Origin of the sequence: Mesorhizobium sp. M1396 (assembly GCF_040317725.1) — a bacterium.
GTDB lineage: Bacteria > Pseudomonadota > Alphaproteobacteria > Rhizobiales > Rhizobiaceae > Mesorhizobium.
Genome location: NZ_JAMYLA010000003.1, coordinates 110432 through 165763, shown reverse-complemented (window position 1 = coordinate 165763; position 55332 = coordinate 110432). Strand labels below are relative to the sequence as shown.

The window sequence follows — 55332 nt, the reverse complement described above, 5'->3', positions numbered from 1 at the left end:
CCCGGTAGAGTGTCATGCTGCGCCCTGTCGACTTGTTGGTGCTTTGCTCTAGAGCAATTCACCGTTTCAAGGAAACGGCGAACCGCTCTATCTCTTTGTTTTGACGCAATTCCCAAGGGAAAGCGCTGTGCGCTTTTCCCGGGAAAACCGTTTCACACTTTTCCTGGAATTGCTCTAGCGATGAAGAAATCGAATGAAAAGCTGCTTTTCAACCTCAGCTGGAAAATGAACAGTGGCGCAAGAGATCGGTCTCGGGAAGCGTTGGTGCAACAACAGTACCGCAAATGCGACTGGACCAGACAAATTCTTGCCTTGAAACCGAAGCTTCGGGTTTCTAGGGTTCGGCGCACCTACACAAGGAATCCTGAATGCCCCGTTCTGTGATCGACGCGATCGGCAACACGCCTCTGATCCGCCTCAACAAAGCTTCTGAGCAAACCGGCTGCGAGATCCTGGGCAAGGCCGAATTCATGAATCCGGGCCAATCGGTCAAGGATCGCGCGGGCCTGTTCATCATCCGTGACGCCGAGCAGCGCGGGCTGCTGAAGCCCGGCGGTGTGATCGTCGAGGGAACGGCAGGCAACACCGGCATCGGATTGACGCTGGTCGCCAAGGCGCTCGGCTACCGCACCGTCATCGTCATTCCGGACACGCAGAGCCAGGAAAAGAAGGACACGATCAAACTGCTCGGCGCCGAACTGATCGAGGTGCCCGCGGTGCCTTACAAGAACCCCAACAATTACGTGAAACTATCGGGCCGGCTGGCCGAGCAGATGGCGGGCACGGAGCCGAACGGCGCCATTTGGGCCAATCAGTTCGACAATGTCGCCAACCGCGACGGCCATATCCGCACCACGGCGGAGGAGATCTGGAGCCAGACCGGTGGCAAGGTCGACGGCTTTGTCTCGGCGGTCGGTTCGGGCGGAACGCTAGCCGGCGTCGCCTTCGGGCTGAAGGCGAAACGCAAGGATGTAAAGATCGCGCTCGCCGATCCGCTGGGAGCCTCGCTTTACTCCTTCTACACCAGCGGCGAGCTGAAGTCCGAAGGCAGCTCGATCACCGAAGGCATCGGGCAGGGGCGCATCACCGCCAATCTCGAAGGCTTCACGCCGGATTTTTCATTCCAGATCCCCGACGAGGATGCGCTGCCGATCGTCTTCGACCTCATCCAGGAAGAAGGCCTTTGCGTCGGCGGCTCGACCGGCATCAATATTGCCGGCGCGATCCGTCTGGCTCGGGAATTGGGCCCCGGCCACACCATCGTGACCATTCTCTGCGATTACGGCACACGCTATCAGTCGAAGCTGTTCAATCCGGAATTCCTGCGCGGGAAGCAGCTGCCGGTGCCCGGCTGGATGGAGCAGCGCAGCACAATTTCGGTGCCGTTCGAGAAAGTCGCCTGATGGCGTACAGGACGGATGCCCTGTTTCGCGACGACGCCTATCTGCGCACGGCGGACGCGACGGTCGTTGCCATCAACGATCGCGGCGCCATCATTCTCGATCGGACGATCTTCTACGCCACGTCGGGCGGTCAACCGGGCGATATGGGTCATCTCGAGCGCGGCGACGGCAGCCGCATCGCCATTGCCGCCACCATTACCGGCGAGACCAAGGACGAGATCATCCATGTGCCGGCGCCGGAACAGGCGGCGCCACGGATCGGTGAGAAAGTGGGGCTGGCGATCGACTGGGAGCGGCGGCATCTTTTGATGCGCATGCATGCCGCCTGCCATCTGCTCACGGTCGTCTGTCCATTTCCGATCACGGGTGCCGCGGTTTCCGAGGACGACAGCCGCGTCGATTTCGACATGCCGGATGCCAGCTTCTCCAGGGATGACGTCACGGCGAGCCTGATGGACCTGGTGCGGGCCGACCACCCCATCTTCACCAGATTGATCAGCGACGAGGAATTGGCCGCCAACCCCGGCCTGGTGAAATCCAAGAACGTCCGGCCCCCGGTCGGCACCGGCAATATCCGCCTGGTCTGTATCGGCGACAACGCTTCGGTGGACAGCCAGCCCTGCGGCGGCACCCATGTGAAGAGCACCGGCGAAGTCGGTGAAATCCACATCGGCAAGATCGAGAAGAAAGGCCGCGAAAACCGGCGCTTCCGCATACGTTTTGGCCCGATGCCGGCAAGCTAGGCAAGCTACATTCGACCGTTTCGTGCTCTCGCGACGCACCTAACCAAAGTGGCGGAAGCTGGAAGGCGGGCGCTCCACCCACGCTTCGATCTGCTCGGTGACGAACCTGGCTGCCTGATGGTGGATGAAGTGACCGGCGCCAGGCAACGCCACCAGTGCGGTCACATTATCGACCTCGCGAAACGTGCCATCGAAAGCATTGACCGGAACATAGGGATCGTCGGTGCCGAACAGCACAAGGGTCGGCGCCTTGACGAGAGGCAGTGGTCCGACATCGGTCACCTTACCAAGCGGTATGTTGGCTCTGTAATAGCCGAGCATCGCCTCGGGATCGGATCGCCTGAGCGAGTCGACCAGGGCCTGCCTGTCCTGCGGATCGGCCACCCAGGCTGTGAGTTCGTCGATATCCAGCATCTGGGCTGCGCCCGGCACCTGGAAGCGACGTATATATTCCGTGATCTCGGCATTGGCCGGATCGGCGACAGCGCGCAGATGATTGCGCGGGTGCGGCGTAGACAACAAAATGAGATGGCGCACGACCTGCGGCACGCGTATGGCCACCCACCAGGCGATAATGGCGCCCCAATCGTGGCCGACAATCGCGGCCTGGGTTAGCTTTTCGGCTGCGAGAACGGCCAGCACGTCGTTGACCAGGTTTGCCAACACATAGTTGCCGTATCCTTGCGGCGCATCGCTTTGTCCGAAGCCCCGCAGGTCCGGCGCGATCACGCGATAACGCCCGCAAAGCGCCTGCAGCTGTCGTCGCCATCCCATCCCGTGATCCGGAAAACCGTGCAAAAACACAATCGGCGGGCCAGAGCCCGCCGCCGTGTAGTGCAGTTTGACGTTGCCGTTTACCGCAACCTTGGATTCAAACACCACGTCCAGTTCAGTCAATTGCAATCCATTCGACGCTGCAGTCCGAGTTCGATAGCCCGAACCGCTGGGCTACATCTTGACTTCGAGGCGCAGGAACGGCCCGTGGAACGTCTGGGTGCTCTTGTCGGAGAGAAGAAGAAGATTGTGCCACTGCTCAACTCGATAGCCAGCGGTGAACGTGGTGTTCTCCCACGGCTTGAAGGTCACGCCGCCGGAAAGGTCGACATTCGTCACGACCTCGCTGGAATGCTCACTTTCGCTGACGTCGACATCTGGATCGGGCGTAGGATCGCTCGGATCGTCCTCATGTACGTGGAAGCTGATCTTGTCCGTCCGGCGGCCCCACATGGCCGAGCCGGAAACCGCTCCGGTGAGCCCCCATGTCTCGCTGAGCGGATAATAGACTTCGGCGCCGAGGCGCGGACCAATGCCATAGAATTCCGATGAGCCGAGCTTGTCGACATTGCCGCCCTTGTCGGTTGGATCATCCGGCGTTGCGCTCACGTTGAAATTCAATTCCTCCTTGGAGTGCAGCAAGCGCACGCCGCCGAAGAAGCGAATGTCGGCGCTCTGCACCTGGACGTGTTTGCCGACATCAAAATCCAGCGTCTGAAAATTGTAGCTGTTGCCGAACGATAGACCGACAACACCACCGGGTACCGTCGCGTCCAGATTGAAGTCATTATCCTGTCCGGCGTGAAAAGCGCCGGCGATGCGCCAGTCGACATCCGGAGAAATCTGTTTGGTCAGCGCTACCGACCCATAGAGATCGCCAAAGTCGCTGCCGCTGCCCAGCTTGTCGCTGGTGTCGCCGACCTTGTCGACATTGGACTGATAGACCGCGCCTTCAAACGCGATCTTGATGCGGGAATCGACCACGGCCGGGTCGGTAACCTGTGCATCAGCCGCATGGGCTGCAACCACGCCGATCGACGTCACCGAGGCGGCAGACGCCGCAACCGTGGCAAGAAGCTTGCCTGAAACATGATTTCGCATTTTTTCCCCGCCTGGAATGAAAATAAATTCACTTTAGCCCACCCGCACATTACCGTAGCGGCATCTGGCGTCATAGCTGGTCAAATAATTTGGTCGGGCAGTGTTACGCGTTTGCCACAGAGGGCTTTTTATCCCTGCGAATCAAATATGATAGAGCTGGGTTTTCTGGTCGAGACGTCAGCGCGATGCCTGTGGCGTTCATGGCTGCTTGGGGGCATTGATGGACAATCAGGCGCAAATCGAAAGCGTTCTAAACAATCTCGTCTACGCGCTTTTTGCCCAAAGCGGGCAGGTGGGGCCCAATGGAAAGGCCCGTGACCTCGGCAATGTGACTGTCTTCGACAGTCCTGTGGCCGTCGACGTAATCGTCAAGGCGCCGGAGCTTTTCCGAAAGAACTTCTCTCTGATCTCGGCGCTCGGATTCAGCCGCTTCAACACCAATGATGAAGACTGGTCCGTCCGGCGCGCTATGACCCAGGATATCTATTTGGCAGCCGCCAGGTCGGCGCAGCAGCATCCCGTGGCGGAAATCTATGCCACCAGTCTTTCCGGGAGCGAGGCGACGCTGCCCGCGATTCAGCAAGCCCTGTTTGCTGCGTCAATGACGATATTTTACCGGGCTTTCGGCCTTGTTCCCGATATGGCGGCGACACTCTTGTTGCTCGACAGGGTGCGCGAGGTGCTGAGGCGTCTCCAATTTTATTCCTGGGTGTCGCCGACGACCGCCGAACGCGCGAATGCGATCAAGGACGCCCGTGCATTGATCGCCGATTTCGGATCGCGGCTGATGGCGGACCCACGGGCGGCGGCCGAGATGGACCGCTTCACAAGCGAGGCCCGCAACGTTGAAGGCTTTTCGCCGGTCGAGGAGTTCGTCATGAACTTCTTCGCCGGCGTCGAGACAACCGTGACGACGGCACTTTGGGTGATCGACCGGCTGGGGGCCAATCAGCAGGTGCAGGAGCGCATCCATGCCGAGATCCTCTCGGGCGAGGTGCTCACGCCGTATACCGATTGCATCATCAATGAGACGATGCGTTATTTCCCTCCGATACCGTTTCTGACCCGAGAAGTCGGCGCCGATACCGTTCTTGACGGCCGCGACCTGCGCGCCGGGCAGCTGATCATGGTATCGATCATCGGCGTGCACCAGCATCCAGCCTTCTGGGAAAACCCGCGCACGTTCGACGCAAGCAGGAAGGAATTCATCGAGAACAGCTTCGACCGACGGGCTTTTATTCCGTTCCTCACCGGACCGCGCATGTGCGGTGGCGCCCGTCTTGGCCGGCTGGAAGTAAAGGAGGCTATTCTCGCCGTGGTACGCCAGTTCGCCTTCAGTCGGGCCGACGATGTGATCCGGTTCGACTATGCGCTGGCATTACGCCCGGCGGAGGGGTCTTCGGTCAGTGTTTCGCGTCGATGAGGCGCAAAGTCAGGCGCGTTCTCGCCAAAACCGCCGGATGTAGTCCCCGAATTGTCTTCCGACCATGGTCTTGAACTCGACATCATGCGCATAGCGCTTGCTTGTCGATATGGCCTTTGACTTCAGCTCGAAGTCCGGGAACCAATTGCTCATTGTGACGGATACGTTTTCCTGCTGGTTCGCGACAAAGTCTTCGTAGCAAACATCAGCCACTCTGTGGCGATCAATGCTGTTCAGGTAATTTTTCCACCTGATCTCGCTGTCGAAAATGTACTGCGCGGTATCTCGGACAACCCTCTCGCTCAAAATTGTCACCGTGGGAATCCCAGGCAGTGTCTCCTGACTGTCGAAGGGCTGGCCTGTATGGAGCATCGAGAGCAGACTTATGGTCTGCTCTACCTTGTTTCTCCTGGAGAGGAACACGTAGAACGAGTTACCGTCGTCATCGCCGATCGAACTACGCGCGAATGGCAGGTTTTCAAAAAAGATCTTGGCGCCGAATACGCCGTTTTCAGTCCTCTTCTTCAGGAGATGCCGACCGAAGACCGGCGCCTGCTCATTGAGTTTTTCGAGGTCAATAGTGTCGTCGGCCGACCATCGTCTCATCAACGGCAAGGCATATTGCCACTGAAAATATTCGGTGGGTATTCCAAGGCCGAACTGCTGCAAGACCTGGCAATAGGAATGCCCGGCGGTTCGCGGAGTCGTGCAAACCAGGATCTTGGCGGGATTTTCAGCCGAGCTTTGGCGATCATAAGTCGCGGCGATATATTCACTGTATAAATCGTCGAAATGCATTTTCCGAAACCAACCCCGCCACGACAAATCCAGTTTCAGACAGCAGACAGGAAACCCAGGATGAGCAGGGCCTGGTCCAGCGTCATCAGCGACGGCGGATCGCCCGCATAGATATTGTCGGCAAGCCACAGATCGGGCCGTGCCTTTCGCGTGCGGTCGATGGCCTGCCGGTCGATGACTTGGCTGCCGCGGCCGTACATCATGAGGATGCGGGCATCGATCTTGGCTGCGATTGGGAACAGATCGTAATCGCGCCCGGTCATGGCGTCGAAGTTTCCGGTCGTGGCCGGGTCATAGGCAAGTCGGAAGCCATCCGGGCTGGCGGCGATTCTGTTCTCGACATAGCGGTTGAAGACCGTTTCCTCGACCGACCCCATGACGGCTCTGGAGGCGCCCAGATACTCCTTCGCCGCTGCGCGGGTCTCGAACTTGAGCGCACTTTCCTTCGTGACTCCGCTTCTCATCGCGTCGACCTTCGGCCCGCCGAGCATTGGCACGTCGTTGAGAACGATTTTCGCGGCCTTGGAATGAGTCATATACAGGAACAACAGCAAGATCGTGCCACCCCACGAAGTGCCGATGAAGTGGTTCTCCGTCCCGGCGAACTCGCCAAGCGCACGCAGGCATTTGGAGTAGACGTTGATATCGTATCCTGAACCCAGATAGGCGCTGCGCCCGCGTCCCAACAGGTCTGGGCAGATCACCAGGAAGCCATTGCGGCACAGGAATGTGGCAAGGTAGTCAAAGTCGGCACCATTGCCGGTGAAGCCGTGCAGGCAGAAGACCGTTGCGCGCGACGTGCCGGCCGGCCGCCAGATGCGCACGAACATCGCGGCGTAGCGATCATCCAGCCGGATGAGGATTTCTTGCGTCAGCGCCTCGGCGGAGTCGGCCGAATCCATCAGACGTCGCGCTTGCGGACGGCACGCTTGACCGAGCCGCGGTTGTCGATGAAGTCGCGTTTCCAGAATACCGACTTGTCGAGGTTGATGAGCTTGGCCTTCTTGATCATCGGCAGGATGTGGGACGAGGACCGCGTCGCCAGAACCGTCACCGCGGTGGCGTCGCCCCCGGGAAGGGGATTGAGTGGTCCGCCGTTCGTCGCCCAGGCTTCTGCTATCTCGCGGCTGGTCTGTATCCAACCGACATAAGCGACGATGGCGTCGTCAATCGAGCCGATCATGTGTGTCTGCTGGTCCAGTTGATAGCGCAGCGTCTTCACCATCAAGCCGAACTCGTAACCGTCAAAAGGCGGATAGTGCGCAATAAAATTGCAAACAAGCCCGAGCGAAACCGGATTGCTGGGAACACGGGAAAACAGGAGATTGCTCATGTCGAGATTTTATTGACCCCGCCCACCCCAGATCATAACCATCACTCCGTACTCGCCACGAAACACGAAAACAATCGGAATCAACGCACTGCCACGGCAGACATGTCGTGCGCTCACAATACATCCGGATTGTCGAGCCGAACATGATCCCGAACCGAAGGTCAGCCAAAGGATTGCGGTCGGCCAAGAAGGCAGGCTCAATGTTGGCCGAAGACGAAGCAGGAGAACAAGAATGGCAGAGGACAGCCCTTTCACCGTCGATGCGGACTGGCTGCAGCAGCGTCTCGGCGAGCCGGGCATGACGATCATCGATGCGTCCTGGTATCTCCCGGCGCAAAAGCGCGATGCGCGCGGCGAATACGAGGCGGCGCACATTCCGGGCGCGCGGTTCCTGGATCAGGATGCCGTTTCCGACCCGGATTCGCCCCTGCCGCACATGTTGCCGTCGCCGCAGCACTTCGCCCAGTATGTGGGCGCCATGGGCGTTTCGGCCGATGACACCATCGTCGTCTATGACGGCCCGGGTTTCTTCTCCGCGCCTCGGGCATGGTGGATGTTCCGGGTGATGGGCGTCTTCCAGACCTATATTCTGGACGGCGGCTTCGATGGCTGGAAAGCCGCCGGCCGGCCGGTAACGGCCGAACCGACGAAGATCGCGCCAAGCGTATTTCATGCCGATTTCGACGCTGGTCGCGTCGCCAGCCTCGCCGACATGCGCCGGATCGTCGACACCGGGGAGAGCCAGATCGCCGACGCCCGTGGGCCGGGCCGCTTCACCGGCACCGAGCCAGAACCGCGCGCGGGCATCCGCTCCGGCCATATGCCTGGCGCGCGCAATCTGCCCTATTCGGCGCTGTCGGAAAATGGCGAGCTGTTGTCGAAGGACCGCCTGCGCAAGGTGATCGAAGAGGCCGGCATCGATCTGTCGAAACCCGTCGTCACCTCATGTGGCTCCGGCATTACCGCGGCGGTGGTGACGCTGGCGCTGGAAACGCTTGGCCACACCGACAACAGGCTTTACGACGGCTCATGGACGGAGTGGGGTGGGCTTTCCGACACGCCTGTCGTGACCGGCAAGGAATGAAGACGATGGAAAACGGCGTGCTGGCAGACATCGAAGTCACGGTGACGTTCCTCGAGATGCATATGCCGCCGGCCTATTTGCCGCCTGTGCCCTATAACCGTCAGGTCGCGCTGCTGAAGACCAAGGACATTCCGCTGCATTTCTACCGCTATTTGATGGACCGGGTGGGGCGCAAATGGCACTGGGTCAATGTGCTGAGACTGGATGATGACGAGCTTTCCGCCGGCATCCACCGCGAGGATCGCGACATCAGGGTGCTCTATCTCGACGGGGCACCGGCCGGCTTCTTCGATCTCAAGCCGCATCTGCCGGAAGAAGTCGAACTTGCCTATTTCGGCATGATGGAACATGCCACCGGGCAGGGCATCGGCCGCTGGTTCCTGGGCTCCGCGATCGCCGCCGCGTGGTCGTATGGTCCGAAGCGGGTGACGGTGCAGACCTGCACGCTCGATCATCCGGCGGCTCTGCCGCTCTATCAGAAGCTCGGCTTTGCACCTGTGGCGCAGAAGAAAGAGACCGTGCATCCGCTGCCTTTCGACGAACGCTCGGCCAGTGTCATGCGGCCGTGATACCAGCCGGAATCTGAACCCGTCGTTCATCGGCGCTTCAGGCTGCCTTTGGCATGTTGCCCGCACCATCAATGCGGCCAAGGCCGAAGGAGACGAAGACATGTTGACCCGCCGTACACTTGCCGCCGCGCTGATCGCGGCCATTGCCATGCCAAGTCTTGCCGCCGCCCAGGCGACAACGCCTTCGGCCGCGACGATCGAGAGGAAGCTCGAGGCGGCACCGCGTGTGAAGCTGCGGCCGAATGAACGCGTCACCATCCGCGAATTCAAGCGGCGCCCGGATTTGCGCCGCATGGCCCGCTCGATCGATATCCAGTCGATCAATTTCGCCTTCGGTTCGGCGGCCATTTCCAACTCGCAATACGACAAGATCGAGAACATTGCTGACGCGCTGCGGCGCATCCTGCGCCGCGATCCGGGTGCCCGCGTGCTGATCGAGGGCCATACCGACGCCGTCGGCTCCTTCCAGTCGAACCATGCCCTGTCGGAACAGCGCGCCGCTTCGCTCAAGCGCACACTGGTGCGCGAATTCCGTGTGCCCGGCTATGCACTGGAAACGGTTGGTTACGGTGAGGAGTTTTTGCTCGTGCAAACGCAGAACGAGAATTGGCAGAACCGGCGCGTGACGCTCCGCCGCTTCGACGATTTTATCCGCTGAGCGGGACAGTATTCTTTAGCCGGCGCAATATGCCGGACGGACAAAACCCGATCCGAACAGAACTGGTCGCAGGACCGATTGCCGAGAATCGATCGGTCCTGCACCTTGGCAGGAATCGGGTGGGAGGCGCGGACCTGGCGACATAATTTCCGGTCAACGACACCGGAGAAATTCACCATGACCATCCAGTTCAAAGCGTTGCCGACCGACGATGTCAGGAACCTGCAGCGGGGCGGTCCCGATGCTTACGGAAACACGCCCGAGCGAAAGATCTCCGACGGGGACGGCATGCCTTGCCGGCACTGCCTGAAAAACATCGCCGCCGGCGACGCTTACCTCATTCTGGCCTACCGGCCATTTCCGGAGCTCCAGCCCTACGCCGAAACCGGGCCGATCTTCCTGCATGCCGAGGAATGCGAACGCGCCGCCGGAAGCGAGGCGCTTCCCGAGATCCTCGAAAGTCCCGACTACATCGTGCGCGGCTATGGCAGGGATGATCGCATCGTCTATGGCAGTGGCGGTGTCATCCCGACCGGAGCAATCGCCGCACGGGCAGAGGCGCTGTTCGAGCGCGACGATATCGCCTACGTCCATGTCCGTTCCGCGCGCAACAATTGCTACCAGTGTCGCATCGAGCGCGCATGAGGCGCTGGGATCGCCGACAGGAGACGCTGTCGTACTCCCGTCGCATAATCGCGATAGAACGCGATTGTCGATCGATTGGCCGACCGCGGATGAACCGGCGGCAAATCTCGACATCGAGGAAGCGGGGCTTTGGCTCCGCTTTTTTGTTGCCTGCTTCGATCCCAAAGAAAAACCCGCCGGCATGAAACCGGCGGGTGAGACGGGAAGAAGCAGTCTTTTTGTGAAATCAGGCGGCCAGAACGGCTTTCGGCTCGACCAGTTCGTAGCCGAGTGCCTCGGCGACAGCCCGGTTGGTGATCTTGCCCTTGTGGACATTGAGGCCGTTGCGCAAATGGTGGTCGTCGATCAGCGCCTTCAGGCCCTTGTCGGCAAGCTGCAGGCCATAGTGAAGCGTTGCGTTGTTGAGCGCATGGGCCGAGGTGACCGGCACCGCGCCCGGCATGTTGGCGACGCAATAGTGGATGACGCCATCGACCTCATAGGTCGGATCGGCATGGGTTGTGGCGTGCGAGGTCTCGAAGCAGCCGCCCTGGTCGATGGCGACGTCGACCAGCACCGAGCCCTTCTTCATGCCTGAGAGCATTTCGCGCGAAACCAGCTTCGGCGCCGCGGCACCGGGGATCAGCACGGCGCCAACGACGATATCGGCCGAAAAACACTCTTCTTCCAGCGCCTCGACCGTCGAGTAACGGGTGTGGACGCGGCCGGCGAAGAGGTCATCGAGCTGACGCAGGCGCGGGATCGAGCGGTCGATGATGGTGACATCGGCGCCAAGCCCCGCCGCCATCCTGGCAGCGTGCAGGCCGACAACGCCGCCGCCAAGCACGGTGACCTTGCCGGGCAGCACGCCGGGCACGCCGCCGAGCAGCACGCCGCGGCCGCCATTGGCCTTCTGCAGCGCCGTGGCGCCGGCCTGGATCGACAGGCGTCCGGCGACCTCGGACATCGGCGCCAGCAGCGGCAGGCCGCCACGATCATCGGTCACGGTCTCGTAGGCGATTGCCGTCACGCCGGAAGCGAGCAGGCCCTTGGTCTGCTCCGGATCCGGAGCAAGATGAAGATAGGTGTACAGGATCTGGCCTTCGCGAAGCTGCGCCCATTCGGTGGGCCGCGGCTCCTTGACCTTGACGATCATGTCCGACTTGGCGAACACGTCGGCAGCCGTCTTGGCAATCGTCGCGCCGGCGGCGCGATAGGCGTTGTCATCGGCCCCGATGCCGGCTCCGGCTCCCGTCTCGACCAGCACTTCGTGGCCATGGGCGACATATTCGCGGACCGAGCCGGGCGTGAGGCCGACGCGATATTCGTGATTCTTGATTTCCTTGGGGCAGCCGACGCGCATTTTTCTTCTCCTGATCCGGCCCTTTTGGGCTCGTTCCCTGTATTGCAGGAGTGAACCACGAATCGGTGCGCAAGTGTTTGCGAATGCGCTTGCGCCAGCGGGCGTGTTTCGATAATCGTTGCGCAAAACAGTCAGATTTTCGCAGGATTCACGAAAAATGCCGCTCGACAGGATTGATATCGCCATTCTCGAGACTTTGCAGAAGGATGGCCGGATACCCAATGCGGCACTCGCCGAGAAGGTCGGCCTGTCGCAGTCGGCCTGTTCGCGCCGGCTCGACAATCTGGAGAAATCCGGAACCATCCGCGGCTACCATGCCCGGCTCTCCAATGCTGCGCTTGGCCACCAGATGACGGCGATCGTGCACATATCCTTGTCGGGACAATTCGAGAAGACGCTGTCGGATTTCGAGGCGGCGATCAAGCGCTGTCCGAACGTGCTGTCCTGCCATCTGATGTCCGGCGAGTACGACTATATTCTCAGGATCGCGGCAAAGGATCTCGTCGACTATGAGCGCATCCACAAGGAATGGCTGTCGGCGATGCCGCATGTGACAAAGATCAACTCATCTTTTGCGCTACGCGAAATCGTCGACCGCACAGCCATGGGCATGAAACCGGAAATGGCCTGAGCTATATCGATTCAGGTGATGCCGGCCTGCGAACGGCGGTTTCTTGTGCTTCCGGTACTCATGGACTCTAACGTCCCCTCCGTTCCGGTTCTCGGAACCCGCCATTCTCGACTCGGCCTAACCTGAATCTCAACACCGCTAACCGATCCTGAATGCCTCGGTCACCACCCGATCCATCGGGATATCGTGCGGCTGCGGGTAGATGGTGGCGATGCGCTGCAGCTCGTAGCCGACGCCGATGACCAGGGGCTTGAACGGCATCGCGGCCAGCGTGCGGTCGAAGAAGCCGCCGCCATAGCCCAGGCGGTAGTTCTGGGGATCGATGCCGACGATCGGTGAGATGACGATGTCCGGCAGCACCGGATCGCCCTCGGCAGGAATCGGGATGTTCCAGACGCCTTTCTCCAGCCTGTCGCCCGGCGCGTAGGTGCGAAAGGTCAGCGGGTGCCCTTTCTCGACAACGATGGGCAGGGCGGTGCGGCCGCCGCGTGCATTGACGGACGCCATCCATGGCCGCAAGTCCGGCTCGCCGCGAAACGGCCAGTAAAGACTGACCATGCGGCCGGCGATCTTGCCAATGATCGCGTCGAGGCCATCGGCGATCCGTTGCGACATGACCGTTCTCGCGTCGGCCGAAACGGCAAGGCGGGCCGTGATCAGGCGTTCGCGCTCGGGCTTGCGCCAGCGTCTCACATCGGTCCAGTCGTTCAGAGGCGCTCTGAATTCCGGATCGAGTTCATGCATGAAACAGGGCGGCGAAGAATACCGCGCCGGAGCGGCGTCGTCTCGATCGTTGGCCATGCCTCACCTCGTGGTGCCGTTTGAAGAACGCTATACCGGGCCACGGTGCCCGACATGTGCATTCACGACATTCGAAGGCGACTCCCGGGCAATCATCAAAGGATGGAGCGTTGTTGCAGTGCACAAAAATACCTACATCAGGTCAGATGCATTGGGGTGAATTGAGATGAACCAAGCCAGCCATCATGTCGTCGTCGTCGGCGCGGGTTTCGGCGGTCTCGAATTCACACGTGCGCTTGGCGGTGCGCCGGTGCGCATCACCATGATCGACAAGCGTAACCATCACCTCTTCCAGCCGCTGCTCTACCAGGTGGCGACCACGGCGCTGGCGACATCCGAGATTGCCTGGCCGGTCCGCCATCTGCTGCACAAGCGTAAGGACGTGACGACATTGCTCGCCAATGTCGTCGGCGTCGATCGCGCCGGCAAACGCGTGCTGCTCGAAGACGGCAGCGCGGTCGCCTACGACACGCTGCTGCTCGCCACCGGTGCCCGCCATGCCTATTTCGGCCATGACGAGTGGGAGCCTTTCGCGCCTGGCCTGAAGACGCTGGAGGACGCCACCACGGTTCGGCGGCGCATACTTCTGGCTTTCGAGCAGGCCGAGCGGGAGACCGATCCCGCCAAACGCCAGGCGCTGCTGACCATTGCGATCGTCGGTGGCGGGCCGACCGGCGTGGAACTGGCCGGCACCATCGTCGAGCTGGCACATGACACGCTGCATGGCGAGTTCCGCAACATCGATACACGCGACACGCGCGTGGTGCTGATCGAGGCCGGTGACCGTATTCTGGCCAATTTCGCACCGAAGCTTTCCGACTATGCCTCGAAGGCGCTCGAGCGGCTCGGCGTGACGGTCGAACTCGGCCGGGCTGTTACGCGTTGCGACGCCGAGGGCGTCGTCTTCGGCGACAAGCACCTGGCGGCGAAGACGATCCTGTGGGCGGCGGGCGTTGCCGCTTCACCGGCCGCCGAGTGGCTCGGCGCGGCGGCGGACCGGGCGGGCAGGGTGCTCGTCGAGCCAGACCTGACCGTCCCTGGCAGCCCGGAGATTTTCGTCATCGGCGATGCCGCTCATGTCCTGCGGCCTGACGGGCGGCCCGTTCCTGGAGTGGCGCCCGCCGCCAAGCAGCAGGGCCGGCATGTTGCCGCCACGCTGAAGGCGCGGCTTGCCGGCGACACCACCTCGCGCCCGTTCCACTATAGGCATGACGGCGATCTCGCCACGATCGGCAAGCGTGCCGCCGTGATCGACTTCGGCTGGATCAAGCTCACCGGCTGGGCGGCCTGGTGGCTGTGGGGGATTGCACACATCTATTTCCTGATCGGCTTTCGTAACCGGCTCGCCGTTTCGTTGAGCTGGCTATGGATCTACGCGACGGGTCAGCGCAGCGCGCGACTGATCACCCAGGGCGACGACGACAAGGGCTGATCTTCCCCGGCTGCGTATGTTCATCCGCGCCGGACGACAATTGGTCGTTCATGCCGCTGCCCGGAACCAGCGCCGTGTTCGAAACCGGCGCCAAGGCGAAGGATTTTATTGGGCGGGTGAAATCGCTGAAGATCGAACCGGCGGGTGAGGGCGAGGCAGGATTCGCGAAATACCGCATCCTGCTCTGACCACTTCCGTTCGAAGCTCGGTTCCATGCCGTCACCGCGGCGTCGATCTAATAAGCCTTGTAGACCACCTGGCGCACGTCGATGTAGCTGGCGCGGAATCCGGCCTCGCAATAGTGCAGGTAGAACTCCCAGAGCTTCTTGAAGCGGTCGTCGAAGCCGAGCGGGACGATCTTCTCCCATGACGCCCAGAACCGGTGGCGCCATTCGGCGAGCGTGCGGGCATAGTCGTCGGGAAACACGTGTTCGCGCAGATGGGCGAGGCCATGATCCCTGCCGAGCGCCTTGAGGATAGACGGCGTCGGCAGCATGCCACCGGGGAACACGTAGCGCTGGATGAAATCCGGCCTTGCGCGATAGGTGTCGTAAGAAGCTTCGTTGATGGTGATGATCTGCAGGCCAGCAGTGCCGCCGGGCTTCAGGCAGGCCTTCATTTTGCTGAAGAATAGTGGCCAGTATTTCTCGCCGACCGCCTCGAACATCTCGATCGAGGCGATGCGGTCATAGGTGCCGGTTTCGTCGCGATAATCCTGCAGCTTGATGTCAACCTTGTCGGCAAGTCCGGCCTTGGCGATGCGCGCCGTGGCGAAATCGTGCTGCTCGCGGCTGATTGTCAGCCCTGTCACCCGGCAGCCGATCTCGCGCGCCGCGAATTCGGCGAAGCCACCCCAGCCGCAGCCGATTTCCAGCACATGGTCCTTCGGATCGATCCCGATATCCTTCGCCAGCGCGCGATATTTGGCGGCCTGGCCGCTTTCCAGGTCGTTGGCACCGGTCGTATAGAGCGCCGAGGAGTAGGTCATGCTCGGATCGAGCCATTCCTTGTAGAAGGCGTTGCCAAGGTCGTAATGCGCCGAGATGTTGCGCCTCGAGCCGGTGCGTGTGTTCTGGTTGAACCAGTGGCGGATGCGCTGGACGGTGTTGATGAGCCAGCTGGTGCCGCCCGCGATACGCTCGCCGATGGCCGAATTGATCACGAACAGCTCCAGGAAGCTGGTCACGTCGGGGCTATCCCAATCGCCATCCATGTAGGATTCGGCAACGCCGATCGTGCCGCCGGAAAAGGCGCGGCCGGGCAAGCGCCAGTTCTTGAGCACCAGTTCGGCGTCCGGGCCGGGTCCCTTGCCGCCGACGAGGACGGCGCGGCCGTCCGGCATCCTGACCTTGAGCGAACCGCGCGGCAGGTTCATCGCCGCCGACAGCACCATGCGTGCCTTGGCCGGCAGACCTTTGACGATCTCGGCGAAATTGAATTCGTCGAGCCTGATCGCGTCGCTCAACGCCATGCCATGATGTTCCTTGTGTGCCATCTCACGCGCCCCTGACTTCCGCGGTGTCGGCGCAAATTGCCGAGCCCCGGTTCTCGCGGTTCATTCGCCAGGTTCGAACACCGTTGCGTGGTTCCGGCAGCTGACCGGTTCGGCGATCGGCGGTCTCGAACGAAGCGCGCGCCCTTTTTCGCCTGAGCTTCAGCGCTTCCCAGTGAATCCTTGCGACAATCTTCCACGTCATGAGGGGGAACTTCAAGAGGCAGGCTGCAAGCTGGGCTGTGCCAAGTGGGTGCTCTCGCCGGTGTGGATCTGCCTTTTGCACAGCAAAGGCCGAACGCGCCAAAAACGCCTATGGCTGCGGCATTGCGTGTGCGATAGATTTAGCCATGCGTTATGTAGTCGTCATTGCCGCCATCGCGTTTTTCCTGATCTGGGATGGCATATACAATCAGGGCCGGTATCTCGACTCAACGGTGAGGGGCGCCACGCACTTCGCGCGGTCCGTCACCAACAATATCTAACGTCTGCTCGAACGACCGGCGGCCGCGACATCCTTGTCGATTGACGCCGCCGTGCTGCCGTCACAAAAGACCTCCGGCATTTAGATCGAGGAGGCGGCTTTGATCCGGCATATCGTTTTCTTCAGCGCGCGGCGTAAGGAGGACGTGGAGGCGGTGCGCACCGGCCTGCTGGCGCTCGGCAACATTCCTCATTCCAGCCTTTTCGAGGTCACCTTGAACACCAAGGTGGACCCGCTGTCGGATGAGGTCGATGTGGTCGTCTATGCGGAATTCGCCGATGACGCCGCGCTGGCCGCCTACAAGGCGCACCCGCTCTATGCGCGGACCACCAGCAAGGTCAAACCACTGCGCGAGCTGCGCTACTCCGCCGATGTCGTCGCGGGGAGCTGATCGAGATCACGCTCCGGCCTTTCGACGTCCCATGAAATAGCCGGGTGGACCGGCCCGGATTGCGATCAAGTCTTGAACCGGTTTGCGGAATGATGCACATCGCGCCTGCATGACCCGAACCACAGCCACCGGCGCCCATCCGCTCGATCATCTGGTGCTGCCGACGCAGAGCCTCGATGTGGCGCGAGCCCGGCTCACCACGCTCGGCTTCGTCGTTGCACCGACCGGGGTCCATCCCTTCGGGACCGAAAACTGTTGTGTGTTCCTCGCCGACGGCACCTATCTCGAACCACTGGCTGTCGGCGATTCGCAGGCCGCGACGACGGCCATTGCCGAAGGCAATGTCTTCGTCGCGCGCGACCGCATCTATCGCGACAACCGTGGTGACGAGGGATTCTCCGCCATGGTTCTCTCTACCGGCAATGCCGATGCCGATCATGCGCGCTACCTCGAGGCCGGCATCTCGGCGGGGGACACGCTTAGCTTTTCGCGCGCCTTCACGGACCCGGCGGGCAAAAGCGACGTCGCATCGTTCAAGCTCGCCTTTGCGGCGGGAGCCAAGGCCACGGACGCTTTCCTGTTTGCCTGCGAGCGGGTCAACGCGCCTGACGTGGACCGTGCGGCTTTGCAGGCGCACGCCAACGGCGCCACTGGAATTGTCGAGATCGTAGCTGTCAGCGACCAACCTGCCGAACAGCATGGATTGATTTCGGTGGCGGTGGACAATCCGACCACCGACAGCCGGGGCGGCACATTTCACTTGCCGAATGCGGATCTGAGCGTGCTCGACCCAGCCTCTTTCACCGCGCGCTTTGGCCTGCCGGCCGGTGCGCCGACGGACCTTCGCTTCGCCGCGGTGGTCTTTTCGGTCCGGAGCGCCGATGTCACATCGCGGCTGCTTGCAGCCAATTCCATCCAACACGATATAGCGGGCAATGATATTGTCGTGCGGCCTGCACCCGGACAGGGCGCGGCCTTCATCTTCCGGGAGATCCCATGAGCATACCCCTGGCGCCCAATTCATCGGTAACCGTCGGCAATGTCGTCTTCGACAACAATGCAGCCTTGGCGCTGATCGCCGGCCCTTGCCAGTTTGAATCGCGCCAGCATGCCTTCGATATGGCCGGCGCGCTGAAGGAACTGACCGGCAAGCTCGGCATAGGCCTCGTCTACAAGACCAGCTACGACAAGGCCAACCGCACTTCGCTGTCGGCGACGCGGGGTGCCGGCATGGATGCGGCACTTCCCGTCTTCGACGAACTGCGCAAGGCATTTTCGCTCCCCGTGCTGACCGATGTCCACACCGAGGAGCAGTGCGCCATCGTCGCGCCGCATGTCGACGTCCTGCAGATTCCGGCTTTCCTGTCGCGCCAGACCGACATGCTGGTCGCCGCCGCCAAAACGGGCAAGGTGATCAACGTGAAGAAGGGGCAGTTCCTTGCCCCCTGGGACATGAAGAACGTCGTCGCCAAGATCACCGGCTCCGGCAACGCCAATGTGCTGACCACCGAGCGCGGTGTCTCCTTCGGCTACAACACGCTGGTCTCCGACATGCGCGCTTTGCCTGTCATGGCCGAGATCGGCGCGCCGGTGATCTTCGACGCCACCCATTCGGTGCAGCAGCCGGGCGGGCAGGGCGGCTCCTCGGGTGGTGAGCGCCGCTTTGTCGAGACTCTGGCACGCGCCGCCGTCGCCGTCGGCGTTGCCGGCGTGTTCATCGAGACCCATCAGGATCCGGATAATTCGACCTCTTCCGATGGCCCGAACATGCTGCCGCTGAAGGACATGCCGGCCCTGCTCGAGCGGCTGATGGCATTCGATCGCATCGCCAAGGGTCACTAAGCCAGGCACATCCTTCGCCGACTGTCGGCGCTTGTGATCGGCATAAGCCGACTGTACGCTTGCCCGGCAAATGAGCGTTTTGGCAGGAGGAAGCCATGTCCGTCGCCCGCGTCACCGAAATCACCTCGTCGTCGAACAAGAGCTTTCAGGACGCCATCGAACAGGGGATTGCGCGCGCATCGAAAACCCTGAAGAACGTCGAAGGCGCCTGGATCCAGGATCAGAAGATCGTCGTCGAGGACGGCAAGATTACCGCCTATCGCGTCAACATGAAGGTGACTTTCATCCTCGCGGAGTGACCGGCCCGCAGCCGAAAAAAGTCGGGAACTTTCGCCCGCGCCCCTCATTGTCCAAGCAGAGTTAACGACAATGAGGAGCAAGATCATGACAACCCAGACTGGCCACACCGAGGCCATCGCGGCTTCGCGAGTCATTGGCACGTCGGTCTACAACACCGAGGGCAAGAGCATCGGCAGCATCCAGGACGTCATGCTCGACAAGACGTCGAACGGCATCATGTTCGCAGTGATCGGTTTTGGCGGCTTCCTCGGCATCGGCGAGAAGTATCACGCGATACCGTGGGCAAGCCTGGACTACGACGAGGACAAGGGCGGCTATGTCGTGCCGTTCTCCAAGGAACAGCTGAAGGCCGCACCCGCCTATTCGATCAACGAACTGGCCGGCGCGGATGGTGAGGTGGCACGCGACGCGTCCTATGACTACTACAAGGTCACGCCTTACTGGCATTGATGCCTGCAAGCAAAAGGCCCCGTCGAGAGATCGACGGGGCCTTTTGGATTCGAGGCACACCTATCCGCTTATATGCGGCGCCGACAAGGGCGCCGCAGCCTTGGGCGGCGACTGCTGATTGTCGCACGACGTCAGAAAGGCCGCCGCGATCAGGAACAGACTCACGATACCACTCAACTGGGACATGGCGAAACTCCTCCTGTTTCGCCCCGCGCATCCGCACCATAGCCGGAAGCCGCTCTGCCGCACATGACTTATGATGACAGCGATTTGCGCTTCGTGAATCGTGATGCATGTCGCCCAAAAAGTGGCCCCGGTTTTGGGAGAACGACATGCATAAAAACAAACATCTAAAGCGCGGCGCCTGAATCCGTTTGAATCCGTTCAAACGCGACGCGCTTTAGGCTGACGCCACGGCAATAATTGCGAGCCGGCCGATTGCCTTTTACGGCACTTTGGCTAAGACGTGCGCGACGCTTCTTAAGATCAATCGAGGACATCGCAATGACCGCCATCATCGACATTGTCGGGCGTGAAATCCTGGACAGCCGTGGAAATCCGACCGTCGAGGTCGACGTCATTCTCGAAGACGGCTCGATGGGCCGCGCGGCGGTGCCGTCGGGCGCTTCGACCGGCGCCCACGAGGCCGTCGAACTGCGCGACGGCGGCGCCCGCTATCTCGGCAAGGGCGTGCTCAAGGCTGTTGAGGCGGTGAATGGCGAGCTGTTCGAGGCGATCGGCGGCATGGAAGCCGAAAATCAGATCCACATCGACCAGACCATGATCGAGCTCGACGGCACACCCAACAAGAGCCGGCTCGGCGCCAACGCCATTCTCGGCGTGTCGCTGGCGGTGGCCAAGGCCGCCGCCGAAGCAGCCGGCCTGCCGCTCTACCGTTATGTCGGCGGCACCAAGGCGCATCTCCTGCCGGTGCCGATGATGAACATCATCAATGGCGGCGCGCATGCCGACAACCCGATCGACTTCCAGGAATTCATGATCCTGCCGATCGGCGCGCCGACGCTGCGTGAAGGTGTCCGCTGGGGTTCGGAAATCTTCCACACGCTGAGGAAGAAGCTGAAGGATGCCGGCCACAACACCAATGTCGGCGACGAGGGCGGCTTTGCCCCGAATTTGAAAAGTGCGCCTGTGGCGCTCGATTTCATCATGGAATCGATCGAGCAGGCCGGCTTCAAGCCGGGCGAGGAGATTGCGCTCGGCCTCGATTGCGCCGCGACCGAGTTCTTCAAGGACGGCAACTACGTCTATGAGGGCGAGAAGAAGACGCGCGACCCCAAGGCGCAGGCCAAGTACCTGGCCAAGCTTGCCGCCGACTATCCGATCATCTCGATCGAGGACGGCCTGGCCGAGGACGATTGGGAAGGCTGGAAGTACCTGACCGATCTGATCGGCAAGAAGACCCAGCTGGTCGGCGACGATTTGTTCGTCACCAACACCGCACGGCTGCGCGACGGCATTCGCATGGGCGTTGCCAATTCGATTCTGGTCAAGGTCAACCAGATCGGCTCGCTGACGGAAACGCTCGACGCCGTCGAAACCGCGCACAAGGCCGGCTACACCGCCGTCATGTCGCACCGCTCGGGCGAAACCGAGGATTCGACCATTGCCGATCTCGCGGTCGCCACCAATTGCGGACAGATCAAGACCGGCTCGCTGTCGCGCTCCGACCGCATGGCCAAGTACAACCAGTTGATCCGCATCGAGGAAGAGCTCGGCAAGCAAGCAAGCTACGCCGGCAAGTCGGTGGTCAAGGGCTGATCCGTAAGCACGCTAACGTCGAATATCGGATGAAAGGGCGGGAGCATTCCCGCCCTTTTTCATTTCGACAGGGCCCCGCCGGTCATCCGTAACCGTCCGTTAAGCACAATCGAGCGAAAAAGATCGTGAGCCGCCTGAGTTCGCGGCCGAGAGGAATCGGGCGATGTGGACGCGTCAGCACAAGCAGAGAAACAACGGCCGGCTGATCATCCCCTCGCTCTGCGCGGCGTTTTTGGCTTATTTCGGCTTTCATGCCTATCACGGCGAATTCGGCATCTACTCGAAATACCAGCTGGAAGCCCAGACGGTAGCGCTGCAAGGCCAGCTCGATGCGATCAAGGCACGCCGCATGGAACTCGAGCGCCGCGTTCGGCTCATGCATGAAGGCACGCTTGAGAAGGACATGCTCGACGAGCAGGCGCGCAAGGCGCTCAATCTGTCCCAGGCAGACGAAATCACCATCATGTTGCCGTCCGTCGAGAAATAACTGATATCCAGTTAATCGGCAATATTTTCAATGATTTTAATCGCTTAGGTGCATGCCAGCTATGCAAATTCGGCATGGCGCAACGCTCTTACGCGTGTTAGCTTCCCATAAATCGATGGGGAGGAGCTCATCTCCCCAGAGCAGATTTCATCTGCTCTAATGTCCACAAAGAGACGCCAACAGGGAGTGATGCATGGCTACCGCCGCCAGAAAAGCGCCTGCCAAATCCAAATCCGACGGTAAATCGGGGCTTTCGGCCCCCAAGCCTGCCGAATTCACCAAGGACGAAGAGCTTGCCGCCTACCGGCACATGCTGCTCATCCGCCGTTTTGAGGAAAAGGCCGGCCAACTTTATGGCATGGGCTTCATCGGTGGCTTCTGCCACCTCTATATCGGCCAGGAAGCGGTCGTCACGGGCATGAAGATGGCGCTGATCGACGGCGATCAGATGATCACCGCCTATCGCGACCACGGCCACATGCTGGCGATGGAGCTGTCGCCGCGTGGCGTCATGGCCGAGCTGACCGGGCGTCGTGGCGGCCTGTCGCGGGGTAAGGGCGGCTCCATGCACATGTTCTCCAAGGAAAAGCATTTTTATGGCGGCCACGGCATCGTCGGCGCGCAGGTTTCGCTCGGCACCGGGCTGGCCTTCGCCAACCGCTACCGCGACAACAACAATGTCTCGCTGACCTATTTCGGCGACGGTGCGGCCAACCAAGGCCAAGTCTATGAAAGCTTCAACATGGCCTCGCTGTGGAAGCTGCCGGTGATCTACATCATCGAGAACAACCGCTATGCCATGGGCACCTCGGTTTCGCGCTCTTCGGCGGAAACCAACTTTTCGCATCGCGGCGCCTCGTTCAAGATCCCTGGCATCCAGGTCGATGGCATGGACGTGCGCGCCGTGAAGGCCGCCGGCGACCAGGCGACCGAATGGTGCCGCGCCGGCAACGGACCGATCATTCTCGAAATGCAGACCTACCGCTATCGCGGTCACTCGATGTCCGACCCGGCGAAATACCGCTCGAAGGAAGAAGTGCAGAAGATGCGCTCGGACCATGACCCGATCGAGCAGGTCAAGGCGCGGCTGACCGGGAAGAAGTGGGCGACCGAGGACGAGCTCAAGGCCATCGACAAGGAGGTTCGTGACGTCGTTGCGGACGCCGCCGAATTTGCCCAGAACGACGCGGAGCCGGATCCGTCCGAGCTCTGGACCGATATCGTATTGTAACGGGAGGGCAAGGACATGCCGATCGAAATTCTCATGCCCGCTCTCTCGCCGACCATGGAAGAGGGCAATCTTTCCAAGTGGTTGAAGAACGAGGGCGACAAGGTCGTCGCCGGCGATGTCATCGCCGAGATCGAGACCGACAAGGCGACGATGGAAGTCGAAGCCGTTGACGAAGGCACGCTGGGCAAGATCCTGATCGCCGCCGGCACCGAAGGCGTCAAGGTCAACACGGCGATCGCTGTTTTATTGCAGGACGGCGAAAGTGCCGGAGACATCGGCAAGTCCGCGGCTCCCGCCAAGGCGGAAGCGCCTGATAAGGCGGAGGCTCCAGCAGCCGAGGACAAGGCTGAGGCCGCAAAGCCCGCGGCCACGCCGGTCGCCGCCGCCCCCAAGACGGAAATCGCCGCCGATCCGGATATTCCGGCCGGCACGGAAATGGTCTCGACCACGGTGCGCGAGGCGCTGCGCGATGCCATGGCCGAGGAAATGCGCCGCGATGGCGATGTCTTCGTCATGGGCGAGGAGGTCGCCGAATACCAGGGCGCCTACAAGATCACGCAAGGCCTGCTGCAGGAATTCGGACCGCGCCGCGTCGTCGACACGCCGATCACCGAGCACGGCTTTGCCGGCGTCGGCGTGGGTGCCGCGATGGCCGGCCTGAAGCCGATCGTCGAGTTCATGACCTTCAACTTCGCCATGCAGGCGATCGACCAGATCATCAACTCGGCCGCCAAGACGCTCTATATGTCGGGCGGCCAGATGGGCGCTCCGATCGTGTTCCGCGGACCGAACGGTGCCGCCGCCCGGGTCGCCGCCCAGCACTCGCAGTGCTATGCCGCCTGGTACAGCCACATTCCGGGCCTGAAAGTGGTGATGCCTTACACCGCCGCCGACGCCAAGGGCTTGCTGAAGGCTGCGATCCGCGATCCCAATCCGATTATCTTCCTCGAGAACGAAATCCTCTACGGCCAGTCCTTCGACGTGCCGAAGCTGGATGATTTCGTGCTGCCGATCGGCAAGGCGCGCATCCACAAGACCGGCAAGGACGTCACCATCGTCTCCTTCGGCATCGGCATGACCTATGCGGTCAAGGCCGAGGCCGAACTGCGCGGCCTGGGCATCGACGTCGAGATCATCGATCTCAGGACCATCCGGCCGCTCGACCTCGACACCATCATCGCCTCGGTCAAGAAGACCAACCGGTTGGTCGTGGTGGAGGAAGGCTACCCGCAGAGTTCGGTCGGCGACCATATCGCCAACCAGGTGTCGCAGCGCGCCTTCGACTTCCTCGACGCTCCGGTGATCACCATTGCCGGCAAGGATGTGCCGATGCCCTATGCGGCCAACCTCGAAAAGCTGGCCTTGCCCAATATCGGCGAGGTCATCGAGGCGGTCAAAGCCGTCACGTATCGCTGAACCGGGCGGGAGGACAAAATGCCAATCAACATCACCATGCCGGCCCTGTCGCCCACGATGGAAGAGGGCAATCTGTCCAAGTGGCTGGTCAAGGAAGGCGACAAGGTTTCGCCGGGCGATGTCATTGCCGAGATCGAGACCGACAAGGCTACGATGGAAGTCGAGGCAGTCGATGAGGGCACGGTTGCCAAGCTCGTCGTTCCCGCCGGCACCGAGGGCGTCAAGGTCAACGCGCTGATCGCCGTGCTGGCTGCCGAGGGTGAAGATGCGGGCGCTGCCGCGAAAAGCGGTGGGGCTGCCGAACCAGCGAAAGCCGAGGCCAAGCAGGATAAAGCGCCAATCTCCCCACCCGTGGGGGAGATGTCGACCAAGTCGACAGAGGGGGGCGCTGTCCCGCAAACGTCTCATTCTGTCACGCCCGCCTCTGCCCTGCCGGGCATCTCCCCCACAAGGGGGGAGATTGGCCAATCGTCGGGCGACCGCACCTTTGCCTCACCCCTGGCGCGCCGTATCGCCAAGGAAGCCGGCGTCGACGTCTCCGCCGTGACCGGCACCGGCCCACATGGCCGCGTGGTCAAGGCCGATGTCGACGCGGCGATTGCCGGTGGCGGCGCCAAGGCGGCGCCTGCCGCCAAGGCTCCCGCCGGCGCTCCGGCGGCTGCCCCTGCCGTGAAGGCGATGTCGGACGATCAGGTGCTCAAACTATTCGAGCAAGGCTCCTACGACCTGGTCCCGCATGACAATATGCGCAAGACCATCGCGCGCCGTCTGGTCGAGGCCAAGACCACGATCCCGCATTTCTACCTGACGCTCGACTGCGAACTCGATGCGCTCTTGGCGCTGCGCACGCAGATCAATGCGGCGGCCCCGGTGAAGAAAACGGAAAAGGGCGACGCACCCACTTACAAGCTGTCGGTCAACGACATGGTGATCAAGGCGATGGCGATGGCGCTGAAGGCGGTGCCGGATGCCAATGCGTCGTGGACGGAAAGCGCCATGGTCAAGCACAAGCATGCCGATGTCGGCGTTGCGGTGTCGATCCCGGGTGGCCTGATCACGCCGATCATCCGCAAGGCGGACGAAAAGACGCTGTCCACCATCTCCAACGAGATGAAGGACCTGGCCAGCCGCGCGCGCAGCCGCAAGCTGAAGCCGGAAGAGTACCAGGGCGGCACCACGGCGGTGTCCAATCTCGGCATGTTCGGCATCAAGGATTTTGCCGCGGTCATCAACCCGCCGCATGCGACGATCCTGGCGGTCGGCGCCGGCGAAGAGCGGGCAGTGGTCAAGAACGGCGAGATCAAAATCGCCACCGTGATGTCGGTGACATTGTCGACCGACCATCGCGCCGTCGACGGTGCGCTCGGTGCCGAACTGCTGGTCGCCTTCAAGCGGCTGATTGAGAACCCGATGGGCATGCTGGTCTAGGAAGGGAGAGGGCGGTGCGGATAGTCTTCACCAGCCTTTTTGCCTTCATGATTGGCTGTTCGTGCGCTGGCGGTTGAGACGCGGTTTGATTAACGCACAGGTGGGCGCATGAAGACGGTTCTTTGCTACGGCGACTCGCTGACCTGGGGCTACAACGCCGAAGGTGGCCGCCACCCGCTTGAAGACCGCTGGCCAAGCGTGCTGCAGGCGGGGCTCGGCGGTGCCGCCGAAGTCATTGCCGAAGGCCTCAATGGCCGCACCACGGCGTTCGATGATCATCTGGCCGGCGCCGATCGTAACGGCGCCAGGCTGCTGCCGACGATCCTGACAACGCATGCGCCGATCGATCTGATCGTCTTCATGCTCGGCGCCAACGATATGAAGCCGTGGATCCACGGCAATCCAGTCGCGGCCAAGCAAGGCATCCAGCGTCTGATCGACATCGTGCGTGGTCACGACTACCCGTTCGACTGGCCGGCGCCGCAGGTCCTGATCGTGTCACCGCCCGTGGTCAGCCGCACCGACAATGCCGAATTCAAGGAAATGTTTGCCGGCGGTGACGATGCTTCGACCCGTCTGGCGCCGCTCTACGCTGCCCTTGCCGACGAGGTTGGTTGCGGTTTCTTCGATGCATGCACGGTGGCGCAAACCACCCCGCTCGACGGCGTCCACCTCGATGCCGAAAACACACGAAACATCGGCAAGGCGCTGACGCCGCTCGTGCGCGTCATGCTGGAACTGTGAATCAAGGAGAAAAATCGTGGCTGAGAACTACGACGTCATCATCATCGGCTCCGGCCCCGGCGGCTATGTCACGGCGGTGCGTTCCGCCCAGCTCGGTTTCAAGACGGCGATCATCGAGCGCGAGCATCTCGGCGGCATCTGCCTCAACTGGGGCTGCATCCCGACCAAGGCGCTGCTGCGCTCGGCCGAGATCATGCATTATTCGGATCATCTGAAGGATTACGGGCTGAAGCTCGACGGAAAGGTCAGCGTCGACACGGCTGCCGTGGTCGACCGCTCGCGAAAAGTCTCGCTGCGGCTCAATGGCGGCGTTGCCTTCCTGATGAAGAAGAACAAGGTCGACGTCATCTGGGGCGAGGCCAAGCTCTCGAAACCCGGCGAGGTTGTCGTGTCGAGGACCGCCAAGAAGCCGATGGAGCCGCAGCCGCCGGTGCCGAAAGGCGTCAAGGGCGAGGGCACCTATACCGCCAAACACATCATCCTGGCGACCGGTGCGCGGCCGCGCGCGCTGCCAGGCATCGAGCCGGACGGCAGACTGATCTGGACCTATTTCGAGGCCATGGTGCCGAAGGAGATGCCGAAGTCGCTGCTGGTCATGGGATCAGGCGCCATCGGCATCGAATTCGCCTCCTTCTACCGCACCATGGGCGCCGACGTGACGGTGGTCGAACTGCTGCCGGCGGTGATGCCGGTCGAGGACGCCGAAGTCTCGAAATTCGCGCAGAAGCAGTTCGAGAAGCAAGGCATGAAGATCATCCTCGAAGCCAAGGTGACCAAGGTCGAGAAGGGTGCCAACTCGGTCACTGCCCATGTCGAGATGAAGGATGGCAAGGTCGAGAAGATCACCGCCGACCGCATGATCTCGGCCGTCGGCGTGCAGGGAAACATCGAGAATCTCGGGCTTGAGGCACTCGGCGTGAAGACCGAGCGCGGCTGCGTCGTCGTCGACGGCTACGGCAAGACCAATGTGCCGGGCATCTACGCCATCGGCGATGTCGCCGGCCCGCCAATGCTTGCCCACAAGGCCGAGCATGAGGGTGTGGTGTGCGTCGAAAAGATCGCCAATTTCCCCGGCGTGCATGCCACCGACAAGCTCAAGATTCCAGGCTGCACCTACTGCAATCCGCAGGTCGCCTCCGTCGGCCTGACGGAAGCCAAGGCCAAGGCGGAAGGCAAGGATATCCGGGTCGGGCGCTTCCAGTTCGCCGCCAATGGCAAGGCCATCGCGCTGGGCGAAGACCAGGGCTTCATCAAGACCATCTTCGACAAGAAGACTGGTCAACTGCTCGGCGCGCACATGGTCGGCGCCGAAGTGACCGAACTGATACAGGGCTTTGTCGTGGCGATGAATCTCGAAACGACCGAGGAAGAGTTGATGCACACCATCTTCCCGCACCCGACGCTGTCGGAGATGATGAAGGAAAGCGTGCTCGACGCCTATGGTCGCGCGCTTAACGCATGATAGATTGGCCGCACGAGACTCAAGCGCGCAAGCCGCGGGATCTCGGCGGCAAGGCAGTTCGCTTCCGGATGCATTTTCACTCGTGCAAGGAGAGGACATATGGACGTGAATGGCGTGGGCTGGATCGCAGCCATCATCATCGGCGGGCTGGCGGGTTGGTTTGCCGAGATGGTCATGAAGAGCAACACCGGCATCCTTATGAACATTATTTTGGGCATCGTCGGCGCGGTCGTGCTGAACGCCATCCTTCAGGCACTCAATTTCGGCCCGTTCGGCGTCGGCTGGACTGCTTATCTGATCACCGGCTTTATCGGCGCCTGCCTGCTGATCTGGGCTGGGCGTCTTGTGCGCCGTTAACACCGCTGAATATCCGCTATGCGAAAAAGGCTGTTGCGGCATGCGCCGCCGCGGCCTTTTTCTTTGCGCTGAAAAGCCTTAGATGACGTTATGACAGCGAACGCCTGACTGGCGATCGCGAACGAACCAGGTTTCCCGATGGTCACTGTCCTCGATACGATTGCCAACGCACCGCGCTTGCGGCATCCGGAAAAGGCGCACAAGCCTGACCAGGACGTGCTGCGCAAGCCCGACTGGATCCGCGTCAAGGCGCCGATGTCGAAGGGCTATGCCGAAACGCGCGAGATCGTGAAGTCGAACAAGCTGGTGACGGTATGCGAAGAGGCCGGCTGTCCCAATATCGGCGAGTGCTGGGAGAAGAAGCACGCCACCTTCATGATCATGGGCGAGATCTGCACGCGCGCCTGCGCGTTCTGCAACGTCGCCACCGGCATTCCGACCGCACTGGACCCCGATGAACCGGCTCGCGTAGCGCACGCTGTCAAGCAGATGGGTTTGACCCATGTCGTCATTACCTCGGTCGACCGCGACGATCTCGCCGATGGCGGCGCACAGCATTTCGCCGAAGTTATCCGCGCCATCAGGGCGGCAACGCCGTTGACGACGATCGAAATCCTGACGCCCGACTTCCTGCGCAAGGAAGGCGCGCTGGAGATCGTCGTGGCGGCCAAGCCCGACGTCTTCAACCACAATCTGGAGACCGTGCCGTCGAACTATCTGACGGTTCGTCCGGGCGCCCGCTATTTCCATTCGATCCGGCTGCTGCAGCGGGTCAAGGAGCTCGACCCGTCGATCTTCACCAAGTCCGGCATCATGGTGGGTCTCGGCGAAGAGCGGAACGAAATCCTGCAGCTGATGGACGATCTGCGTTCGGCCAATGTCGACTTCATGACCATCGGCCAGTATCTGCAGCCGTCGAAGAAGCACCATCCGGTGATCCGCTTCGTCACGCCGGAGGAGTTCAAGTCCTTCGAGACGATCGGCCGGAGCAAGGGTTTCCTGCTGGTGGCATCGAGCCCGCTGACGCGCTCGTCGCATCATGCCGGCGACGATTTCGCCAGGCTGCGCGCGGCACGGGAAGCGCAACTTCAGAAATCGGTCTAGCGCTGGTTGCATGCCGAAATTCGAAGCCACCCGCCGCGTATCCCACACGCCGGACCAGATGTTCGCGCTGGTCGCCGATGTAGAATCCTATCCGCAATTCCTGCCGCTTTGCGAGGCGCTGACGGTTCGCTCGCGCAAGGAGCGTGACGGACGCACGGTTCTCCTCGCCGACATGAGCATCGGCTACAAGGCGATCCGCGAAACCTTCACGACGCAGGTGCTGCTGAAACCCGACGAGAACACCATCGACGTGAAATACATCGACGGCCCGTTCAAATATCTGAGCAATGTCTGGCGTTTCGAGCCCGACGGCAACGCCGGCTGCACGGTCCGCTTCTTCATCGACTATGAGTTCAAAAGCCGCATTCTGGGCGCGGTGATGGGAACCATGTTCGATCGCGCCTTCCGCATGTTCGCCGAGGCTTTCGAGAAGCGCGCGGACGTCATCTACGGTGCAGCACCTTCTACTTGACGCGAGCCAAGCACACGCAAACCCAGTTCCAACGCGTGCCGGACCGTTTCACGGCGGATGAAATCGCGCCCCTTGTCGGCAAAGATCTTGTGTTCGGCGGTCACGGCCTGGTCGTCCAGGCCGATGCCGAACCAGACCAGGCCGACAGGTTTTTCCGTCGAACCGCCGCCGGGCCCGGCGATGCCGGTCACCGCCAAGGTGAGCCCGGCGCGCGAACAGGCAAGCGCGCCTTTCGCCATCTCAATCGCCGTCTCCCGCGAAACCGCGCCGTACGCCTCAAGCGTGGCGGCGGAAACACCGAGCATGTCCATCTTGGCTTCGTTGGAATAGGTGATGAAGCCGCGATCGACCACGGCGGAGGAGCCGGCGATGTCGGTCAACGCGGCGATGATCATGCCGCCGGTGCAGCTTTCCGCCGTCGCCAGCATGATGCCGCGCTTCTGGCAGGCTTGCAGCAAGGCATTTGCCAAATCGTTGCTGCTCATTCCGGCACCTCGCCGGGAAACACAACGCTGGTGGTTGCGATCGCCGCTATGCCTTCCTCGCGCCCGACAAAGCCGAGCTTCTCGTTGGTAGTCGCCTTGATCGAGATGCGGTCCGGTGAAATTGCCAGCATCCGCGACAGAGCCGCGGTCATCGCATCACGATGCGGGCCGACACGCGGCGCCTCGCAGATCAGCGTGATATCGGCATTGGCGATGCGTCCGCCGCGCTCGCGCACCAGCCTTGCCGCATGCTCGACGAATATCCGGGACGCAGCGCCTTTCCACTGCGAGTCGGACGGCGGGAAATGCGTGCCGATGTCGCCGGCGCCGCAGGTCGCCAGCAGTGCATCGGTCAAGGCGTGCAGGCCGACATCGGCGTCGGAATGGCCGGACAGTTTCTTGTCATGCGCAATGGCGACGCCGCACAGGGTGACATGGTCGCCGGGTTCGAAGGCGTGGACGTCGTAGCCATTGCCGGTCCGGATGTCGGGAAAGCGCACGCGTTCGCCGGAAAGTCTCTGGTCCGCCATCGCAATATCCCGTGCCCAGGTGAGTTTGACATTATCCGGCGAGCCCGGAACGATCCTGACCGGAATATGCGCCCATTCGGCGATCGCGGCGTCGTCGGTGAAATCCATTTTTCCCAGATGATGGGCTTTCTCGTGCGCGGCAAGAATGGGCCAGAACGGAAAGCCCTGTGGCGTTTGCGCCGCGTGAAGCCCGCTGCGGGAAACGGTTTCTCCGACCACGCCAGAGGCCGACTCACGCTTCAGCGTGTCGGCGACGGGCAAGGCGGGCAGCGCCCCCTCACGCTCGCCGATGGCAGCGATCGTGCGGTCGATAAGGTCCGCGTCGACGAACGGACGGACGGCGTCGTGGATCAGAACTTGCCCCGGCGCGTGGCTTCTCAGCGCAAGCAGTCCCAGCCGGACCGATGCCTGCCTGGTCCCCCCGCCCATGATGAGGATGACCCGTTCGGCGTTGGCGCCCGCCGCCTGCAGGAACAGTTCGTGGTCGTCGGCATGGATGGCGACAACAACCTCGCCGATTCGCGGGTGGGTCAGAAAAATTTCCATTGTGTGCGCGATGACGGCATAGCCGCCAATGTGTTGATATTGCTTCGGCCCATTGGCCTGTCCGGCACGCGCGCCGCGGCCGGCCGCAACGATCACCACGGCGACCTTGCCATCCTCGCTTGAAACGCGATTTTCACTTGCGTCAGTCATGTTGACTGGTCCTAACGTACGATCCCGAAAAGTGTAATCGGTTTTCGGAAAGATCGTGCGCTAAGTGTGAAATTCCAAAGTGTCAAAGCTCGTCCTGAGTGACGCGCGGCGCTTTGGTCGCCGCCAATCCCGAAGGCCGGCATTTTTCCAATTGCGCCTTAATGTGGCGTCATTCCGCGTTGCACATTGCGGCAGTTCTGGCTAGAGAATGTGCAGCGAATGAACGTGCTTGGTTTTTGTGCATGGTTAACTTGACCAAATTGGCCGCGCCGCTCGATGTCGGTGGTGTGAAAATCCGCAATCGCGTGTTCCTCGCGCCGATGTCGGGGATTACAGACGAGCCGTTCCGGCAACGCGCCCAGGCGCATGGCGCGGGCCTGGTCGTGTCCGAAATGGTGGCCAGCGGCGAGTTGGCCAAGGGCAGGACCGGTTTCAACCTGCGCATACGCCACTCCGGGCTGCCGGTCCATATGGTCCAGCTTGCCGGCCGCGAGGTTGCGCACATGGCCGAAGGCGCCAGGATAGCCGCCGGCGAGGGCGCCGACATCATCGACATCAACATGGGCTGCCCGGCCAAGAAGGTTACTGGCGGCTATGCCGGCTCGGCATTGATGCTGGATCTCGACCATGCGCTGTCGCTGATCGACGCCGTTGTCGGCGCGGTCGAGGTGCCGGTGACTGTCAAGATGCGGCTCGGCTGGGACGAAGGCGCGCTCAACGCGCCTATGCTGGCGCGCCGCGCCGAGCAGGCCGGCGTCAGGATGGTGACCGTGCACGGCCGCACGCGCTGCCAATTCTATCAAGGCAAGGCCGACTGGCGCGCCATCGCCCGCGTCAAGGAAGCCGTGTCCATCCCGGTCGTCGCCAATGGCGATGTTTCTTCGCCAGCGGAAGCTGCTGCTATCCTCGACCAATCCGGCGCCGATGCCGTGATGGTCGGCCGTGCCCACTATGGCGCGCCCTGGATCGCAGGCGGCATCGCGGCCGCTGCAATGGGCGGGACAGCGCCCAACGTCCCGCAGAACCCGGCGGCACTGGCCGACTATGTCGTCGCCCACTATGAGGACATGCTGGCACTCTATGGCGTCGAGAGCGGCCTACGCCAGGCGCGCAAGCACCTCGGCTGGTATCTCGACCGCCATGCCGGCGGTGTCGCCGACGACAGCCGAAAGGCCATACTGACCGCATTCGAGCCCGCGCGCGTCATTGGCTTGCTTCGCGACGTGTTTTCGCGCGATCCGCAACCATTGAACCTGCGGAGCGCGGCATGAACGCCAACGTCACACAGGGCAGCGAGATGGCCGACGCCGCCCATATCGTGCTCAACACCATCCGCCGCCCGGTAATCATGGTCGATACGGACGGGTTCATCACCTACGCCAACGCCGATGCCGAGGATTTCTTTCGCTCGAGCGCGACGATGCTGGCGCGCAACACCCTGTCCAAGCTCATTCCGTTCGGCAGCCCTTTACTGACCTTGGTCGATCAGGTGCGCGAGCGCCGGGCTCCGGTCAACGAATACCGGGTCGACGTATCGTCGCCGCGCCTCGGCATCGAGAAGGTCGTCGATCTCTATGTCGCGCCGGTGCCGGAATTTCCGGGTTCCGTGGTGGTGATGTTCCAGGAACGGTCGATGGCCGACAAGATCGACCGGCAGATGACGCATCGGGGCGCGGCGCGCTCGGTGACCGGTCTGGCGGCGATGCTAGCCCATGAGATCAAGAACCCGCTCTCCGGCATCCGGGGTGCTGCCCAACTCCTCGAACTGTCGGCTTCCGACGAGGACCGTGCGCTGACGCGGCTGATCACCGACGAGACCGACCGCATCGTGTCGCTGGTCGACCGCATGGAGGTATTTTCCGATGAGCGGCCGATCGATCGCTACCCCGTCAACATCCATGTCGTGCTCGACCATGTGAAGGCAATTGCCAAGAACGGTTTTGCCAGGAGAATCAAGATATTGGAGGATTATGATCCTTCATTGCCTCCGGTTTTTGCCAACCGTGACCAGCTCATCCAGGTGTTCCTCAACCTGGTCAAGAACGCCGCCGAGGCGATCGGCAGCGACCCACAGGGCGAGATCGTTCTGTCGACCGCCTTCCGGCCGGGCATCCGCGTTTCCGTTCCGGGCACGCAGGACCGCGTCTCGCTGCCGCTGGAATTCTGTGTGCGCGACAACGGCTCGGGCGTCTCGGAAGATATCTTGCCGATCCTGTTCGACCCGTTCATCACCACCAAGCCAAACGGCTCGGGGCTGGGGTTGGCGCTGGTCGCCAAGATCGTCGGCGAGCATGGCGGCATCATCGAATGCGAATCGACGCCGCGCGGGACCACATTCCGCATCCTGATGCCGGCCTGGAAAGAGACGCCACACGGCGCCGATGAAGACGGTGAAGGAGACCGCAAATGACCGTTCGCGGCAATATTCTCGTCGCCGACGACGATGCGGCGATCCGCACCGTCCTAAACCAGGCCCTATCGCGCGTCGGCCACGAGGTGCGTGTCACCTCCAACGCTTCGACGCTATGGCGCTGGGTGGCGGCGGGCGAGGGCGATCTGGTCATCACCGATGTGGTGATGCCGGACGAGAATGCCTTCGACATGCTGCCGCGCATCAAGAAGGCGCGGCCGGAACTGCCGGTTATCGTCATGAGCGCCCAGAACACCTTCATGACGGCGATCCGCGCCTCCGAAACCGGTGCCTACGAATACCTGCCGAAGCCGTTCGACCTTACCGAGCTGCTTAACATCGTCAACCGGGCGCTTTCCGAACCGCGGCGGCCGAAGATCGATGCGCGGCCGGAAGAACAGCCCGACGCAATGCCCCTGGTCGGCCGCTCGGCAGCCATGCAGGACATCTACCGCATGCTGGCGCGCATGATGCAGACCGACCTGACGGTGATGATTTCGGGCGAATCCGGCACCGGCAAGGAGCTGGTGGCACGCGCGCTGCATGAATATGGCCGCCGTCGCGGCGGCCCGTTCGTTGCCATCAACATGGCGGCAATCCCGCGCGATCTGATCGAATCGGAACTGTTCGGCCACGAGAAGGGCGCCTTCACCGGCGCGCAGAACCGCTCGACAGGCCGCTTCGAGCAGGCCGAGGGTGGCACGCTGTTCCTCGACGAGATCGGCGACATGCCGATGGAGGCGCAGACGCGCCTGCTGCGCGTCCTGCAGCAGGGCGAGTACACGACCGTTGGCGGACGCACGCCGATCAAGACCGACGTACGCATCGTCGCCGCCACCAACAAGGATCTGCGTACGCTGATCAACCAGGGGCTTTTCCGCGAGGATCTCTTCTATCGCCTCAACGTCGTGCCGCTCAGGCTGCCGGCGTTGCGCGAGCGCTCCGAGGACGTGCCGGACCTCGTCCGCCACTTCTTCAAGCTCGGCGAGATGGAAGGCCTGCAGACCAAGCGCATCTCGTCGGGCGGCATCGAACTGATGAAGCGCTATCCGTGGCCGGGCAATGTGCGCGAACTGGAAAACCTGGTTCGCAGGCTCGCCGCGCTCTATTCGCAGGACGAGATTTCCGCCGAGATCATCGAAGCCGAGCTCAAGACCGGCGAACGTCCGGTAGTGCCGGGCGGCGGCAACCTCATTCCCGACGACCTGTCGATCGGCCAGGCGGCCGAGCATTTCCTGCAGCGCTATTTCGCCTCCTTTGCCGGCGAATTGCCGCCCGCCGGCCTCTATCAGCGCATTCTGGCCGAGGTCGAATATCCGTTGGTCCTGGCCTCGATGACGGCCACCCGCGGCAACCAGATCAAGGCCGCCGAATTGCTGGGCTTGAACCGCAACACGCTGCGCAAGAAGATTCGCGAACTCGGCGTCAACGTCTACAAATCGTCGCGGCAGGGCTGAGCCCAATCCGGGCCTCGCTCTCTTTTCGGGGGACGGCTCGCGAAAGATTTCCGTCTCGGTCACACTTGTTGCATAATCGCCACAATGCGTTGCATACATCCGACGCAATCATGGCTCTAGACGGCGACATGGCTCCGCAGGCACCGACAACAAACCAACCGCTTTTCAGCGAACCCGGCGCGCGTGACGGGCGCCGGCTGCTGGCGCTGCCCGGCGTGGTCGCGGTCGTCGGCGCGCTGATGACGGCGGCGATCTCGTTCACCATCCTTGTCGGCGCCACGCCGATCACGCCGAACGAGTCGACGACGCTGGCGCTGATTGCCCTCAACGCCGCTTTCGTCCTGTTCCTCATCGCGCTGGTCGGGCGTGAAGTGCACCGCATCCTGATGGCGCGCCGGCACGGCAAGGCGGCCTCGCGGCTGCATGTGCGCATCGTCGCCATGTTCGCTCTGGTTGCCGCCATTCCCGCGATCATGGTGGCCATCATCGCCTCGATCACACTCGATATCGGCCTCGACCGCTGGTTCGAGATACGCACCAAGACGATCGTCAATTCGTCGCTGTCGATCGCCGACGCCTATGTCCAGGAAAATGCCCGCAACCTGCAGGGCACGACACTGTCGATGGCCTATGATCTCGATGCGTCGCGCACGCTCTACGGTCTCGATCGAACCGGTTTCCTCGACCTGATGAACAAGGAAGCCGTGGGCCGGTCGCTGGCGCATGCGGCGTTGATCAAGCCTGACGGCTCTTTCGTGATGAGCGCCAAGACCGATACGAATTTCGCCATGCCCGAGCCGCCGGAAGGCGCCGTGGCGAGCGCTGCCGACGGCAAGCCGGTGCTGATCGAGCCGAAAACGCGCAACATCATGGGCGCCATCGTCAAGCTGCGCGAGATCGAAGGGCTCTATCTCTACACCATTCGCCTCGTCGATCCGGAAGTGATCAAGGCAAGGCAGATCGTCAGGTCCAACACCGACGAATATCGCGGGCTGGAAGACAACCGCCGCACTTCGCAGGTGGCCTTCGCGCTGCCCTATCTGTCGCTGACGCTGATCATCATCCTGTCCGCGATCTGGACCGGCATCGCCGTCGCTGACCGTCTGGTCCGGCCCATTCGCCAGCTTATCGGTGCCGCCGACGAGGTCGCCACCGGCAATCTCGACGTCGCGGTTCCCGTCAGGCCGTCGGATGGCGATGTCGCCTCGCTCGGCGACACGTTCAACAAGATGCTTCTGGAGCTGAAATCACAGCGTAACGAGATCCTGTCGGCCAAGGATCTGATCGATGAGAGGCGCCGCTTCTCGGAAGCCGTGCTTGCTGGCGTTACCGCCGGCGTCATCGGCGTCGACCCCTACGGCATCGTCACCATCGTCAACCGTTCGGCCGAGGCGATGCTGGCCATTTCAGCCAACGCCGCCCTTGGGCAGAACCTCTCAGCCGTGCTGCCACATGTCGGTCGCGTCTTCGAGATCGGCCGCAAGTCCGGCAAGCCTGTCTACCGCGAGCAGGTGACCTTCTACCGTGCGGGTGCCGAGCGGACCTTCAACGTGCAGATCACCATCGAGGCCGGCGACGACGGTTCGGAGGAAAAATCCTATGTCGTGACGGTCGACGACATCACCGATCTGGTGCAGGCGCAGCGCTCCTCCGCCTGGGCCGACGTGGCGCGGCGCATCGCCCACGAGATCAAGAATCCGCTGACGCCGATCCAGCTTTCGGCCGAGCGCATCAAGCGACGCTTCGGCAAGGTCATCACCGAGGATCGCGAGATTTTCGATCAATGCACCGAGACCATCATCCGGCAAGTCGAGGACATTGGCCGCATGGTCGACGAATTCTCGGCTTTCGCCCGCATGCCAAAGCCCGAGATGAAGGCTATCGACCTGCGCGAATCGTTGCGCGAGGCCTCGTTCCTGGTTGAAGTCAGCCGGGCCGACATTGCCTTCGAACGCGTGTTCGGCAACGAGCCGCTCAAGGGCACCTTCGACAGCCGTCTGATGGCGCAGGCTTTCGGCAATGTGATCAAGAACGCCGCCGAGGCGATTGACGGATTGGAACAAAAGGATGGTTCGCACGGCATAATCCGGATTCAAGCCGGGCGCCAGAATGGTGCGATTCGCATCGACGTCATCGACAATGGCAAAGGCCTGCCGCGCGAAAATCGCCAGCGGTTGCTCGAGCCCTATATGACGACGCGCGAGAAAGGTACCGGGCTTGGCCTCGCTATCGTCAAGAAGATCGTGGAGGACCATGGTGGCAGGCTGGAACTTCACGATGCGCCCCCGGATTTCCACGACGGACGCGGCGCGATGATCAGCATCATCCTGCCGCCCGCGGCCGCCGTGGCTCCACGTGGCGAAAGCAGGACGGAAAACGAAAGAGAAACTGAAAAGGTCGGTAATGGCGTCTGATATTCTCATCGTCGATGACGAGGAAGACATCCGTGAACTCGTCGCGGGCATCCTGAGCGACGAAGGTCACGAAACCCGCACGGCATTCGATGCCGACAGCGCGCTGGCGGCGATCGCCGATCGGGCGCCGCGGCTGATTTTCCTCGACATCTGGCTGCAGGGCTCGCGTCTGGACGGGCTGGCGCTGCTCGACGAGATCAAGACGATGCACCCGACCTTGCCGGTGGTGATGATTTCGGGCCACGGCAACATCGAAACGGCGGTCTCCGCCATCCGTCGCGGCGCCTATGACTTCATCGAAAAGCCGTTCAAGGCCGACCGGCTGATCCTCATTGCCGAGCGTGCGCTCGAGACCTCGAAACTGCGGCGCGAGGTTTCCGACCTCAAGCTGCGCAGTGGCGAAACCTTCGATCTGATCGGCATGTCGTCGGCGATGAGCCAGTTGCGCCAGACCATCGAGCGCGTTGCCCCGACCAACAGCCGCGTGATGATCATCGGCCCGTCAGGCTCGGGCAAGGAACTGGCCGCGCGTGCCATCCACACGCTGTCGGCGCGTAAAACCGCGCCGTTCGTGACGCTGAGCGCCGCCAACATTACGCCCGAGCGCATGGAGATCGAGCTGTTCGGCACCGAATCGAACGGTGTCGAGCGCAAGGTCGGCGCGCTGGAGGAGGCCCATCGTGGCATCCTTTACATCGATGAAGTCGCCGACATGCCGCGCGAAACGCAGAACAAGATCCTGCGCGTGCTGGTGGAGCAGCAGTTCGAGCGGGTAGGGGGCACCAAGCGGGTCAAGGTCGATGTCCGCATCATCTCGTCGACCTCGCAGAACCTCGAAGCGATGATCGCCGACGGCCGTTTCCGCGAGGATCTTTACCACCGCCTGGCGGTGGTTCCGGTCATGGTGCCGGGACTGGCCGAGCGGCGCGAGGACATTCCCTACCTCGTCGACAATTTCATGAAGCAGATCGCGCGCCAGGCCGGCATCAAGCCGCGCCGCATCGGCGATGACGCGCTGGCCGTACTGCAGGCGCACAATTGGCCGGGCAACGTTCGTCAGCTGCGCAACAATGTCGAGCGTCTCATGATCCTGGCCCGCGGCGACGACGTCGATGCGCCGATCACCGCCGACCTTTTGCCGGCCGAGATCGGCGATGTCATGCCGCGCACGCCGAATCAATCCGACCAGCACATCATGGCGCTGCCGCTGCGCGAGGCGCGCGAACAGTTCGAGAAGGACTACCTGATCGCCCAGATCAATCGCTTCGGCGGTAACATCTCGAAAACCGCCGAGTTCATCGGCATGGAGCGCTCCGCCTTGCATCGCAAGCTGAAGTCCCTGGGCGTCTGAGCACGGCGTCCAGCCATCCGCACTTGGGCCAACCATTTGCCGGTTACGGCGGCGGCGGAATCGCATAAGAAAGCCCGAGAATTTCCGAGGGGTCGCCAATGCCGCGCATTGCCTATGTCAACGGGCGCTACGTCGCTCACGCGGACGCTGCCGTGCATATCGAGGATCGTGGCTATCAGTTCGCCGACGGCGTCTATGAGGTCTGCGAGGTGGCGCGTGGCTTCATCGTCGACATGCCGCGCCATCTGGCCCGGCTGAACCGCTCGCTGACCGAATTGTCGATCGCCTGGCCGGTCACTGCAGGCGTGCTGCCGCTGATCCTGCGCGAGGTGGTCAACCGCAATCATGTCGCCAACGGCCTGGTCTATGTCCAGGTGACGCGCGGCGTCGCCAGCCGCGACTTTGTCTTCCCGTCCGCCGACACCAAGCCATCCCTGGTGGTGACCGCCAGGAAGGCCGATCCTGCCGCTGGAGCAAAGCGCGCCGAGACCGGCATCTCGGTCATCACGGTGCCGGAGAACCGCTGGGATCGCGTCGACATCAAGAGTGTCGGGCTGCTGCCCAATGTACTGGCCAAGCAGAAGGCCAAGGAAGCTGGCGCGCAGGAGGCGTGGTTCGTCGACACCGATGGTAACGTCAAGGAAGGCGGGTCGTCCAACGCCTGGATCGTCACCCGGGATGGTGTCCTTGTCACCAGGCCGGCCGAGCATGGCATCCTGCGCGGAATCACCCGCACGACCATGTTTGAAGTGGCGGCCAAGCTAGGCCTGAAGATCGAGGAGCGTGGCTTTTCCGTCGCCGAGGCCAAGGCGGCACGCGAGGCGTTCATCAGCTCCGCAACGACAATCGCCATGCCGGTCGTGGCCATCGACGGCGATCCGGTCGCCAATGGGCACCCCGGCTCAGTAACACTTTCGTTGCGGCAAGCCTTTTTTGACATTGCGGAAAAAAGTCCAGCCTGATAACCGCACAGGTGGAATGAACATCAATATATCTCGTTCTGCTTGTCGTTACTGACGACAAGACGGTGTTTGCGAGCTTGACATGCGCCCGTTAATTTGGCGCATTGGCTTGCAAACCGAAGGGGATCGGCGAAAGACAAGAACAATGGCGGAACGATCGCAAAACCTTCAGGACCTGTTCCTGAATTCAGTTCGCAAGAGCAAGAACCCGCTCACCATCTTCCTCATCAACGGCGTCAAGCTGACCGGCGTGGTCACTTCGTTCGACAATTTCTGTGTCCTGCTGCGCCGTGACGGTCACTCCCAGCTCGTCTACAAGCATGCCATTTCCACGATCATGCCGAGCCAGCCGGTTCAGATGTTCGATGGCGAGGAAAGTCAGGGCGCCTGATTGGCACGTGAGAAAGACGCGGACGCTACCGTTCGCGGAAAACCAGCGCATCATCCCGGGACGGAAGCCAAGGGCCCGACCCGGGCCGTTGTCATCGTGCCCGTCCTTACCCGCCACCAGCGCAACGACGACGAGACCAACCGTCCACGGCTGATGCGTTCGGCTGATGCTCGTCACGATGAGGCCGTCGGCCTTGCCCGCGCCATCAACCTTGATCTGATCCATACCGCGGTGGTGACCGTCAACGATCCGCGCCCGGCGACGCTGCTCGGCAGCGGCAAGGTCGCGGAATTCGCGGAAATCGTCAAAGAGGGGCATGCCGAAGTGGTCATCGTCGACCATCCGCTGACCCCGGTGCAGCAGCGCAATCTCGAGAAAGAGCTGGACGCCAAGGTGCTGGACCGCACCGGGCTGATCCTCGAGATATTCGGCGAACGCGCGCGCACCAAGGAAGGCACGCTGCAGGTCGAGCTCGCCCATCTCAACTACCAGAAGGGCCGCCTTGTGCGCAGTTGGACCCACCTCGAGCGCCAGCGCGGCGGGGCGGGCTTCCTCGGCGGCCCCGGCGAAACGCAGATCGAATCCGACCGGCGGCAGTTGCAGGAAAAGATCATCAAGCTGAAGCAAGAGTTGGAAACGGTGCGCCGCACCCGCGACCTGCACCGCGCCAAGCGCAAGAAAGTGCCGTTCCCGGTGGTGGCGATCGTCGGCTACACCAACGCCGGCAAGTCGACGCTGTTCAACCGGCTGACCGGAGCGGATGTACTGGCGCAGGACATGCTGTTCGCCACGCTCGATCCGACGCTTCGCCGCGTGCGCCTGCCGCATGGTACGCCGATCATCCTTTCGGACACGGTCGGCTTCATTTCGGACCTGCCGACGCATCTGATCGCGGCTTTCCGCGCCACCCTGGAAGAGGTGGTCGAGGCCGATCTCGTCATCCACCTGCGCGACATTTCCGATCCGGACACCGCGGCTCAGGCCGAGGATGTCGAGCGCATCCTCGCCGACCTCGGTGTCGACGCCGGTGACGCCAAACGGGTCATCGAAGTCTGGAACAAGATCGACCGGCTCGACGAAGGCAACAGAGGCCGGCTGCTCGCCGATGGCGCCGATGCCAGCAAGGCGCCGCCGATTGCGGTGTCGGCGGTGACCGGCGAGGGAATCGATGCGCTGAAGGCGATCATCGAGACACGGATGGCGGGCGAACTCGAAGACCTGACGGTGACGATCGAGCCGGCGCAGTTCGGCCTTGTCGACTGGCTCTATCGCAATGGCGATGTCGTTTCGCGAAGCGACAATGATGATGGCAGCGCCACGATCTCGCTCAAGGCCACGCAAAGCGCCCGCGAAGAGATCGAAAGCAGATTGCGTCGGAAAAACAACGGCTAACGCGGGTTATTTCACGCCTTTGGCTTCCTGCCACAGCGCTTCCATCTCGGCCAGATTAGCCTTTTCCAGCGTGCTGCCGGATTTTTCCAGGGCCTGTTCGACATAATGGAAGCGTGAGCGAAATTTCTCGTTGGTGCCACTCAGCGCTGCTTCCGAATCGAGCTTAAGGTGCCGGCCGAGATTGACGACGGCAAACAGCATGTCGCCGAACTCGTCCTTGATCGAGGCCGTCTCGCCTTTCGCCAGAGCCTCGCGCAATTCGCCGATCTCTTCCTCGATCTTGTCGAGGATGGGGGCTGCCTCGCTCCAGTCGAAGCCGACGCGAGCGGCCTTCTCCTGAAGTTTCAGGGCTCGCGTCAGAGCGGGCAGGGCGACCGGCACGCTGTCGAGAAACCCCTTGCCGTTGTCCTCGGGGTCGAGGCCCCGGGCGAGGCGTGCTTGTCGTTTCTCCGCCTTCTCCTCGGCCTTGATCTTTTCCCACATGCCCTTGGCCATGCCGGCGCTGCGGGCCTTTTCGTCGCCGAAGACATGCGGGTGGCGGCGGATCATCTTGGTGGTGATCGCCTGGACCACGTCGCCGAAGGCGAATTCACCCGCCTCTTCAGCCATTTGCGCGTGGTAGACGACCTGCAGCAGAAGATCGCCGAGCTCGTCGCGCAGATCGTCGAGGTCGCCGCGCGCGATGGCATCCGCCACCTCGTAGGCTTCCTCGATCGTATAGGGCGCGATGGTCGAAAAATCCTGTTCGATGTCCCAGGGACAACCGGTCTTTGGGGCTCGCAACGCCGCCATGATCTCGATCAGGCGCGAAATGTCTTTCGATGGCGTCATCTAGAGCTATTCCAGGAAAAGTGGGAAACGGTTTTCTGTCCGGAATTGCGTCAAAACAGTCTATCGGATGCTATCCCGCGGCCGGCCGCGCGGCCAACGCTGTCAGCCGGCTCGGAAGCCTTGTCCACAGGTGAGCCACTTCAGTCGAGTACAGAGACGATCGCCTTGGCGAGTTCGTCCATGCCGTCCTCGGGCAGGCCTGCCACATTGATGCGGCTGTCGCCGACCATGTAGATGCCGTGCTCGGAACGCAACCGTTCGACTTGCGCTTCCGTGAGGCCAAGGCGAGAGAACATGCCGCGATGGCTGGCGACAAAATCGAAACGATCGGAATTGGACTGACGCCGCAGCACTTCGGCGAACTGGATCCGGAGCCTGAGCATGCGCAGCCGCATCTCTTCGAGTTCCGCCTCCCAGTCCGCACGCAAGGCGGCGTCTTCCAGCACGATGCGCACGGTCGCCGCACCGTGGTCCGGCGGCATCGAATACATGGAGCGCGCCGCCGACAACATCTGGCTCATCGCCACATCAGCCTGTGCGCCGTCCCTGGCCAGGACCATTGCCGCGCCGACACGGTCGCGGTAGACGGCGAAATTCTTCGAGCAGCTCGAGGCGACCACCATTTCCGGAACCTTCGCGGCCAGCAGGCGCAAACCGAGGGCGTCGGCCTCGAGGCCATCGCCAAAGCCTTGATAGGCGATGTCGACAAACGGCAGCAGTTCGCGCTCGACGACCAGCTCGGCTACGGCCGCCCACTGTGCTGCATCCAGATTGGCGCCGGTCGGGTTGTGGCAGCAGCCATGCAGCAGCACGACGTCGCCGCTCTTTGCCGTCCGCAGCGCTGCCAGCATGTCGTCGAAACGCACAGTGCCCGATGCGGCGTCGAAATAGGGGTATTCGCGGATCTGCAGGCCGGCAGCACGCATCACCGGCATGTGGTTCGGCCAGGTCGGGTCCGACAGCCAGATGGTTGCGTCAGAGCGTGTCCGCTTCAGCAATTCCGCCACCAGCCGCAGCGCTCCGGAGCCGCCGGGCGCCTGTGCCGCGCGGATGCGTGTCATGTCGGCGCCGGGACCGAAGGCGAGCTTGGCCATCACAATGTTGAAACCGATATCGCCGGCAAGGCCGAGATAGGTCTTGGTGTCCTGCCCCTGCAGCAGCCGCTTTTCGGCTTCGCGCACGGCCCGCATGACCGGCGTCTTGCCGTCGCGATCCTTGTAGACGCCGACACCGAGGTCGACCTTGTCGGGCCGCGGGTCGGCGCGATAAAGGCCGATCAGCGCAAGGATCTTGTCGGCGGGGGCGGGCTGCAGGGCTTCAAACATCGATACGGCTCCAATGGCGGCGGAGTGATACGCAAATCGGTCGCGTTTCGCCAGCGCTTTTCCTGCCGTCTCAGCCTGCACAAAGCTTTCTGGGGGCAGCAGCGAACGATGTCCTCCAGCGAACCCGGCGAAGAAAATTGGCAGGGCAGGGATTAAAATCCCCACATGCTCCGTAAACTGGACATGAAACCGTCGATGCCACGCTTTGACATCATAGGACAGCTCGGTTCGCTTGGCCGCTACGCGCGCTCGCTGACGCGCGACAGCGCGGATGCCGAGGATCTCGTGCACGACGCGCTGGTGCGCGCCTATGAACGGCGTGGCACCTTCCGCTCCGGTGGAAACCTGCGCGCCTGGCTGCTGTCGATCGTCCACAACACCTTCATCGACAAGATGCGATCCCGCGGGTCGGAAGCCTCGCGCCTCCAACAGGCCGGATATCTTGCCGATGGCAGCACGCCGGCGCCGCAGGAGCATTCGGTGCGCCTGGCTCAAGTGCGAGAAGCCTTTTTCAGCCTGCCGGAAGAACAGCGTTCGGCGCTGCACCTCGTCGCCATCGAAGGCCTTTCCTACAGCCAAGCCGCCGATGCCAGCGGCGTGCCCCTGGGAACGCTGATGTCACGCATCGGCAGGGCGCGTGCCGCATTGCGAGAGATGGAGGCGGCGGCACCCGCGAAGGCGAAAAACCACCTCAGGATCGTTGGAGGCCAGTCATGACAGCAGCTGTCGATCCCGTGACCGATATCGATCTCGACGCCTATGTCGACGACCAGATCGACGTCGCCCGCCGCATCGAGGTCGAGGCATTTCTGTCCGCCCGGCCGGAGGCAGCGGCGCGCGTGATGTCGGATCTCCGAACCCGCGATGAACTGCGCGTGGCGCTTGCCGGCTCCTGGGGCATGGCGCGGCCCGCGACCGCCGACGCCGCGCGGCGGCTGGAGAGGGGGCTTGCCCGCGGCCGCATCTTCGGCGTGTTGCAGCGCGCGGCGGCGGTCGCTGCCTTCGTCGCCGCCGGCTGGCTGGCGAACGGCATCATCGGGCCGATGTCGGTGACCCAGGTCGTCGCCTCGCCGCAGCCGCCCGCCTATGTCGACGAGGCGGTGCGGGCCCACAGGACGACGCTGGTGCGCGAGAGCATGCCGTCGCAGCCGGAAGCGCCCAATTACAACGCCGGCGAGATCCGCGCCGCGACCGCCATCGTCATGCCGTCGCTGCCTGAGGACTGGAAAGTCCGCGACGTGCAGATCTATCCGTCGCGCTTTGGCCCGAGCGTCGAGATGGCGGTCGAGACCAAAGACATGGGGCTGGTGTCGCTGTTCGCGATCCGGCCGGGAACCTTCGACGTCGTCAAGCCGACCGTGGCGCCTTCGGGCGACATTTCATCGGCCTATTTCCAGATCGGCGAGGTTGCCTATGCGGTGGTCGGACGAAGCGAGGTCCACGACCTCGACCGTGCCGCCGAGACGCTCGCCAAGACGCTTTACTGATCGATCCACGCTTTACTGACCGATCCACAAAGGAGAATGCAAATGAACACGCCCAATCTGGGATACCGCACCGGCGCCGCCGCCCAAACCGGCGCCATCTTCGACGAGGGCCTGCGCCGGCACATGCTGCGCGTCTACAACTACATGGGCGTCGGCCTGGTGGTCACCGGCCTCGTCGCCTTCATGATCTCGTCGACGCCGGCGCTCTACGTGCCGATTTTCTCTAGCCCGCTGAAATGGGTGGTGATGCTGGCGCCGCTCGCCTTCGTCGTGCTGTTCTCGTTCAAGATGCAGACCATGTCGGCGGCCAGCGCCCAGGCGATGTTCTGGGCCTTCTGCGCGGTCATGGGCCTGTCGCTCGCTTCGGTATTCCTGGTCTTCACCGGAACCAGCATCGCGCGCACCTTCTTCATCGCCGCCACCATGTTCGGCGCCACCAGCCTCTACGGCTACACGACCAGGCGCGACCTGACCCAGTTCTCGTCGTTCCTCATCATGGGCCTGATCGGCGTGGTGATCGCCAGCATCGTCAACATCTTCCTCGGCTCGACCGCGCTGCAGTTCGCCATCTCTGTGATCGGCATTGCCGTGTTCATCGGCCTGACCGCCTGGGACACCCAGACGATCAAGGAACAGTATGCCGAGAACTTCGACGCTGAATCGCGCCAGAAGCTCGCCGTTTTCGGCGCCTTCTCGCTCTATCTGAACTTCATCAACATCTTCCAGCTGCTGCTGAATTTCACCGGCGAACGCGAGTAACGCCTTCCTGCCGACCTGCCCGATCAACCAGATCGGGCAAGCCCCGGCTCCCGTGCTGATCATCTCGCCATCGGAGGCCAGGCGAATAATTCCAACCCGAGCGTTCTGTTGCTCAAAAGTGGATCATTAAAATATCGCGATGTCATTCAGACCCTTGCTTGGTCATGGACGGATTCGGAGCCGGGAGGAGAAGTCGGAAGCCCTGCAAACGGCAGCCTGGGTCGACTCTTCGGTCGTTTTCGACAATCGGCGCTGGGTGTGTCGGGACGCTGAGCTCCGCTGGACAGCTCCCCACCATCTGGTCGTACTGACCGAGGAAGGCGGGACGTCGCATACATCGATCCGCTCCGGGGAAAAGTCTGTCTACGACGGGATGGATCGTCCGGGAGACCTCACCTTCGTCCCCGCCGGCGCGGAGCGGCTCGGCACCTACCGGGACGTCAATCTTTCCTATTCGGCCCTGTGGATCGATCCCGAATTTCCAGGAAGCGAAAGCCTGGCGGATACGCCGATCCTGGTGAACAGGAGCGACAATGTCATCGCAACGCTTTTGAGTTCGCTCCGGGTCGAGATGGCGCTCGGCCACAAGCCGGACACTGCCTATGTCGAGCATCTGGCGGCGCTCGTCAGCTTGCGCGTGGCGATGCTGGCCGGCAAGCAGCTCCCGGCCGTGCGTTACGGTCATCTCGGCCGCCGCACGTTTGCCCGCATCCAGGAATACATCGAGGCACGCATCAACTCCGACATTTCGCTGAGCGAACTGGCGGCTGTCGCAGAGATGGGAGTCGACACGTTTGCGCGCCGCTTCAAGGCGACGACCGGTCTCGCACCTTACGCCTATGTGATCGAGGAACGGGTGCGGCGGGCGGAAGTCGTGCTGCGTGAAACCGGGGCGTCCATCGGCACCATTGCCTTTCGCTTCGGCTTTTCGAGCCAGAGCCACTTCACCGCGACGTTCCGGCGCCTCAGAGGCATGACTCCTCGGGCCTACCGGGTGCAGTTTTCTCCGGAATCCTGATAGTGCCGCCGATTTCCTGAAAGAAAAGCCGAGCCTGCCGGACCACGTCCATAGGTGTCGATGAGTGTCCGGCGCACCAGCTGTCGGGTCGCTGTCGAGCCCTAATCTTTGTGACCGGGAGATTACGCATGGCTGAGACGGACAACAGGAACGGACCGACGCGTCGAGCGGTGCTGGAAGGAGGGGCCGCGACCGGTCTGCTGCTGGCAACCGGGGTTCCGGTTGAAGCCCAGCAATTGGAGCCCGCCGTCGCAGCCGCGTCCACCACGCCGGGACCAAAGATGCCGGTGTCGCTGCGCATCAACGCCAGGGACTTTGCCGTCGAGCTCGATCCGCGGACGACGCTGCTCGACACGTTCCGCAATCATCTCGGCCTTACCGGTTCGAAGAAAGGCTGTGATCACGGCCAGTGCGGCGCCTGCACCATCCTCGTCAATGGCCGTCGGATCAATTCCTGCCTGACGCTCGCGGTCATGCATGAGGGCGACGAGATCACCACTATCGAAGGGCTCGCCGACGGCAACCGGCTTCATCCCGTTCAGGCCGCCTTCATCGCCCGCGACGGCTTCCAGTGCGGATATTGCACGCCCGGCCAGATCTGCTCCGCGGTTGGCATGCTGGGCGAGGCCAGGGAGGGTTGGCCGAGCCATGCCAGCGACGAAGTGGCGGCAGCTTCGGTCGCGCTCAACGATGCCGAGATCCGCGAACGGATGAGCGGCAATATCTGCCGTTGCGCTGCCTATCCGAACATCGTCGCCGCCATCCGCGACGCGGCAGGGGAGGCGTGAGCGATGCGGGCTTTCACCTATGAGCGCGCCGGGAGGGCGGAAGAGGCGGCCGCCGCGGTTGCCAATCGGCCGGACGCCAAATTCATCAGCGGCGGCACCAATCTCCTCGACCTGATGAAGCTCGATATCGAGCGGCCGGCGCATCTCGTCGACATCAGCCGCCTGCCGCTCGACCGGATCGAGGAAACCGTGGAAGGTGGCCTGCGCATCGGCGCACAGGTCCGCAACAGCGATCTTGCCGCCGAGCCGCGGGTGAGGTCGCAATACCCGATGCTCTCGCAAGCGCTGCTGGCGGGAGCTTCCGGCCAGATCCGCAACAAGGCCTCGACCGCCGGCAATCTCCTGCAGCGCACGCGCTGCTTCTATTTCTACGACCGCAACATGCCGTGCAACAAACGCGAGCCGGGTTCCGGTTGTGCCGCGCTGCAAGGCTTCAACCGCATGCATGCGGTCCTCGGTGCAAGCGAAGCCTGCATTGCGGTTCATCCCTCCGACATGGCGGTTGCCATGGCCGGGCTCGACGCCAGGATCGAGACCTTGTCGCCAGGTGGCGAAGCCCGCACCATGCGGCATGAGCTGGGGCATCGGCGCGGCGCTGATGGAGGAGACGGTGCTCGATCAGCGCTACGGCCACTTCGTCAACCACGACCTTGCCGAGTATCACGTTCCGGTCAATGCCGACATCGCCGGGATGGAGGTAGTCTTCCTCGAGGAACATGATGACAAGGCCAATCCGCTCGGCGCCAAGGGACTCGGCGAACTCGGCGTCTGCGGGGCGGGGGCTGCTGTCGCCAACGCCGTCTACAACGCCACGGGCGTCAGGGTGCGCGAATTTCCGATAACCCTTGACAAGGTGCTGCCTGGCTTGCCCTTGACCGCCATCTGATCCGGCAAGCACCGGGACGAAGGCGCCAACATGCTCGCCCTTTGAGTCCGCGAAGGCTTTTGCTAACCTGGCTGTCCCGCCAGCAAACCGCGAGGACATATGGAACAAGACAGCCTGATGCTTCGCGGCGACGGCATCTCAGCGACCGTCGTCGGGCAGGGCGCCGAACTGGTCTCTCTGCGCGATGCCGACGGCACGGAGTTTCTGTGGCAGGCCGGCCCGGAATGGAGGCGTCACTCGCCGGTGCTGTTCCCGATCGTCGGGCGGCTGAAGGGCGACCGGTTGCACCATCAAGGCCAGACTTATCCGATGACCCAGCACGGCTTCGCGCGCGACAAGCCGTTTGCCTGGGCGGAGAGGGGGCCGGGGTCCTGCACATTGGTCCTCACCGACGACGCCGATACCCGTGCGCATTACCCCTTCGCCTTTCGGCTTGAAGTGACCTACGCGCTGGACCGCAAGCAACTTGGTGTGAGCTTCGACATCACCAACACCGGCAACAAGCCGCTGCCGGCATCGATAGGGGCGCACCCGGCGTTCAATTGGCCCTTGCTGCCGGATCTGGCCAAGAGGGATTATCGGCTGACCTTTTCCTCCGCCGAGCAAGCGCCGATCCGCCGGCTGAAGGACGGCCTGCTGTTGCCGACGCCGCAGCCGACGCCAGTCGAAGGCAATATCCTCAGGCTCTCCGAACGGCTGTTCGACGAGGATGCGGTCATTCTGGATCGGCCTGCCAGCACCAGCGTGCGCTACGCCGCCGACCGCGGTCCGGCGATCGAGATGTCGTGGCAAGGGGTTCAGGAGTTGGGCGTCTGGTCAAAGCCGGGTGGCGCGCCGTTCCTTTGCATCGAACCCTGGCACGGCATCGCAAGTCCGGTGGACTTCGATGGCGATTTTATTGACAAGCCGGGCCTGATGCTCATCGCGCCTGGTGCGAAGCGCGTGCTGAGCTATCAGATACGGCTGCTGTGACGCCCTTGTTCGATAGACCCGGCCACACCGGCGGTGCCCGATGAAGCTGTACTTCAGCCGCAATCCCAATCCTCGGCTTGCCGTTGCGGTTGCACGCTATCTCGATGCGAAAGTCGAGTTCGAATTCGCCTCGCCATTCGCTCCGGGACAAGCAGAGAAGTATCGCCCGTTAAATCCCAATCTCTCACTGCCCATCCTTGTGGAAGACGAGGGAAAAAGCCTCTGGGAGGCAGACGCCATAGCCTGCCGGCTTTCGCGCGGCGCACATTCGGATTTCTGGCGCACCGGCGATGACGAACCCGAGATGATTCGGTGGCTCAGTTGGGGCAAGGAGCACTTCGCATTCGCTTGCGACACGGTGCATTTCGAACGTGGCACCAAACAGCGGTATGGCATAGGCCCGATCGATCAGGAGCGGGTGGACGAGGGGCTAGGACATTTCCGCGCCGCCGCCGCAATACTCGACGCCGTGCTTGCCGAGCGGCAATGGCTGGTCGGAAATTCGGTTTCCTACGCGGACTTTCGAATGGCAACCTTTCTGCCATTCAACGATGCCGCCAGACTGCCGCTTGAAGACTATTCGTCTGTCAGCCGCTGGTATCGTCGGCTTGAAGAGATCGATGCCTGGCGCGACCCCTTCAGGGGACTGAATGCGCCCGAATTGCCGCCGGTCCCGCGAGCGGTGGCGGATTAGCGGAGCCGGCCACTTTCAACGACACGGATCTCTTGAGTCTGGGATTTCCAGGGAACCTTCAAGCGGCAGCGCCGTAAACGACAAAGAGGTCGGCTACCAGCCAGATCGATATGACCGAGGAGGCAAAAATTGCGACACCGCCGGATCAAGGTTGACGAAAACAGCATCTTCTATCGCGAGGACGGTCCGGACGAAGATGCGACTCGCGTCAGGCTCCGTGAAGTCGCCAGCCTTCCTTTCCAGCTTTATGTTGACCAGCCTCGGAAGCGGGAAGTGTCGCATCTCTAACTGGGGCTACTGTCGCAATACCAAATGGCTGCTACATCCGAAAGTCGCATAAGATAGATTATGGAACTAATGCGTTGGGGCGATGCCGGAAATTGCCGATATTTTTCATCGGCTTGATGCGTATCCTCGCGTCGGCTATGAGTGGATTGGACGCTGTTCATGTTCGTGTCAAGGAGCGGGGCGTGAAGACCCCTTGCTATCATGCTGACTCATAAGGGATTTCGATCATCATTCCATCATAGGCCGGCTCGACGTTGGCTGGTGTCTCGGCCATCACCGTTGCGTAGTCGAGCGGCACATGCATATGAGTCAGCACGGCGTGTCCTGGCGCCAATCGCTCGATCCATTCAAGCGCTTCTCCAAGTGACAGGTGACTTGGGTGCATCCGGTACTGCAGCGCGTCGATGATCAGCACGTCGAGGTCGCGCAGCCGTTTGGCGGTAGCCTCCGGAAAGTCGCTGATATCTGGGCAATAGGCGAGCGCGCCGATGCGGAAGCCGAGCGATATGATGTCGCCATGTATCTGCGGCAACGGCTCGAGGGTGAGGGCACCCCCCTCTCCTTCGATGACCATCGGCCTGGCGTGGTCGATGAGATGCGGCTTGACGATCGGCGGATAAGAACTGCCCTGCGGCGTCTCGAAGCAGTATCCGAACGCCTCCCGCAGCCGAAGCATCGTTACGCTGTCGGCATGGATATCGATCAATTGGCGCTGATCGAGGACGAAACCTCGCAGATCGTCGATGCCGTGGATATGGTCGGCATGCGGGTGCGTATAGACGACCGCATCGATGCGTTTGACGCAGGCCAACAGCATCTGCTGGCGGAAATCAGGCCCGGTGTCGATGACGACGGTCGTGCGGCCGCCGTTGGCCGCGATCCGCTCGACCAGCGCGGCGGTGCGCATGCGCCGGTTCTTCGGATTGTCCGGATCGCATTTACCCCAGTCGCCGGTGATGCGCGGCGTGCCTGGCGACGAGCCGCAGCCGAGAATGGTGAGGCGCAGCCGGTCGGTCATCGTTCAGGCACTTTGCTCGGCCAAGCACTTTGCTCGGGAGGTCGCGGCATTTTGCCGAACAGGCGGAAGAAATTGTTCGTTGTCAGCGCGGCGATTTCGGCCTCGCCGACGCCGATTGTTTCGGCCAGCACCTTGGCCGTGTGCGCGACATAGGCCGGCTCATTGCGCTTGCCGCGAAATGGGATAGGCGCCAGATAGGGCGCGTCGGTTTCGACCAGCAGTCGGTCATGCGGCACGTCGGCGGCAATGGCGCGCAACTCAGCCGAATTCTTGAATGTCAGGATGCCTGAGAACGACACGTAACCACCGAGCGCGACACCGATTTCGGCAAGCCGACGCCCCGAGGAAAAGCAATGCAGGATGAAGGGGAAGGCGCCCTTCCCTGTTTCGTCCTCGAGAATACCAGCCATGTCGTCGTCGGCATCGCGCGAATGGATGACCAGCGGCAATCCTGTCTCACGCGCCGCGGCGATGTGATTGCGAAAGCCTTGCGCCTGTGCATCGCGTGGCGCCTTGTCGTAGAAATAATCGAGACCGGCCTCGCCGATCGCCACCACCTTCGGGTGAGCGGCCAGCCGCACGAGATCGGCCGACGTCACGTCCAGCTCTTCCGCGGCGTTGTGTGGATGGGTGCCGACCGAACAGTATACTTCGTCGAAAGTTTCCGCGATTTCAAGGATTTGCTGAAACCGCTTCACGCGGGTTGAGATCGTCACCATACGGCCGATTCCAGCCGCCTTGGCGCGGGCGACAATAGCCGCCCGCTCCTCGGCAAAATCTGGAAAATCCAGATGGCAGTGGCTGTCGACAAGCATCAGATGCTCGCGTCCGGCTGTTCGACATAACGCGGAAACACGCCTTCCGGCACGGGCAACGCAGTGCCAGGCACCAGCGCATGGTCCGCGTGGACATGGACGAAGTCGCGGCTCTCCGCCGGTATCGCCAGCAGGTCGAGCAGTTTGTTGGCCGATCCCGGGACGAAGGGCTGACACAGCAGCGCCACGCGACGCACGACCTCGGCGGTCGTCCACAGCACGGTTTCCATGCGCGCCGGGTTGGTCTTCTTCAACGCCCATGGTGCCTCACCGGCGAAATATCGGTCGGCTTCCGCCACCACGTCGAAGATCGCCGCCAGTGCCAGGTGGATACCTTGCCCAGCCATCGCCTTGCGCGCCGTGGCAAGAGCCGCCGCCGCCTGGTCGAGGATCGCCTTGTCGGCTTCCGTCAGGTCGCCGCGCTGCGGCACCACGCCGTCGCAGTTCTTGGCGATCATCGACAGCGAGCGCTGCGCCAGATTGCCGAGGCCGTTGGCAAGGTCGGCGTTTGTGCGGTTGACGATCGCGTCGTGGCTGTAGCTGCCATCCTGGCCGAACGGCACCTCGCGCAGGAAGAAATAACGCACCTGGTCGAGACCGTAGTGCTCGACCATCGCGAATGGATCGACGACGTTGCCAACCGATTTCGACATTTTCTCGCCGCGGTTGAACAGGAAGCCATGCGCGAAGACGCGGGTTGGCAACTCGATGCCGGCCGACATCAGAAAGGCCGGCCAGTAGACCGCATGAAAGCGGACAATGTCCTTGCCGATGATGTGCGTGGCCGGCCAATAGCGCCATTGCTCGGCCTTCGTGTCGGGGTAGCCGGCGGCGGTGATGTAGTTGGTCAAGGCATCGACCCACACATACATCACATGCTTGTCGTCGCCTGGCACCGGCACGCCCCATTTGAAGGTCGTGCGCGAGATCGACAGATCCTTCAGCCCGGATTTGACGAAGCTCAGCACCTCGTTGCGGCGTTCGGCAGGTCCCACGAAGTCAGGCTGGCTGTCATAAAGGGCCAGCAATTTGTCCTGATAGGCGGAAAGCCTGAAGAAGTAGCTTTCTTCCTCGTTCCATTCGACGGGCGAGCCGAGCGGTTCGCGCCGCACGCCGTCTTCGCCGAGCGTCGTCTCGGCCTCGTCGAAATAGGCTTCCTGGCGGACGGAATACCAGCCGCTATAGCGGTCGAGATAGATGTCGCCATTGGCGGCCATCGCCTTCCAGATCGCCTGACAGGATTCATAGTGGCGCGGCTCTGTCGTGCGAATGTACTCGTCATTCGAGCCGCCCATCGCCTCGGTCATCTCGCGGAAAATCGCCGAATTGCGGTCGGCGAGCACCAAGGGCGTTATGCCTTCCTTCTCGGCCGTCTGCTGCATCTTGAGGCCGTGTTCGTCGGTGCCGGTCAGGAAAAAGACGTCCTTGCCGTCCAGCCGCTGGAAGCGAGCCAGCGCGTCGGTTGCAATGACCGTATAGGCATGACCGATATGCGGCTTGCCGTTTGGGTAAAAGATCGGTGTGGTGATGTAGAATTTGTCGCGTGACATGAATGAACCGTCATGAATGTCTGAATGGAAAGGCGTGGCGGTGGATATCGCATCGAGACGGCGATTGCCATCCCGAGGCCAATGCATGCCGCCCAAAAGTGGCCCCGGTTCTAGGGGCAGCGGCAATGCATCGAAAAGGCCGTCACATTCGCATTGCAGAATTCAGCCGGTCGATCATGGTCAAGGCGTGCTGCTTCTTGTCGAGATTGTAGGTGTCGGTCTCAGATATAGCGTCCAGCGCCTCATGCCAAGTGTCCGACAGGGTTTTGGCCCGTGCGAGATCGCCCGCCAGCGCCGCCTGGCTTGCCGCGTCCGACAAAAGGTCGAGCGCCCGGCGGTTGAAAATATCGAACTGGATCGCCTGGTCGCGGCCGGCCACAGCCTCGGCAAGGCGAAACGCGCCGCCGACATCGCTCTTTCTGCCCGTGACCAGGGCATCGAGCGTCGAGGCGATCTCCAGCCCACCATACTGCGTCAACAGGATCGCGTTGCGCGCGCTGCCGCCTGCCCGGCCGACCAGGGCCGCCCGCGCCGCCGGATCATGCGGCGGCGGCCGTTACGCCGTTTCCAGCACCGCCATCAGCTCGTCGGCGTCGAGCGGCGTCAATCGCACCATCTGGCAGCGCGACCGGATCGT

General features: G+C 62.2%; 58 protein-coding genes and 3 pseudogenes (2 of these 61 only partly in view). 43 read left to right on the top strand and 18 right to left on the bottom strand.

Translation table 11 applies throughout. The features are described 5' to 3' along the window. Window positions 1–16, bottom strand: partial view of an SDR family oxidoreductase gene (locus tag NKH02_RS03420; RefSeq protein ID WP_352868344.1) — the 5' end (the start) only. It extends 806 nt beyond the left edge of the window; only the first 16 of its 822 coding nucleotides appear in the window; the start codon lies at window positions 14–16; its stop codon lies beyond the left edge, outside the window. 352 nt (window positions 17–368) lie between these two features. On the opposite strand from NKH02_RS03420, the gene NKH02_RS03415 reads away from it, so the two are divergent. Together NKH02_RS03415 and NKH02_RS03410 are read left to right on the top strand one after the other, a co-directional pair. Then, the gene (locus NKH02_RS03415) at window positions 369–1403 is read left to right on the top strand and encodes a cysteine synthase A (RefSeq protein ID WP_352876383.1); all 1035 of its coding nucleotides are present in this window, start codon (window positions 369–371) and stop codon (window positions 1401–1403) included. Then, a complete protein-coding gene (locus tag NKH02_RS03410) occupies window positions 1403–2146 on the top strand; it encodes an alanyl-tRNA editing protein (RefSeq protein ID WP_352876380.1) in 744 nt (247 codons plus the stop codon). Before NKH02_RS03415 ends, NKH02_RS03410 begins: the two co-directional genes overlap by 1 nt. A gap of 39 nt (window positions 2147–2185) precedes the next feature. On the opposite strand, the gene NKH02_RS03405 is transcribed toward NKH02_RS03410, so the two are convergent. Beyond that, a complete protein-coding gene (locus tag NKH02_RS03405) occupies window positions 2186–3043 on the bottom strand; it encodes an alpha/beta fold hydrolase (protein ID WP_352876377.1) in 858 nt (285 codons plus the stop codon). A gap of 51 nt (window positions 3044–3094) precedes the next feature. Continuing rightward, a complete protein-coding gene (locus NKH02_RS03400; RefSeq protein WP_352876374.1) occupies window positions 3095–4021 on the bottom strand; it encodes an Lpg1974 family pore-forming outer membrane protein in 927 nt (308 codons plus the stop codon). A gap of 220 nt (window positions 4022–4241) precedes the next feature. Between NKH02_RS03400 and NKH02_RS03395 the strand changes: the two genes are divergently transcribed. Further along, on the top strand, window positions 4242–5444 hold the full coding sequence (locus NKH02_RS03395) for a cytochrome P450 (RefSeq protein WP_352876371.1): 1203 nt from the start codon (window positions 4242–4244) through the stop codon (window positions 5442–5444). Between the two features lie 9 nt (window positions 5445–5453). Here NKH02_RS03395 and NKH02_RS03390 read toward each other — a convergent pair whose 3' ends face one another. Genes NKH02_RS03390 through NKH02_RS03380 form a run of 3 tightly spaced genes read right to left on the bottom strand, consistent with a single transcriptional unit; the run spans window position 5454 to window position 7575 of the window. Then, entirely contained in the window at window positions 5454–6242 is a 789-nt protein-coding gene (locus tag NKH02_RS03390) for a Stf0 family sulfotransferase (RefSeq protein WP_352876368.1), read from the bottom strand. A gap of 35 nt (window positions 6243–6277) precedes the next feature. Further along, window positions 6278–7144: an alpha/beta fold hydrolase gene (locus NKH02_RS03385; protein WP_352876366.1), complete on the bottom strand. Its 867-nt coding sequence runs from the start codon at window positions 7142–7144 to the stop codon at window positions 6278–6280. Further along, the gene (locus NKH02_RS03380; RefSeq protein WP_352868365.1) at window positions 7144–7575 is read right to left on the bottom strand and encodes a hypothetical protein; all 432 of its coding nucleotides are present in this window, start codon (window positions 7573–7575) and stop codon (window positions 7144–7146) included. Before NKH02_RS03380 ends, NKH02_RS03385 begins: the two co-directional genes overlap by 1 nt. Before the next feature lie 232 nt (window positions 7576–7807). Here NKH02_RS03380 and sseA point away from each other — a divergent pair, with 232 nt between their 5' ends. The 4 genes from sseA (at window position 7808) to NKH02_RS03360 (ending at window position 10531) form a co-directional block, all read left to right on the top strand. After that, window positions 7808–8659, top strand: coding sequence for a 3-mercaptopyruvate sulfurtransferase (sseA, locus tag NKH02_RS03375; RefSeq protein ID WP_352876363.1), 852 nt, complete (start codon window positions 7808–7810; stop codon window positions 8657–8659). Between the two features lie 5 nt (window positions 8660–8664). Next, complete coding sequence (locus NKH02_RS03370) at window positions 8665–9228, top strand: GNAT family N-acetyltransferase (RefSeq protein WP_352876361.1); 564 nt, start codon at window positions 8665–8667, stop codon at window positions 9226–9228. A gap of 100 nt (window positions 9229–9328) precedes the next feature. Continuing rightward, entirely contained in the window at window positions 9329–9886 is a 558-nt protein-coding gene (locus tag NKH02_RS03365; RefSeq protein WP_352876358.1) for an OmpA family protein, read from the top strand. Window positions 9887–10063: 177 nt separating this feature from the next. Then, the gene (locus NKH02_RS03360) at window positions 10064–10531 is read left to right on the top strand and encodes a DUF1203 domain-containing protein (RefSeq protein WP_352876355.1); all 468 of its coding nucleotides are present in this window, start codon (window positions 10064–10066) and stop codon (window positions 10529–10531) included. A 226-nt stretch (window positions 10532–10757) separates the two neighbouring features. Here the strand turns inward: NKH02_RS03360 and ald are convergent, their stop codons facing one another. Further along, on the bottom strand, window positions 10758–11873 hold the full coding sequence (gene ald / locus NKH02_RS03355; protein ID WP_352876352.1) for an alanine dehydrogenase: 1116 nt from the start codon (window positions 11871–11873) through the stop codon (window positions 10758–10760). Between the two features lie 157 nt (window positions 11874–12030). Here ald and NKH02_RS03350 point away from each other — a divergent pair, with 157 nt between their 5' ends. After that, window positions 12031–12504, top strand: a complete 474-nt coding sequence (locus tag NKH02_RS03350; RefSeq protein ID WP_010909317.1) for an Lrp/AsnC family transcriptional regulator — start codon at window positions 12031–12033, stop codon at window positions 12502–12504. Between the two features lie 138 nt (window positions 12505–12642). Here the strand turns inward: NKH02_RS03350 and NKH02_RS03345 are convergent, their stop codons facing one another. Next, complete coding sequence (locus NKH02_RS03345; protein WP_352876349.1) at window positions 12643–13305, bottom strand: 5-formyltetrahydrofolate cyclo-ligase; 663 nt, start codon at window positions 13303–13305, stop codon at window positions 12643–12645. Window positions 13306–13471: 166 nt separating this feature from the next. Here NKH02_RS03345 and NKH02_RS03340 point away from each other — a divergent pair, with 166 nt between their 5' ends. Both NKH02_RS03340 and NKH02_RS03335 read left to right on the top strand, forming a co-directional pair. After that, window positions 13472–14737 carry an NAD(P)/FAD-dependent oxidoreductase gene (locus NKH02_RS03340; protein ID WP_352868383.1) on the top strand — a complete coding sequence of 422 codons (1266 nt, stop codon included), beginning with the start codon at window positions 13472–13474 and terminating at the stop codon, window positions 14735–14737. Window positions 14738–14787: 50 nt separating this feature from the next. Further along, complete coding sequence (locus NKH02_RS03335; protein ID WP_352876415.1) at window positions 14788–14925, top strand: hypothetical protein; 138 nt, start codon at window positions 14788–14790, stop codon at window positions 14923–14925. 47 nt (window positions 14926–14972) lie between these two features. Here the strand turns inward: NKH02_RS03335 and NKH02_RS03330 are convergent, their stop codons facing one another. Further along, window positions 14973–16232: a class I SAM-dependent methyltransferase gene (locus NKH02_RS03330; protein ID WP_352868386.1), complete on the bottom strand. Its 1260-nt coding sequence runs from the start codon at window positions 16230–16232 to the stop codon at window positions 14973–14975. 1 nt (window position 16233) lies between these two features. Then, window positions 16234–16515, bottom strand: coding sequence for a DUF1365 family protein (locus NKH02_RS03325; protein WP_352868560.1), 282 nt, complete (start codon window positions 16513–16515; stop codon window positions 16234–16236). Window positions 16516–16579: 64 nt separating this feature from the next. Here NKH02_RS03325 and NKH02_RS03320 point away from each other — a divergent pair, with 64 nt between their 5' ends. From NKH02_RS03320 to NKH02_RS03245, 16 genes are all read left to right on the top strand, one after another. Then, on the top strand, window positions 16580–16714 hold the full coding sequence (locus tag NKH02_RS03320) for a hypothetical protein (RefSeq protein ID WP_352868389.1): 135 nt from the start codon (window positions 16580–16582) through the stop codon (window positions 16712–16714). Between the two features lie 99 nt (window positions 16715–16813). Continuing rightward, the gene (locus tag NKH02_RS03315) at window positions 16814–17104 is read left to right on the top strand and encodes a Dabb family protein (RefSeq protein WP_352868392.1); all 291 of its coding nucleotides are present in this window, start codon (window positions 16814–16816) and stop codon (window positions 17102–17104) included. A 109-nt stretch (window positions 17105–17213) separates the two neighbouring features. Beyond that, a complete protein-coding gene (locus NKH02_RS03310; RefSeq protein ID WP_352868395.1) occupies window positions 17214–18104 on the top strand; it encodes a VOC family protein in 891 nt (296 codons plus the stop codon). Continuing rightward, complete coding sequence (gene kdsA / locus NKH02_RS03305) at window positions 18101–18946, top strand: 3-deoxy-8-phosphooctulonate synthase (protein WP_352868397.1); 846 nt, start codon at window positions 18101–18103, stop codon at window positions 18944–18946. The genes NKH02_RS03310 and kdsA overlap by 4 nt, the downstream gene beginning before the upstream one ends. A gap of 95 nt (window positions 18947–19041) precedes the next feature. After that, a complete protein-coding gene (locus NKH02_RS03300; protein WP_352868399.1) occupies window positions 19042–19245 on the top strand; it encodes a dodecin family protein in 204 nt (67 codons plus the stop codon). An 85-nt stretch (window positions 19246–19330) separates the two neighbouring features. Then, window positions 19331–19696: a PRC-barrel domain-containing protein gene (locus tag NKH02_RS03295; protein WP_352868401.1), complete on the top strand. Its 366-nt coding sequence runs from the start codon at window positions 19331–19333 to the stop codon at window positions 19694–19696. 504 nt (window positions 19697–20200) lie between these two features. Further along, window positions 20201–21475 carry a phosphopyruvate hydratase gene (eno, locus tag NKH02_RS03290; RefSeq protein WP_352657940.1) on the top strand — a complete coding sequence of 425 codons (1275 nt, stop codon included), beginning with the start codon at window positions 20201–20203 and terminating at the stop codon, window positions 21473–21475. 163 nt (window positions 21476–21638) lie between these two features. Next, window positions 21639–21962 (top strand): FtsB family cell division protein, encoded by a 324-nt coding sequence (locus NKH02_RS03285; protein ID WP_352876346.1) that lies wholly within the window; start codon window positions 21639–21641, stop codon window positions 21960–21962. Window positions 21963–22155: 193 nt separating this feature from the next. Continuing rightward, entirely contained in the window at window positions 22156–23193 is a 1038-nt protein-coding gene (gene pdhA, locus NKH02_RS03280) for a pyruvate dehydrogenase (acetyl-transferring) E1 component subunit alpha (protein WP_352868406.1), read from the top strand. A 15-nt stretch (window positions 23194–23208) separates the two neighbouring features. Next, a complete protein-coding gene (locus tag NKH02_RS03275) occupies window positions 23209–24609 on the top strand; it encodes a pyruvate dehydrogenase complex E1 component subunit beta (RefSeq protein ID WP_352876343.1) in 1401 nt (466 codons plus the stop codon). A gap of 18 nt (window positions 24610–24627) precedes the next feature. Then, window positions 24628–26037 carry a pyruvate dehydrogenase complex dihydrolipoamide acetyltransferase gene (locus NKH02_RS03270; protein WP_352868412.1) on the top strand — a complete coding sequence of 470 codons (1410 nt, stop codon included), beginning with the start codon at window positions 24628–24630 and terminating at the stop codon, window positions 26035–26037. A gap of 108 nt (window positions 26038–26145) precedes the next feature. Next, window positions 26146–26781 carry an SGNH/GDSL hydrolase family protein gene (locus NKH02_RS03265; protein ID WP_352868415.1) on the top strand — a complete coding sequence of 212 codons (636 nt, stop codon included), beginning with the start codon at window positions 26146–26148 and terminating at the stop codon, window positions 26779–26781. A gap of 16 nt (window positions 26782–26797) precedes the next feature. After that, complete coding sequence (gene lpdA, locus NKH02_RS03260; protein WP_352876341.1) at window positions 26798–28243, top strand: dihydrolipoyl dehydrogenase; 1446 nt, start codon at window positions 26798–26800, stop codon at window positions 28241–28243. 99 nt (window positions 28244–28342) lie between these two features. Further along, complete coding sequence (locus NKH02_RS03255) at window positions 28343–28600, top strand: GlsB/YeaQ/YmgE family stress response membrane protein (RefSeq protein WP_352876338.1); 258 nt, start codon at window positions 28343–28345, stop codon at window positions 28598–28600. Between the two features lie 138 nt (window positions 28601–28738). After that, window positions 28739–29704: a lipoyl synthase gene (lipA, locus tag NKH02_RS03250; RefSeq protein ID WP_352876335.1), complete on the top strand. Its 966-nt coding sequence runs from the start codon at window positions 28739–28741 to the stop codon at window positions 29702–29704. Window positions 29705–29714: 10 nt separating this feature from the next. Continuing rightward, entirely contained in the window at window positions 29715–30176 is a 462-nt protein-coding gene (locus tag NKH02_RS03245) for a type II toxin-antitoxin system RatA family toxin (RefSeq protein ID WP_352876332.1), read from the top strand. On the opposite strand, the gene NKH02_RS03240 is transcribed toward NKH02_RS03245, so the two are convergent. Both NKH02_RS03240 and NKH02_RS03235 read right to left on the bottom strand, forming a co-directional pair. After that, complete coding sequence (locus tag NKH02_RS03240) at window positions 30152–30661, bottom strand: CinA family protein (RefSeq protein WP_352876329.1); 510 nt, start codon at window positions 30659–30661, stop codon at window positions 30152–30154. The two genes, NKH02_RS03245 and NKH02_RS03240, sit on opposite strands and share 25 nt — an antisense overlap. Then, on the bottom strand, window positions 30658–31887 hold the full coding sequence (locus tag NKH02_RS03235) for a bifunctional 2-C-methyl-D-erythritol 4-phosphate cytidylyltransferase/2-C-methyl-D-erythritol 2,4-cyclodiphosphate synthase (protein WP_352876326.1): 1230 nt from the start codon (window positions 31885–31887) through the stop codon (window positions 30658–30660). The genes NKH02_RS03240 and NKH02_RS03235 overlap by 4 nt, the downstream gene beginning before the upstream one ends. 242 nt (window positions 31888–32129) lie before the next feature. Between NKH02_RS03235 and dusB the strand changes: the two genes are divergently transcribed. From dusB to hflX, 8 genes are all read left to right on the top strand, one after another. Continuing rightward, a complete protein-coding gene (gene dusB, locus NKH02_RS03230) occupies window positions 32130–33158 on the top strand; it encodes a tRNA dihydrouridine synthase DusB (protein WP_352876324.1) in 1029 nt (342 codons plus the stop codon). Next, the gene (locus NKH02_RS03225; RefSeq protein WP_352876322.1) at window positions 33155–34297 is read left to right on the top strand and encodes a two-component system sensor histidine kinase NtrB; all 1143 of its coding nucleotides are present in this window, start codon (window positions 33155–33157) and stop codon (window positions 34295–34297) included. The genes dusB and NKH02_RS03225 overlap by 4 nt, the downstream gene beginning before the upstream one ends. Further along, window positions 34294–35754, top strand: a complete 1461-nt coding sequence (gene ntrC, locus NKH02_RS03220; protein ID WP_352634499.1) for a nitrogen regulation protein NR(I) — start codon at window positions 34294–34296, stop codon at window positions 35752–35754. Before NKH02_RS03225 ends, ntrC begins: the two co-directional genes overlap by 4 nt. 128 nt (window positions 35755–35882) lie before the next feature. After that, a complete protein-coding gene (locus tag NKH02_RS03215; protein ID WP_352876319.1) occupies window positions 35883–38168 on the top strand; it encodes a sensor histidine kinase NtrY-like in 2286 nt (761 codons plus the stop codon). After that, window positions 38158–39519 carry a nitrogen assimilation response regulator NtrX gene (gene ntrX / locus NKH02_RS03210; protein WP_056588733.1) on the top strand — a complete coding sequence of 454 codons (1362 nt, stop codon included), beginning with the start codon at window positions 38158–38160 and terminating at the stop codon, window positions 39517–39519. The genes NKH02_RS03215 and ntrX overlap by 11 nt, the downstream gene beginning before the upstream one ends. Before the next feature lie 98 nt (window positions 39520–39617). After that, window positions 39618–40481: a D-amino-acid transaminase gene (locus NKH02_RS03205; RefSeq protein ID WP_352868437.1), complete on the top strand. Its 864-nt coding sequence runs from the start codon at window positions 39618–39620 to the stop codon at window positions 40479–40481. Window positions 40482–40626: 145 nt separating this feature from the next. Beyond that, the gene (hfq, locus tag NKH02_RS03200; RefSeq protein ID WP_006202172.1) at window positions 40627–40872 is read left to right on the top strand and encodes an RNA chaperone Hfq; all 246 of its coding nucleotides are present in this window, start codon (window positions 40627–40629) and stop codon (window positions 40870–40872) included. Continuing rightward, entirely contained in the window at window positions 40873–42264 is a 1392-nt protein-coding gene (hflX, locus tag NKH02_RS03195) for a GTPase HflX (RefSeq protein ID WP_352868439.1), read from the top strand. It begins immediately after the preceding gene. A gap of 6 nt (window positions 42265–42270) precedes the next feature. Here hflX and mazG read toward each other — a convergent pair whose 3' ends face one another. Further along, window positions 42271–43095, bottom strand: a complete 825-nt coding sequence (gene mazG, locus NKH02_RS03190) for a nucleoside triphosphate pyrophosphohydrolase (RefSeq protein ID WP_352876316.1) — start codon at window positions 43093–43095, stop codon at window positions 42271–42273. A 140-nt stretch (window positions 43096–43235) separates the two neighbouring features. After that, window positions 43236–44420 (bottom strand): amino acid aminotransferase, encoded by a 1185-nt coding sequence (locus NKH02_RS03185; protein WP_352876313.1) that lies wholly within the window; start codon window positions 44418–44420, stop codon window positions 43236–43238. A 195-nt stretch (window positions 44421–44615) separates the two neighbouring features. Here NKH02_RS03185 and NKH02_RS03180 point away from each other — a divergent pair, with 195 nt between their 5' ends. The 9 genes and pseudogenes from NKH02_RS03180 (at window position 44616) to NKH02_RS03140 (ending at window position 51024) form a co-directional block, all read left to right on the top strand. After that, the gene (locus tag NKH02_RS03180; protein WP_352876310.1) at window positions 44616–45137 is read left to right on the top strand and encodes a sigma-70 family RNA polymerase sigma factor; all 522 of its coding nucleotides are present in this window, start codon (window positions 44616–44618) and stop codon (window positions 45135–45137) included. Further along, complete coding sequence (locus NKH02_RS03175; RefSeq protein WP_352876308.1) at window positions 45134–45907, top strand: anti-sigma factor family protein; 774 nt, start codon at window positions 45134–45136, stop codon at window positions 45905–45907. Before NKH02_RS03180 ends, NKH02_RS03175 begins: the two co-directional genes overlap by 4 nt. A gap of 42 nt (window positions 45908–45949) precedes the next feature. Beyond that, window positions 45950–46666 carry a Bax inhibitor-1/YccA family protein gene (locus NKH02_RS03170; RefSeq protein WP_352868450.1) on the top strand — a complete coding sequence of 239 codons (717 nt, stop codon included), beginning with the start codon at window positions 45950–45952 and terminating at the stop codon, window positions 46664–46666. Between the two features lie 373 nt (window positions 46667–47039). Next, the gene (locus NKH02_RS03165) at window positions 47040–47684 is read left to right on the top strand and encodes a helix-turn-helix domain-containing protein (protein WP_352876305.1); all 645 of its coding nucleotides are present in this window, start codon (window positions 47040–47042) and stop codon (window positions 47682–47684) included. Window positions 47685–47812: 128 nt separating this feature from the next. Continuing rightward, window positions 47813–48472: a 2Fe-2S iron-sulfur cluster-binding protein gene (locus NKH02_RS03160; RefSeq protein ID WP_352876303.1), complete on the top strand. Its 660-nt coding sequence runs from the start codon at window positions 47813–47815 to the stop codon at window positions 48470–48472. Window positions 48473–48475: 3 nt separating this feature from the next. After that, window positions 48476–49039 (top strand): annotated as a pseudogene (locus tag NKH02_RS03155) (FAD binding domain-containing protein); the annotation flags it as partial. Between the two features lies 1 nt (window position 49040). Further along, window positions 49041–49358, top strand: a pseudogene (locus tag NKH02_RS03150) (molybdopterin cofactor-binding domain-containing protein); the annotation flags it as partial. Window positions 49359–49457: 99 nt separating this feature from the next. After that, entirely contained in the window at window positions 49458–50330 is an 873-nt protein-coding gene (locus NKH02_RS03145; protein WP_352876300.1) for an aldose 1-epimerase family protein, read from the top strand. A gap of 40 nt (window positions 50331–50370) precedes the next feature. Continuing rightward, window positions 50371–51024, top strand: a complete 654-nt coding sequence (locus NKH02_RS03140; RefSeq protein WP_352876297.1) for a glutathione S-transferase family protein — start codon at window positions 50371–50373, stop codon at window positions 51022–51024. Between the two features lie 487 nt (window positions 51025–51511). Here NKH02_RS03140 and NKH02_RS03135 read toward each other — a convergent pair whose 3' ends face one another. From NKH02_RS03135 to NKH02_RS03120, 4 genes and pseudogenes are all read right to left on the bottom strand, one after another. After that, entirely contained in the window at window positions 51512–52330 is an 819-nt protein-coding gene (locus tag NKH02_RS03135; protein WP_352876294.1) for an MBL fold metallo-hydrolase, read from the bottom strand. After that, the gene (locus NKH02_RS03130) at window positions 52327–53145 is read right to left on the bottom strand and encodes a TatD family hydrolase (RefSeq protein WP_352876291.1); all 819 of its coding nucleotides are present in this window, start codon (window positions 53143–53145) and stop codon (window positions 52327–52329) included. Before NKH02_RS03130 ends, NKH02_RS03135 begins: the two co-directional genes overlap by 4 nt. Continuing rightward, entirely contained in the window at window positions 53145–54695 is a 1551-nt protein-coding gene (gene metG / locus NKH02_RS03125) for a methionine--tRNA ligase (protein ID WP_352876289.1), read from the bottom strand. Before metG ends, NKH02_RS03130 begins: the two co-directional genes overlap by 1 nt. 142 nt (window positions 54696–54837) lie before the next feature. Continuing rightward, window positions 54838–55332, bottom strand: a pseudogene (locus tag NKH02_RS03120) (DNA polymerase III subunit delta') (it continues 561 nt past the right edge of the window).

Coding starts and splice junctions, on each gene's coding strand:
- NKH02_RS03415 (WP_352876383.1), top strand. CDS start 369: ATGCCCCGTTCTGTGATCGACGCGATCGGCAACACGCCTCTGATCCGC.
- NKH02_RS03410 (WP_352876380.1), top strand. CDS start 1,403: ATGGCGTACAGGACGGATGCCCTGTTTCGCGACGACGCCTATCTGCGC.
- NKH02_RS03400 (WP_352876374.1), bottom strand. CDS start 4,021: ATGCGAAATCATGTTTCAGGCAAGCTTCTTGCCACGGTTGCGGCGTCT.
- NKH02_RS03395 (WP_352876371.1), top strand. CDS start 4,242: ATGGACAATCAGGCGCAAATCGAAAGCGTTCTAAACAATCTCGTCTAC.
- NKH02_RS03390 (WP_352876368.1), bottom strand. CDS start 6,242: ATGCATTTCGACGATTTATACAGTGAATATATCGCCGCGACTTATGAT.
- NKH02_RS03385 (WP_352876366.1), bottom strand. CDS start 7,144: ATGGATTCGGCCGACTCCGCCGAGGCGCTGACGCAAGAAATCCTCATC.
- NKH02_RS03380 (WP_352868365.1), bottom strand. CDS start 7,575: ATGAGCAATCTCCTGTTTTCCCGTGTTCCCAGCAATCCGGTTTCGCTC.
- sseA (WP_352876363.1), top strand. CDS start 7,808: ATGGCAGAGGACAGCCCTTTCACCGTCGATGCGGACTGGCTGCAGCAG.
- NKH02_RS03370 (WP_352876361.1), top strand. CDS start 8,665: ATGGAAAACGGCGTGCTGGCAGACATCGAAGTCACGGTGACGTTCCTC.
- NKH02_RS03365 (WP_352876358.1), top strand. CDS start 9,329: ATGTTGACCCGCCGTACACTTGCCGCCGCGCTGATCGCGGCCATTGCC.
- NKH02_RS03360 (WP_352876355.1), top strand. CDS start 10,064: ATGACCATCCAGTTCAAAGCGTTGCCGACCGACGATGTCAGGAACCTG.
- ald (WP_352876352.1), bottom strand. CDS start 11,873: ATGCGCGTCGGCTGCCCCAAGGAAATCAAGAATCACGAATATCGCGTC.
- NKH02_RS03350 (WP_010909317.1), top strand. CDS start 12,031: ATGCCGCTCGACAGGATTGATATCGCCATTCTCGAGACTTTGCAGAAG.
- NKH02_RS03345 (WP_352876349.1), bottom strand. CDS start 13,305: ATGGCCAACGATCGAGACGACGCCGCTCCGGCGCGGTATTCTTCGCCG.
- NKH02_RS03340 (WP_352868383.1), top strand. CDS start 13,472: ATGAACCAAGCCAGCCATCATGTCGTCGTCGTCGGCGCGGGTTTCGGC.
- NKH02_RS03335 (WP_352876415.1), top strand. CDS start 14,788: ATGCCGCTGCCCGGAACCAGCGCCGTGTTCGAAACCGGCGCCAAGGCG.
- NKH02_RS03330 (WP_352868386.1), bottom strand. CDS start 16,232: ATGGCACACAAGGAACATCATGGCATGGCGTTGAGCGACGCGATCAGG.
- NKH02_RS03320 (WP_352868389.1), top strand. CDS start 16,580: ATGCGTTATGTAGTCGTCATTGCCGCCATCGCGTTTTTCCTGATCTGG.
- NKH02_RS03310 (WP_352868395.1), top strand. CDS start 17,214: ATGACCCGAACCACAGCCACCGGCGCCCATCCGCTCGATCATCTGGTG.
- kdsA (WP_352868397.1), top strand. CDS start 18,101: ATGAGCATACCCCTGGCGCCCAATTCATCGGTAACCGTCGGCAATGTC.
- NKH02_RS03300 (WP_352868399.1), top strand. CDS start 19,042: ATGTCCGTCGCCCGCGTCACCGAAATCACCTCGTCGTCGAACAAGAGC.
- NKH02_RS03295 (WP_352868401.1), top strand. CDS start 19,331: ATGACAACCCAGACTGGCCACACCGAGGCCATCGCGGCTTCGCGAGTC.
- eno (WP_352657940.1), top strand. CDS start 20,201: ATGACCGCCATCATCGACATTGTCGGGCGTGAAATCCTGGACAGCCGT.
- NKH02_RS03285 (WP_352876346.1), top strand. CDS start 21,639: ATGTGGACGCGTCAGCACAAGCAGAGAAACAACGGCCGGCTGATCATC.
- pdhA (WP_352868406.1), top strand. CDS start 22,156: ATGGCTACCGCCGCCAGAAAAGCGCCTGCCAAATCCAAATCCGACGGT.
- NKH02_RS03275 (WP_352876343.1), top strand. CDS start 23,209: ATGCCGATCGAAATTCTCATGCCCGCTCTCTCGCCGACCATGGAAGAG.
- NKH02_RS03270 (WP_352868412.1), top strand. CDS start 24,628: ATGCCAATCAACATCACCATGCCGGCCCTGTCGCCCACGATGGAAGAG.
- NKH02_RS03265 (WP_352868415.1), top strand. CDS start 26,146: ATGAAGACGGTTCTTTGCTACGGCGACTCGCTGACCTGGGGCTACAAC.
- NKH02_RS03255 (WP_352876338.1), top strand. CDS start 28,343: ATGGACGTGAATGGCGTGGGCTGGATCGCAGCCATCATCATCGGCGGG.
- lipA (WP_352876335.1), top strand. CDS start 28,739: ATGGTCACTGTCCTCGATACGATTGCCAACGCACCGCGCTTGCGGCAT.
- NKH02_RS03245 (WP_352876332.1), top strand. CDS start 29,715: ATGCCGAAATTCGAAGCCACCCGCCGCGTATCCCACACGCCGGACCAG.
- NKH02_RS03240 (WP_352876329.1), bottom strand. CDS start 30,661: ATGAGCAGCAACGATTTGGCAAATGCCTTGCTGCAAGCCTGCCAGAAG.
- NKH02_RS03235 (WP_352876326.1), bottom strand. CDS start 31,887: ATGACTGACGCAAGTGAAAATCGCGTTTCAAGCGAGGATGGCAAGGTC.
- dusB (WP_352876324.1), top strand. CDS start 32,130: ATGGTTAACTTGACCAAATTGGCCGCGCCGCTCGATGTCGGTGGTGTG.
- NKH02_RS03225 (WP_352876322.1), top strand. CDS start 33,155: ATGAACGCCAACGTCACACAGGGCAGCGAGATGGCCGACGCCGCCCAT.
- ntrC (WP_352634499.1), top strand. CDS start 34,294: ATGACCGTTCGCGGCAATATTCTCGTCGCCGACGACGATGCGGCGATC.
- NKH02_RS03215 (WP_352876319.1), top strand. CDS start 35,883: ATGGCTCCGCAGGCACCGACAACAAACCAACCGCTTTTCAGCGAACCC.
- ntrX (WP_056588733.1), top strand. CDS start 38,158: ATGGCGTCTGATATTCTCATCGTCGATGACGAGGAAGACATCCGTGAA.
- NKH02_RS03205 (WP_352868437.1), top strand. CDS start 39,618: ATGCCGCGCATTGCCTATGTCAACGGGCGCTACGTCGCTCACGCGGAC.
- hfq (WP_006202172.1), top strand. CDS start 40,627: ATGGCGGAACGATCGCAAAACCTTCAGGACCTGTTCCTGAATTCAGTT.
- mazG (WP_352876316.1), bottom strand. CDS start 43,095: ATGACGCCATCGAAAGACATTTCGCGCCTGATCGAGATCATGGCGGCG.
- NKH02_RS03185 (WP_352876313.1), bottom strand. CDS start 44,420: ATGTTTGAAGCCCTGCAGCCCGCCCCCGCCGACAAGATCCTTGCGCTG.
- NKH02_RS03180 (WP_352876310.1), top strand. CDS start 44,616: ATGCCACGCTTTGACATCATAGGACAGCTCGGTTCGCTTGGCCGCTAC.
- NKH02_RS03175 (WP_352876308.1), top strand. CDS start 45,134: ATGACAGCAGCTGTCGATCCCGTGACCGATATCGATCTCGACGCCTAT.
- NKH02_RS03170 (WP_352868450.1), top strand. CDS start 45,950: ATGAACACGCCCAATCTGGGATACCGCACCGGCGCCGCCGCCCAAACC.
- NKH02_RS03165 (WP_352876305.1), top strand. CDS start 47,040: ATGGATCGTCCGGGAGACCTCACCTTCGTCCCCGCCGGCGCGGAGCGG.
- NKH02_RS03160 (WP_352876303.1), top strand. CDS start 47,813: ATGGCTGAGACGGACAACAGGAACGGACCGACGCGTCGAGCGGTGCTG.
- NKH02_RS03145 (WP_352876300.1), top strand. CDS start 49,458: ATGGAACAAGACAGCCTGATGCTTCGCGGCGACGGCATCTCAGCGACC.
- NKH02_RS03140 (WP_352876297.1), top strand. CDS start 50,371: ATGAAGCTGTACTTCAGCCGCAATCCCAATCCTCGGCTTGCCGTTGCG.
- NKH02_RS03135 (WP_352876294.1), bottom strand. CDS start 52,330: ATGACCGACCGGCTGCGCCTCACCATTCTCGGCTGCGGCTCGTCGCCA.
- NKH02_RS03130 (WP_352876291.1), bottom strand. CDS start 53,145: ATGCTTGTCGACAGCCACTGCCATCTGGATTTTCCAGATTTTGCCGAG.
- metG (WP_352876289.1), bottom strand. CDS start 54,695: ATGTCACGCGACAAATTCTACATCACCACACCGATCTTTTACCCAAAC.